The sequence below is a fragment of the Anoxybacillus mongoliensis genome (assembly GCF_014201515.1).
Taxonomy (GTDB): Bacteria; Bacillota; Bacilli; order Bacillales; family Anoxybacillaceae; genus Anoxybacillus; species Anoxybacillus mongoliensis.
Map to the genome: position 1 here is coordinate 1 of NZ_JACHEQ010000004.1, position 57,671 is coordinate 57,671.

Below are 57,671 nucleotides of genomic sequence, written 5' to 3' on the forward strand. Positions count from 1 at the left end.
CCGGCCCTCGGCACTTTATATGCGCCCGTAGCTCAATTGGATAGAGCATCTGACTACGGATCAGAAGGTTAGGGGTTCGAATCCTCTCGGGCGCGTCATGTCTATATCATCATGAAGACGGGAAGTAGCTCAGCTTGGTAGAGCACATGGTTTGGGACCATGGGGTCGCAGGTTCAAATCCTGTCTTCCCGACCATTGTTAAGGGGCCTTAGCTCAGCTGGGAGAGCGCCTGCTTTGCACGCAGGAGGTCATCGGTTCGATCCCGATAGGCTCCACCATATATGTATAATGGCGGCGTAGCTCAGCTGGCTAGAGCGTACGGTTCATACCCGTAAGGTCGGGGGTTCGATTCCCTCCGCCGCTACTAGCTTAGGACCTTTAGCTCAGCTGGTTAGAGCAGACGGCTCATAACCGTCCGGTCGTAGGTTCGAGTCCTACAAGGTCCACCATATTCATATGATACGGAGGAGTACCCAAGTCTGGCTGAAGGGGTCGGTCTTGAAAACCGAGAGGCGTCGAAAGGCGCGCGGGGGTTCGAATCCCTCCTCCTCCGCCATATATAGTCTCATATTGCTTTTTGTTATGCCGGCTTAGCTCAATTGGTAGAGCAACTGACTTGTAATCAGTAGGTTGCGGGTTCAAGTCCTGCAGCCGGCATCATTGTGGCGGCTATGGCGAAGTGGTTAACGCACCAGATTGTGGCTCTGGCATTCGTGGGTTCGATTCCCACTAGTCGCCCCATAACATTAGTTTTTACTGTGCGGGTGTAGTTTAGTGGTAAAACCTCAGCCTTCCAAGCTGATGTCGTGGGTTCGATTCCCATCACCCGCTTACGTGGGCCTATAGCTCAGCTGGTTAGAGCGCACGCCTGATAAGCGTGAGGTCGGTGGTTCAAGTCCACTTAGGCCCATTATAATGTTTATTCCGCAGTAGCTCAGTGGTAGAGCACTCGGCTGTTAACCGAGCGGTCGTAGGTTCGAATCCTACCTGCGGAGCCATTTGGAGAAGTACCCAAGTGGCTGAAGGGGACGGTTTGCTAAACCGTTAGGTCGCGTTTTGCGGCGCGCGGGTTCAAATCCCGCCTTCTCCGCCATTTGCCACATATGGCCCGTTGGTCAAGTGGTTAAGACACCGCCCTTTCACGGCGGTAACACGGGTTCGAATCCCGTACGGGTCACTAATAAAAAGGACATCTCATGATAGGAGATGTCCTTTTTATATTTGTACAAAACCAGGAATTTGTTCTGCTTTGCTTTAAGAACAAATTGTAAAAAAGTATTACCATCCCCACATCATATTGACCCCAATGCTTCACTTTAACATGCTGATACATCGTTTTCATCTATAGAGCATAAAAAAGAAGAAACGCTACTCAATGTGAGTAACGTTTTTATATACTTCTTCTTCACCTATATGCATTTTATTTTTCCGTTCTAAAAATTTCTTTCCATACTCTCCGTGTTGATGAATAGATGGGTGTTCAACTTGAACTGTGACATGAGATAGATTGTATTGTTCTTTTAACATTTCATTAATTGCCAAAATGACACAAAATGGTTGAATGTGCTCATGAATGAGAACGTGTGCAGTTAAAGAATAATGATCTGTTGAAATGGACCATATATGCAATTCATGTACATCCTCAACGCCTTCAATAGATAGAATATCAGTTCGGATGCGTTCGATATCAAATTCGTGCGGAACTGCGTCCATTAAAATAAAATACGATTCTCGAACAATTTTTGCCCCACCTATAAAGATAATGCCCCCGATGACCATACTAATAAGCGGATCAAATATATATATTCCTGTAAAGTAAATTAAAATAGCTGAAATAATAACGCCGATAGAGCTGAGTAAGTCGCCAATAAAGTGCCATAACGCGCTTTTTACATTTAAATTTTCTTCTTCTTTCATACTCCGACTTAAAACGACTGTTAATACAAGATTAACGACAAATCCAATCGTCGCGATGGTTAACATGAAGGAAAATTGAATGGTTTCAGGATGAATGAAACGGCGAATTCCTTCGATGAAAATCCAAATAGCAATAATGACAAGCGCAAGTCCATTTAAAAATGAGGCGATAATTTCAAATCGTAAATAACCAAATGTAAATTTTTTATTCGGTGGACGAGAAGCTAAATAAATAGCCACCATACTTAGTCCTAATGCGACCACATCGGAAGCCATATGTGCTGAGTCTGATAATAAAGCAAGAGAATTAGATAAAATGCCCCCTATCACCTCTACAATTGTGAAAAAAGTTGTTAATAACAATGTCGTCCAAAGTGCTTTTTTTGACGTCGTCTGTACTTTCATATGCGGTAAATGATGAAAATCGTACATATAAACTCCCCTTATTATTTAAAATTAATATAAAAAAATATATATAATAATTACTATAAAATATTCTATATAATTATCAATTGATAATCAAGCGACAATTTTATGGACGTTCGTATTGATTTTCATTTCGTCATATTTATCATGTGAATTGTTGAACATTGTCGAAAAATATCTTAATTTTCTTACAGGAATTTTGTATGATGTAGTGTAATATATTCAGTACGGAATAATTTCTGTACCCTTTTAAGAAAGGAAGGATGAACATTTGCTAACGATGAGTCCAACCGATTTGCAGTTGCATTTATTTCACGAAGGCACGTTTTATAAAAGCTATCAGTTATTTGGGGCACATCTTATGAACCAAGATGAGAGAGTAGAAACCCGTTTTTGTGTATGGGCTCCACATGCCAAAAAAGTTCGGCTTGTTGGGACGTTTAACGATTGGAACGGGGAGGAGCATGAATTAACAAAAATAAACGACCAAGGAGTATGGATGATTGTTATCCCAGAAAATTTAGAAGGGCATTTATATAAATACGAAATTATAACAAAAGACGGACGCACTCTTCTTAAAGCAGATCCATATGCTTTTTATGCTGAAGAACGCCCCCAGACAGCCTCTATTGTATATCAGTTAAATGGATATAAATGGAACGACCAAGCGTGGCAAAGAAAAAAGAAGCGAAAACCTATTTATGAGCAACCGATGTTTATTTATGAAGTTCATCTTGGTACATGGAAAAAGAAAGAAGATGGACAATTTTATACATATGCGGAGATGGCAGATGAGTTAATTCCTTATGTTGTTGAGCATGGATTTACTCACATTGAATTATTACCGCTTATTGAGCACCCGCTCGATCGCTCATGGGGATATCAAGGAACAGGCTACTATGCTGCGACGAGTCGTTACGGAACGCCCCATGATCTGATGTATTTCATTGATCGCTGTCATCAAGAAGGAATTGGTGTCATTTTAGATTGGGTACCTGGACATTTTTGTAAAGACGCACATGGATTATATATGTTTGATGGTCAACCGACATATGAATATATGAATATGCAAGATCGGGAAAATATTGTGTGGGGAACAGCCAACTTTGATTTAGGAAAACCGGAAGTGCATAGCTTTTTAATTTCAAACGCTTTATTTTGGTTAGAGTATTACCATATTGACGGTTTTCGTGTTGATGCGGTTGCAAATATGCTTTATTGGCCAAATAGCGACGTGCTGCATCCAAACCCATATGCGATTTCATTTTTAAAAAAATTAAACGAAGTTGTGTTTGCTTTTGATTCAAACGTGTTAATGATTGCAGAAGATTCAACGGATTGGCCAAAAGTGACTGCACCGACGTACGATGATGGGTTAGGATTTAACTACAAATGGAATATGGGCTGGATGAATGATGTATTGAGTTATATGGAAACAAGCATGGATGAAAGAAAACATATGCATCATAAAATGACGTTTTCATTGTTATATGCTTATACGGAAAACTTTATTTTGCCTTTATCCCATGATGAAGTGGTGCACGGAAAAAAATCATTATTAAATAAAATGCCGGGCGATTATTGGGATAAATTTGCTCAACTTCGTCTACTTTATGGATATTTCATGACACATCCAGGAAAAAAACTATTGTTTATGGGGGGAGAGTTTGGGCAATTTGATGAATGGAAAGATTTAGAACAGCTCGATTGGGTGTTGTTTGATTTTGACATGCATCGCAAAATGGACGATTACGTGAAATCTCTCACGCATTTTTATAAAAAACAAAAAGCATTATATGAATGTGATCACGATCCAAATGGTTTTGAGTGGATTGATGTGAACAACGCTGAACAAAGTATTTTTTCTTTTATTCGGCGAGGTAAAAAAGAAGAAGATATGTTGATTGTTGTTTGTAATTTTACAAATGTCGTGTACGATGATTACAAAATTGGTGTGCCACTTCTTACGTCGTATCGAGAAGTATTCAATAGTGATGATGTCATGTACGGTGGTACCGGTCATATAAACAAAAAGCCGCTTGTCGCATATGAAGAACCATATCACGGAAAGCCACATCATATTCGGATGACGATTCCGCCGTATGCTATAACGATTTTGCGACCAACAAGAAGAAGAGAAGGGAAGGAAAGCCATGGTACGAAAAAAGTGCGTCGCTATGCTACTCGCAGGGGGACAAGGGAGTAGATTAAGTTCATTAACAAAAAATTTAGCTAAACCGGCTGTTCCGTTTGGAGGAAAGTATCGCATTATTGATTTTACATTAAGCAATTGCGCTAATTCCGGCATTGACACCGTTGGGGTGCTCACACAGTATCAGCCGCTAGAGTTAAATACGTATATTGGAATTGGAAGCGCATGGGACTTAGATCGGAAAAATGGAGGGGTAACTGTTCTCCCTCCATATGCCGAGTCGTCAGAAATGCGATGGTATAAAGGAACAGCAAATGCAATTTATCAAAATTTAAACTATTTAAAGCAGTATGATCCAGAGTATGTACTCATTCTTTCTGGCGATCATATTTACAAAATGAACTATGCAGATATGTTGCAATATCATATTGAGAAAAAGGCGGATGTGACGATTTCCGTTATTGAAGTACCATGGGAAGAAGCGAGCCGTTTTGGAATTATGAATACAAATGAAGATATGGAAATTATAGAGTTTGAAGAAAAACCGGCGCATCCGAAAAATAATTTAGCTTCGATGGGCATTTATATTTTTAAATGGTCTGTTTTGAAGGAATATTTGGAGATGGATAACCGAAATGATCGCTCGAGCCATGACTTCGGCAAAGATATTATTCCTTTGCTTATTGATGAAAAAAAGCGACTGATTGCTTATCCATTTAAAGGGTATTGGAAAGATGTTGGAACAGTAAAAAGTCTATGGGAAGCAAATATGGATTTACTCGCAGATACCCCGGCATTAAACTTATTCGATCATACGTGGCGCATTTATTCTGTAAATCCAAATGAGCCGCCGCAATATATTGCCCCATATGCGCAAGTAAAAGAGTCTTTAGTAAATGAAGGATGCATCGTTGAAGGAAATGTAGAACATTCTGTATTGTTCCAAGGAGTATACATTTCACAAGGTGCAACAGTAAAAGATTGCGTTGTTATGCCTAATGCAGTGATTGGGAGAAATGTATACATTGAAAAAGCGATTATCCCACCGAACATGGAAATTCCTGATGGGACGTTCATTTGCGGGAACCAGTCTGACGGAGAAGTCATTCTTGTGACAGAAGAGCTTTTGGGACATTTTTCTGAGAGAGAGGATGAGAAAACGTGGGAAAATTAATGCTTGGGGTCATTGATGCAACGACATATAAGCCAGAAATGAGTGATTTGACGCTTCAACGTTCCATCGCGGCTGTTCCGTTTGCTGGACGTTATCGATTAATTGATTTCGTGCTATCCAATATGGTTAACTCGGGAATTGGAAGTGTTGCTATTTTCCCGAAGTATCAATATCGCTCATTAATGGACCATCTTGGTTCGGGTAAAAACTGGGATTTGAATCGGAAACGTGATGGATTGTTTTTTTTTCCTTCGCCTGATCTCCCGATTTCTCATATTGGATCGTTTCAACATTTTCAACAGCATATTGACTATTTTTTGCGGAGTACACAAAAGTACGCTCTTATTTGTAACAGTTACACAGTGTGCAATATTGACTATGAGGAAGTGTTGCGCCGCCATATTACGAACGAGTGTGATATTACTCGTATATGTCATCGTGGTCAATCGCTTGACATGTTTATTTTAGAAACATCGTTGTTACTCGATTTGATCGCTAACCAACAAAGAAATCACTATCAAAGTATTGTTGATGTTGTTAATGATCAAACGAATGGACTAACAGTATGTGATTATGAATATGATGGATATGTTGCGGTCATTGATAGTATCGAAAGTTATTTTCATCATAGTTTAGAGCTTCTTCAACCAGACGTGTGGAAACAATTGTTCTTAAAAGGGAGACCGATTTATACAAAAGTAAAAGATGAACCACCGACAAAATATACATCGCATGCTTGCGTTCGGAATGCAATGATCGCGAACGGATGCGTCATTGAAGGGGAAATTGAAAATAGCATCATTTCAAGAGCCGTGAAAATCGGAAAAGGAACTGTTGTTCAAAACAGTGTCATTATGCAAAAAAGTCAAATTGGGGAAAATTGTCATCTTTCGTATGTAATCGTTGATAAAGATGCGCGGATTGGTGACGGGGTAAAATTAATTGGAACACCAAAAAAACCGATCGTCATTCGAAAAGGAACAATACAAGGAGCGCTGATGAAATCGTGAAAGTATTATTTGTCGTATCAGAATGTGTACCATTCGTAAAAACAGGCGGTTTAGCTGATGTGGCTGGCGCATTGCCAAAAGAGTTGAAAAAACTTGGGACAGACGTGCGCGTTATGTTACCGAAGTATGGATTGATCCCACAATATATGCGCCAAAAAATGAATAAAATTGCTGAACTTGTTGTTCGCGTTGGTTGGAGAAGACAATATTGTGGAATCGAACAATTAGAATATGAAGGAATTACATATTATTTTGTCGACAACGAGTATTACTTTAAGCGAGATTCATTGTATGGACATTACGATGACGGTGAGCGTTTTTCATATTTTTGTCGCGCTGTACTCGATTCCCTCCCGGTCATTGATTTTCAGCCGAATGTGATTCACTGCCATGATTGGCATACAGGTATGATTCCATTTTTGCTGCGTGAAGAATATATGAACAATTCATTTTACGCACGAATAAAAACCGTATTTACGATCCATAATTTACAATTTCAAGGCATTTTCCCGCGCGAAATTTTAGGCGACTTACTAAGTTTAAGCGACCGCTATTTTTCGATCGAACATTTAGAGTTTTATGGAAATGTCAGCTTTATGAAAGGAGCGCTTGTATCAGCGCATATGATTACAACGGTCAGCCCAACATATAAAGAGGAAATTCAAACGCCATATTATGGAGAGCGGCTTGACGGGTTATTGCGAGCAAGAAGTTCACATTTAGTTGGAATTTTAAATGGAATTGACGATGAAATATACAATCCGAAAAAAGATCCATATATTGCAGTGCCATACGATGTAACGACAATTGCGCGTAAAAGTATTAACAAACGAGCTCTCCAACAACATTTTTCATTGCCATCAGAAGAAGATGTTCCTGTTATTGCTATTGTTTCGCGGTTAACAAAACAAAAAGGATTAGATTTAGTGAAATGTGTATTTCACGAAATGATAGCAGAAAATATGCAAATGATTATCCTTGGAACAGGGGAATGGGAGTTTGAACATTTCTTTCATGAAATGGCGATGACATATCCTAATCGTGTGCGTGTATATATTGGTTTTTCGGAGCAGCTTGCACATCAAATTTATGCGGGGGCGGACATGTTTTTAATGCCATCTAAGTTTGAACCGTGTGGTCTCGGCCAAATGATTGCCATGCGTTATGGGGCTGTGCCAATCGTTCGGGAAACGGGTGGATTAAACGATACAGTGCAGCCGTTTAACGAATTTACGAAAGAAGGAACAGGGTTTACGTTTAAAAACTTTAATGCGCATGATATGTTATATACCATCCAGCGTGCCCGTTCATTTTATGAACAAAAAGAAATATGGGAAGGAATTATGAAACAGGCAATGAGTCGGGATTACAGTTGGGCAAAATCAGCGTTTAAATACAATCAACTATACGACGAACTAATGGCTGGGAGTGGCATCTATGTTCACGAATAAGGAAGAGTTTAAGCAAACGTTTTTGAAGCGGTTAGAAATGATGTATGGGAAGCGGTTTTGGGAATCGACTGTCCTTGATCAATACAATACGCTAGGGAATATGATTCGCGAGTATATTAGTAAGCATTGGATTCAAACGAATGAACGATACCGTGCCGAACATAAAAAGCAAGTATATTATTTGTCAATTGAATTTTTGTTAGGTCGTTTGCTAGGCAGTAATTTAATGAATCTCGGTATACGACAGGTTGTGGAAGAAGGTCTGAAAGAGCTAGGCATTGAGTTAGCTCATATTGAAGAAGTAGAGATAGATGCAGGTCTCGGAAACGGAGGGCTTGGTCGATTGGCTGCTTGTTTTTTAGACTCCCTTGCCTCTCTTGACTTACCTGGACATGGGCAAGGCATTCGATATAAGCACGGTTTATTTGATCAAAAAATAGTAAATGGTTATCAAGTCGAGCTCCCAGAACAATGGTTGCGTCACGGGAACGTCTGGGAAGTAAAAAAAGAAGATTTAGCGGTAGAGGTCAATTTTTGGGGGAAAGTGGAATGTTACGAACAAGATGGGCGTTTAACATTTCGACATTATGATGTCGAAAAAGTGATGGCTGTTCCTTACGATATGCCAGTCATCGGGTACGATACGACAACTGTTAACACGCTACGATTATGGAGTGCTGAACCCGCGAAATTTCCGCTTCATAAACATGTCATGCAGTATAAGCGAGAAACGGAAGCCATTTCTGAATTTTTATATCCGGACGATACGAACGATGAAGGAAAAATTTTAAGGCTAAAACAGCAATATTTTCTCGTTGCAGCCAGCCTTGGAAGTATTGTACGTGATTATAGACAACGATATGGTCATTTACAACATTTTCATCGGCACGTAGCTATTCATGTGAATGACACACATCCTGTGTTAGCCATTCCAGAGCTGATGAGAATTTTGTTAGATGAGGAAGGAATGGGATGGGACGAAGCGTGGCACATTACGACAAATACGATCTCTTATACAAATCATACAACATTGTCTGAAGCGTTGGAAAAATGGCCTATTTACATCTTCCAACCGTTATTGCCGCGAATTTATATGATTGTGGAAGAAATTAATGAACGGTTTTGTCGCGATTTATGGAATCGATATCCTGGTGATTGGAAAAGAATCGAGGAAATGGCCATTATCGCTCATGGGCTTGTCAAAATGGCCCATTTAGCCATTGTAGGAAGCTATAGTGTGAATGGTGTCGCGAAAATACACTCTGAAATTTTAAAGCATCGTGAAATGAAATTATTTTACGAATATTCTCCAGAAAAGTTTAATAATAAAACGAATGGGATTACACATCGCCGTTGGTTGTTGAAAGCAAACCCAGGGCTCACTTCTCTTATTACTGAGGCCATTGGGACAGAATGGATCAAGCAGCCTGAGCAGCTCATTCAACTAAAAAGATATGCAACCGATCATGCATTCCAAGAACAATTAGCAAAAGTGAAACATGACCATAAACAGAAGTTAGCCAAATATATTTACGAAAAAACAGGGGTGACTGTAGACGATTCATCGATTTTTGACGTACAAGTCAAACGCCTGCATGCGTATAAAAGGCAGTTATTAAATGTGTTGCACATTATGCATTTATATAACCGATTAAAAGAAGATGAGCATTTCGATATGCATCCACGAACGTTTATTTTTGGAGCTAAGGCATCTCCAGGATATCATTATGCGAAGCGCATTATTAAGTTAATCAATTCTGTCGCACAAAAAGTAAATAGCGACCAGCAAATTAACGGACGGTTAAAAGTTATTTTCTTAGAAAATTACCGTGTCTCGTTGGCAGAAAAAATTTTCCCTGCTGCTGATGTAAGTGAGCAAATTTCGACGGCTAGTAAAGAAGCATCAGGAACAGGAAACATGAAGTTTATGATGAATGGGGCCGTGACAATTGGGACGCTGGATGGAGCAAATATTGAAATTTTAGAACGTGTCGGTCATGACAATATGTTTATTTTTGGGTTGACGGCAGAAGAAGTGTTGCACTATTATGCAAACGGTGGATATCACTCGTATGAATATTATCATCATGATCAACGGATTCATCAAGTCGTAAATCAGCTCGTCAATGGCTTTTTTCCAGATGCGTACGATCATTTTGAACCGATTTACGATTCATTGCTTGCCCACAACGATCAATATTTTGTTTTACGCGATTTCGCATCGTATGCCGATGCCCAGCAACGGTTGGGAGTGGCGTATGAAAATCGGAGAAAATGGTTAGAAATGAGCGTGACGAATATCGCTTGTTCTGGATATTTCTCAAGCGATCGCACGATTGAAGAATACGCCCACGACATTTGGCATATTCGCTAATAAAAAATCAGTCCTGTAAGCATATGCTCACAGGACTTTCTTATGAAGTATAAGGATCTTTTTCGTAAGCTGGAAGATCACCAAGCGGAGACATTAATTGTTCGTCATCGAGCATTTGTTCATATTGTTCATGAATAATGTTTGGGTAAATTGTAATACCCGTTCCGTAAAGATCTGTTGCTGCAAATGTGTCAAGCGGTTCGACGTAACCGATTTGTTCTCCTGCATCGATATACATTCGATCATAGTGTACGGTATCTTCTTGAACATCTGAAGGTGTTTCTGATGTACCGAAACGAGCTACCTTTTGCCAGCTATCTTCAGCATCAAATGTTTCTATGTCTTCATGGACGACAAATTCGCCAAATGGAGGAGACAAAACGCTCTCTTCGATTGGGCGCTGTTGTGAAACAACTTGATCAGCACTATGCTGTTTACAAAACATCGTCGTTGGAATGGCTTCAAGACGTTCGAGAGGGATGGCTTCTCCACATATTTGGCAAATTCCGTACGTCCCATTTTCCATCGCTTGTAGCGCGCGTTCAATATCACGAAGCTCTCTTTCTGTATGTTCATTTAAAGCAATATCTTTTTCTCGTTCATATAGTTCTGTTCCGCTGTCGGCAGGGTGATTGTCATAATTCGATAATTCTCCAACCGAATCATGAGCAGATGTTCGCGTGAGACCGAAATGGTCATTTTGTCTTAACCGTTGCATGATTTGTCGCTTTTCTTGTAATAGCTGTTCACGCAAATTGGATAAGTGTTGCAATATAACCCCTCCTTTAATTCGACTATGCATAGTATGGACTAAAAAGAAAAAACCATAGCGTCAAGGCTATGGTTTTTCTTAACAATTATTGCATCCAATAATGAATAAATAGACCGACAACGAGTAAAAATCCGAATTGTGTATTCGTTTGAGCTGTTGCTTTCATTGCTGGCATCATGTCAATCGGTTTTGTTTTTCCAATGAATCCTTTTGTTGCTTGCCATGCTTTTGGAACACTTAAAAACACGAGCAATGTCCATGGCGAAATCGTTTTAACGAAAACAAGCAATACAACCCATAAAAACGATGTCACAAACATGCTACCTAATAACGAAATGGCACGTTTTCGACCGAGTAAAATGGCTAATGTTTTTCGACCGCTTTTTTTGTCCCCCTCTAAGTCGCGAATGTTATTGGCTAATAAAATAGCGCCGACTAGAATAGAGATGGGAACAGAAACAAGAATGGGCGTCGATGTAATTGTGCCCGTTTGAATAAAAAATGAAATTAAAATAATGGTAAGTCCCATAAAAAAGCCTGCTGCCAATTCACCAAATGGGGTATATGCGATCGGAACGGGTCCACCTGTGTAAAAATATCCTGCTGCCATGCAAATGGTACCGATCACCGCTAGCCACCAACTGCTATTGACGCAAATATAAACACCAAGTAGCATAGCAATAGCGAAAAAAGACCAAGCAAGTAGTAAAACCGTTTTTGGAGAGATACCATCGCGGACAATCGCTCCACCAATTCCGACGGATTCTGGTGTATCCAACCCACGTTTATAGTCGTAATATTCGTTAAACATATTTGTCGCTGCTTGGATAAATAATGATGCTACGAGCATGGCAAAAAATAAGGGGAAGTGAATCGGCGTTTCATCTACTGCAAGCACAGTACCAATGGACACAGGAACGAACGCTGCAGTAAGCGTATGTGGACGCAATAATCGCCACCAAACACGCCAGTCTCGTTTATAGTGAACCGTTTGAGTATTTGAACGTACTGGTGTTGGCATACTATTCTTCTCCTTTAAGTAAAATGTCGTTCACAATAAGTTTAGGGAAGTGGGGAAAATGTGTCAATGTCTTGACAATATAAATTGTTTCCTATCTCTAAAAAACAATATTATAATGAAAAAGGGACAAAAAGTTTAAGTATAGGCGTGATAAAAGGTGGTTACTTTATATCAAAACAAAGTTATTGACCAATTGCGTGATGTATTGAAGAAGAAACAGCATATGGTTAGTGTCACTATAAAAATGGAACAAATCGATCCGCTTGCTTTTTTTGCCGCGGGTGAAACGTTATTTTATGGACAACGTTTTTATTGGTCAGATTGCTTGTACGAACGAACGTTTGTTGGACTAGGTCATGCGCACGTTATAAAAAGCGAAGAAAAGACGAAAAAGCGGTTTCGTGAAGTTGAACGAGAATGGAAACAAATTGTAGAAGGCGCTTTCATCGAAGGCCAAGGACCACTGATGTTCGGAGGATTTTCCTTTGACCCGCTGAAACAGTCGGATGAACATTGGAGTGAATTTCCTTCTGCCCAATTTGTTGTACCTACATTCTTGTTAACGAAGCAGCGAGATGAAACATGGTTAACAGTTAATGTTGTTCATGAATCGCTCGGTCAGCTCGAAGAAATGATCGATTCCTTATTCCACATACGTGGTGAGAGTGAATGGCATCGTGCTGACGTTGTCGAAAAAGAGGAAGTCGCACGTGACCGATGGATCCGTGCTGTTCATCATGCAACCGATCTCATTCAAAGTGGAATGATTGAGAAAGTCGTTTTAGCACGTGAATTATTTCTTTCTTTTTCTCATCGAATTGATCGTTCTTATGTGTTACGTGCTTTACGAGAGCAACAACCGATGAGCTACATTTTTGCTTTTGAAAATGGCTCTACTTGCTTCATTGGGGCTTCTCCGGAGCAACTTGTAAGAAAGAACGGGCACATGTGTGAAACAGCTTGTTTGGCGGGATCAATTCGCCGTGGGCATACGATCAAAGAAGATGAAGAACTTGGACGTTGGTTGCTTCAAGACGATAAAAATCGCCGTGAACATGCATTTGTTGTCAACATGATTGAACAAGCGATGAATGAAGTATGCATGGAAGTCGTCGTTCCGAGTGAACCGACTCTCTTAAAAATGAGACATATTCAACATTTATATACACCCGTTCAGGCAAAAGCGAAAGAAGGAATCTCGATTTTTTCACTCGTTGAACGGCTTCATCCAACCCCTGCGCTTGGGGGATTTCCGAAGGAGAAGGCGGTACAGACGATTCGGGAGATTGAGCCGCTTGATCGCGGATGGTACGCTGCTCCAATCGGTTGGGTTGATGCGAATGGAAATGGAGAGTTTGCTGTAGCGATCCGATCCGCATTGCTTGGAGATAATGAGGCACACTTGTTTGCTGGGTGTGGCATTGTTGCTCATTCTGATCCACATAGTGAATATGAGGAAACGAATGTAAAGTTCAAGCCGATGTTATTAGCGTTAGAGGGGGGACGAGGGTGAGTGAAATGACGGTATATGTTGCAGCATTTGTTAACCAATTAGCTCATATGGGCGTTCAACAAGTTGTAATTAGTCCAGGATCTCGCTCTACCCCTCTTGCAATGGTCATGGCAGAACATCCGATGCTAAATATTCATGTTCATATTGACGAACGTTCTGCGGCTTTTTTTGCGTTAGGTATGGCGAAAGCTTCTGGAAAGCCTGTTGCTCTTGTTTGTACATCAGGAACAGCAGTAGCAAATTATTATCCAGCAATCGTTGAAGCTTATTATGCACGTGTTCCGCTCGTTGTGATTACAGCCGACCGTCCTCATGAACTACGTGATGTCGGCGCTCCACAAGCAATTGACCAGTTGCATATATACGGTTCGTATGTAAAATGGTTTGTTGATATGGCGCTTCCAGAAGAAAACGAGCGAATGCTTCGTTATGCAGAAATGGTCGCTGCTCGTGCAGTATGTGTTGCATCGTCTGTTCCAAAAGGGCCAGTTCATATTAATGTGCCTTTGCGTGAACCGCTCGTTCCGGAGATCGATAAGCCGTCGCTGTTTTCGCCATCTTCTTCGGCGCGCTCCGTGTACAAAGGAAACAAGCATCTTTGTGAAGAAATGATCGATGAGTTGTATGCGGAGTTGAGTGGTGTCGAAAAAGGGGTCATTATATGTGGAGATTTGCATATCGAAGGGTTTTCTGACGCAGTTGTGAAGTTAGCAGAAGCATTGCAATACCCCATTTTAGCAGACCCTCTTTCTCCGTTGCGAACAGGTACACATGGGAAACAAGTTATTATTGAATCGTATGATGCAATGTTAAAAAATGAAGTGTTTGCGAATCAATTTGTTCCGGATGTTGTTATTCGTTTCGGAGCGATGCCTATATCAAAATCGCTTTATATTTGGTTGCAGGAGCATAAACAAATCAAACAGATGGTTGTCGATGAAGCTGGGCAATGGCGTGATCCAACGTTGTCGCTTCAAGTACTGATAGAAGCGAATGAGGTTCAATTTTGTTATGATTTGGCTCAACGTGCTTCAAACTCCTTTCGTTCGACGCAATGGATAAGACAGTGGCAACACATGAATGAACGTGCAAAACGAATTTTGTTGAAAGCAGAAGAAGAAATGGATATGTTTGAAGGGAAAATATTTATTGAACTTGCTCAGCTACTACCAGATGAAGCAACGCTTTACGTTGGGAATAGCATGCCCATTCGTGATGCAGATACGTTCTTTATGTCATCGCATAAACGAATTCGCTTACTAGCGAACCGCGGGGCAAACGGGATCGATGGGGTTGTATCTAGCGCTCTTGGAGCAAGTTACGTTGCTCAACCACTTGTGCTAGTGATTGGAGACTTGTCATTTTATCACGATTTAAACGGTTTGCTGGCAGCGAAATTACAAAATTTACATGCGACAATCATCGTACTAAACAATAACGGCGGAGGTATTTTTTCCTTCTTGCCACAAGCGAATGAGCCAAAGCATTTTGAGCTGTTATTTGGCACGCCGACACATTTATCATTTCAGCATGTTGTCGACATGTATAATGGGCATTATGAAAAAGTAGAGACGTGGGAACATTTTCGACGGGCAGTGACGCACGCCCTTTCACGGCCGACATTAAATGTCATTGAAGTTCCGACATCACGTGAATATAATGTCAAAATTCACCGGAAATTGTGGAAAGATGTTTCCCAGGAAATGTCCAACTTGTTGAATAAAGGGGAATGGGCATGAAGTTTGTCGTTCAAGGGCAAACGTATTATGTAGAAATGTATGGAAGTGGACAACCGCTGTTGTTACTACACGGATTTACCGGTAGCTGCCAAACGTGGCATCCGTTTATTTCAACTTGGAGCCGACATATGCAATGCGTCGCCATTGACATTCTCGGTCACGGACGAACGGATGCTCCTTCGGCTGTACAGCGATATAACATCGAGATCATCGCAAAAGATATTGCTATGTTATTTGAACAATTAGAAATAAAAAAAGCGCATATATTAGGATATTCCATGGGGGGGCGACTTGCGCTCACATTTGCGATTCGTTATCCACAGTACGTTCGAACACTCATATTGGAAAGTAGTTCTCCCGGTCTAAAAACGGAAAAAGAAAGAATGAAACGTCGCGAAGAAGATGAACGATTAGCACAGTTTATTGAAAAACATGGCGTCGCTTCTTTTGTTGATCACTGGGAGAACATTCCGTTATTTTCTTCTCTTCAACGGTTACCAAAAAATATGCAACAAATGTTGCGAGAAGAACGATTACAACATACAGCGATTGGATTAGCCAACAGTTTACGAGGAATGGGGACAGGCGCACAACCTTCTTGGTGGGAGACGTTGCATCAATTACATATGCCAACATTGTTGATTTGTGGAGAAGACGATGAAAAGTTTTGTCGAATTGCGTCAGAAATGGTACAATTATTACCAAACGGAACGCTCATTACCGTTCCGCATGCCGGGCATGTTGTGCATATGGAGCAGCGTGAGCGTTTTGGTACGCTTGTTCAACAATTTGTGTTAAGAGGAGGTTTATTGCATGGCGATTGAATGGGTAAAAGAGAGGGAATATGAAGATATTTTGTACGAAACGTACAATGGAATCGCAAAAATTACAATTAATCGTCCCGAAGTACATAATGCATTTCGTCCAAAGACGGTCATGGAATTAATTGATGCGTTTGCGTATGCGCGTGACGATGCAAATATCGGTGTCATCATTTTAACAGGAGCAGGCGGCAAAGCGTTTTGCTCGGGTGGCGATCAAAAAGTGCGAGGACATGGTGGATATGTGGGGGACGATCAAATCCCACGCTTAAACGTATTAGACTTGCAACGTTTAATTCGTGTCATTCCGAAGCCTGTCATTGCGATGGTTGCAGGTTATGCGATTGGCGGTGGCCACGTGCTACACGTCGTTTGTGATTTAACGATTGCAGCAGACAATGCGATTTTTGGTCAAACAGGTCCGAAAGTCGGTAGCTTTGATGGAGGATATGGAGCAGGTTATTTAGCACGCATTGTCGGTCATAAAAAAGCGCGTGAAATTTGGTATTTATGTCGTCAATACAATGCCCAAGAGGCCTTAGAAATGGGATTAGTCAATAAAGTTGTTCCGCTTGAACAGTTAGAGGAAGAAACGGTAAAATGGGCGGAAGAAATTTTAGAGAAAAGCCCGACAGCTATTCGTTTCTTAAAAGCCGCGTTCAACGCTGATACTGATGGATTGGCAGGTATTCAACAACTTGCTGGAGATGCGACGCTTCTTTACTATACGACAGATGAAGCAAAAGAAGGGCGCGATGCATTTAAAGAAAAACGGAAACCGGACTTTAAGCAGTTTCCACGTTTTCCGTAAAAATAACAACAGCTTGATGTATGCACATCAAGCTGTTTTTTTGAAGGTGGTGTGAAGATGATCCCAAATTGGTTACGTCAACGTGCATATTTAACTCCGAATCGTGTAGCGCTATATGATGATACGCAAGCGATTTCATTTGCTGAGCTCCATGAGCGGGCGGTAAAGCGGGCAAGGCAATTTGTTTATCTCGGTGTAAAAAAAGGCGATATTGTAGCTATCTTAATGAAAAATAGTATACATATGGTCGAAGCCATTCATGCGCTTCATTATGTTGGAGCGATTGTTTTGTTACAAAACGTACGCTTATCAATAGAAGAAATAAAGTGGCAATTGGATCATAGTGGAGCGCGTTTCGTCATTTGTGATGAGCCATTTCCAGATGAACGAGCAATTGAATGGAACGAATTTATGACATTCGGTGAACGAGATGGAGAATGGCAAACGATGTATAGTTTGGACGATGTAGCGACCATTATGTATACATCAGGGACGACAGGAAAACCAAAAGGTGTTATGCAAACGTATGGAAATCATTGGTGGAGTGCAATTGGTTCGGCTTTAAACCTTGGATTGAATGAAAATGATTGTTGGCTTGCGGCTGTTCCGTTTTTTCATGTTAGTGGTTTGTCGATTTTAATGCGGAGTGTCATTTATGGCATGGGGATTTATATTATGCCATCGTTTGATGCGGAACGCGTCAACGAGCTGATTTACCAAGGGAAAATTACGATGATGTCCGCTGTCAGCACCATGGTGCAACAAATGACTCAACAACTAAATGAGCCGTATCCTTCGTCATTTCGCTGTATGCTCGTGGGAGGAGGACCAGTCTCGCAGCCATTATTGCAATCGTGTGCCGACTGGAATATACCTGTATATCAAACGTATGGTATGACAGAAACCGCTTCCCAAGTGGCTACATTACCTCCAGATGCTCGTCATAAACATGGTTCAGCAGGAAAACCTCTGTTTCATATGAGCATTCGCATCGAAAAAGACGGACGGCAACTGAATGCAAATGAAGTAGGAGAGATTGTTGTAAAAGGTCCGAGTGTCATGAAAGGGTATTGGCAAAATGAAAAGGAAACGAATGCAGTTTTAAAAGATGGTTGGTTATATACAGGAGATATTGGGTATATGGACGAAGAAGGATTTTTATATGTACTTGACCGTCGTTCAGATTTAATTATTTCTGGGGGAGAAAATGTATATCCTGCTGAAATTGAGTCGGTACTTTTGGAACATAAGGCAGTAAAAGAAGCAGGTGTCATTGGAGTTGCCGATGAAACATGGGGACAAGTACCGCATGCCTTTGTTGTATTACATGACCAAACAGCAACGGAAGAACAATTAAAGTTGTTTTGTATGAGTAAATTGGCTAAATATAAAGTTCCAAAGCGAATTTATATCGTTGACCATCTGCCGCGCAATGCTACAAACAAACTGATGCGCCATAAGCTAAAAACATGGGTAGAGGAGGCGTAACAAGCCTCCTCTTTCTACATTTATTGATATCCTTTTGCTGTTTCTTTCGTAATTTTTTCTTTGAACAGTTTATAACTCCAAAGTTGATAGCCCACGACGATCGGTACCATGACAATAGCGACGCCGAGCATAATTTTTAAGTTCAATTCACTTCCTGCTGCTTCAAAAAGCGTCGTGCTATATTCATCGTTGATGCGCGAAGGAAGCATGTTCGGAAACATGCCGATAAAACCGGTGGCCATGAGCGTGAAAATGGTTAAGCAAATGTTTGTGAACGCAAGTCCAATTCGTCTTTGCCAGACGAACAATAGCATGAGCAATGCACATACAAAAGCTAGTGCTGGTACAATCCAAAGAATTGGTGTTTTCGTAAAGTTGTTAAATAGCGGCGTACGATTGCTCGTTGCAACGAAGAAAAGAGATAATACGACCGTTGCAACAACGGAAGCTGGACGGGCCACTTTATAGGCACGTTCCACTACTTCTCCAACCGTTTTTAGCATCACCCAAAGAGCACCAGAGACAACAAATAAGCTAATAAATAATAAGCCACCTAAAAGACCGTACGGATGAAGCAAGCTAAAAAACGTTCCTTCATATCCGGATGGACCAATTTTTAAGCCGTAAAACAAATTCGCAAATGCAACGCCAAATAAAAGTGCTAAAGCAAAACTGCTAATTGTAAATGCCCATTTCCAGCTTTTTTGCCAAAGAGGTGAATCGTCTTTATGCATAAATTCTAATCCAGCTGCACGGAAAAAGAGCGCGAATAAAATGAGCATCATCGGCGTATATAAGAAGCTAAATAAGTCAGCGTAAACAGCTGGAAACGCAGCAAACGTCGCCCCTCCAGCTGTAATTAACCAGACTTCATTTCCGCCCCAAAACGGTCCAACCGCTTCTTGGAGTTGATTTCGCTCTTGACGGTTTCTCGCTAAAAACGGAAACAACATGCCTGTTCCGAGCGTATATCCATCTAACACAAAGTATATCGTCCAAATGAGTCCCCATAGTCCGAACCAAATAATCGCCACTGTTTCATGAGACATGTTGAATTTCCCCACCTTTCGTAGCCGTGGATGTGTACGGTCCTTTTTTCGCATACTTTAACATTAAGTACACGTCTGCAATAAGCAAAATGGTGTAAAACAAAACTAAGCTGACGAGGGAGAAAACAATTTGTGAAAGAGAAATAGGTGATACGGCTTCAGCTGTGCGCATTAATCCATATACCGTCCACGGTTGACGTCCGACTTCCGCAACGACCCAGCCAGCGTTGATAGCGACATACGGCAGTAACACAGAATACATCACAAGTTTTAGGAAACGTCGTGATTCCACTAATTTATTTTTGCGATATAAGTAAAATCCGTACCAAAATAGAGCGACAAAATATAAACCGAGTGCGACCATTAAACGAAATGAATAAAAGACGATGTTAACATTTGGACGTTCATCTTTTGGAATTTGATCAAATCCAACGACTTTTCCATCAAACGAATGTGTGTAAAAATAGCTACCGAGCTTTGGAATTGTTAAAAATTCAACGATATTTCGCTCATTTTCTGGGTCGGGAATTTGAATAATGTGAAATGGTAAACTTTCTTTTGTTTCCCAAACCGCTTCAAGCGCTGCACCTTTAGCTGGTTGCATTTTTGCTGCAAACGATGCTGATTTATGACCAATAAATGGTGTCGCTGTTGCTGCGATTAGTCCTAAAATGAGTCCGTATTTAAACGATTTTTTGAAAAACTCGACATGTTGTTTACGCAATAAATGCCATGCGCTAACCGCCATGACAAAAAATGCCCCAACGATATAACAGCTGACAACAGTGTGTACAAACATATGCCAAGCATATGGGTTTGTTACAACTTCCCAAAAGTTTTGTAGTTCGATACGTCCATTTCTTTCAATATATCCAACCGGATTTTGCATAAAACCGTTTGCTGTAATAATCCAAAGTGCTGAAATGTTTGTACCGATTGCAACCATCCAAATTGAAAAGGCACGAAGTTTCGGTGAAATTTTATCTTTTCCGAACAGCCAAATGCCCATAAATGTTGATTCTAAAAAGAAAGCAACGAGCGCTTCAATGGCGAGAGGAGATCCGAAAATATCCCCCATATATTTCGAATACTCAGACCAGTTTGTTCCGAATTGAAATTCCATCGTGATACCTGTGACTACACCGAGAACGAAGTTAATGGCAAATAGTTTCCCCCAAAAGTCTGCCATTTGTCGATAAAGCGGATTTTTTGTTCGCACATGTTGCGTTTCCATCCACGCAATTAAAACAATAAGCCCAATGGTTAACGGAACGAATAAAAAGTGATAGAAAACTGTAATTGCAAATTGAAAACGGCTTAACAAAAGCACATCGCTCATAAGTCCCCCTCCAACATGTTAAGTATTTTACTATGTATAAGAGTAACCTTAACACGTGAGAAAGAGATGATAGAAATGTTGCAAAACTGTGGCGATAATTTTAAAAAAATGTGTCTATTCATTGTTTTTAACGTCGAAAAATTGGAAAACCCCTTGCGACAGGCAAGGGGTGTGTGGTTATTCGCTCGGTTGAAACGTTTTACAGTCCGTTTCTGTCGAGCTCGTTGCTGTTGCACCTGCATGGCTTACGACGTAAATGGCGTCTGCACTACATCGGTTGCCTTGCGACCAAAACTGGCAGTTTTGCACTTCACAAAGTACATCTTTTGCCATGATTATCTCCTCCTTTCTTTATGCTGATGTTAGTGTAGACAAAACATTGGCAAGACATAACATGAAAAAATGAGCAATATTATTGAGAATTTTTATCAATAAATATTGACATAGATAATCATTCTCAATTAGAATGGAGTTGTGGAATATTGAACAAAAAAGTTGGAGGGAGTTACATGTTATCATTGTTAGTTGTTGGAGCAGATCATTTAGGAAACATTGCTGATAAATTAAAAAACTCAGGATTTAAGGAGATTATTCATTTAGATGGCAGGAAAGTGAATATGGTAAAACGACAAATTCCTGAACACGTTGATATCGTATTTGTTATGACTGATTATATTAACCATAATTTAGCCAAAGTCATTAAACAAAAAGCAAAAGACCAACATAAGCCAATTTATTTTGTGAAACGTTCATGGAGTTCCATTCAATCTGTCATTCAGCAGATGGGGGAAGTGAGATGACATTGTGGCAATTGTTTTTGAATGAAGTATTAACTTACCATTACAGCATATCTCCACCTCATCGTTCATCGCTTACGTTGCTAAAAGGAATTGAACGGGCAACATCATCGTTTTCGATCGCTTCTTGTGATTCTCCCGTTACATATTATAAAACGATTGCACAAATGACGGATTACTTGCTTCGTTTCGTTGCGAACGATCAGACTTTTGTTCACATATTAGGTGCTCGTGATGCCTTTATTACCGCATCATGTACGTCTCACATAGGAGTTGCACCATCATGTATGAATGTTTTTGTTGTTGATCATATTTCTTCATCAGATGCATCTCAACAATTTGAAAATCATTTCGGTCAAAAACCGAAAACAATCCGAATATATGATATAATGAAAAATCATTTATCTTATGTTACGTTTACAAGTGAAACATATTGTAAAAAAACCGGGTAGGTTACCCGGTTTTTTACAATTCGTCAAACCCATTAATATCTGTTGTTTTTGTATATGAACGTGGACGGGCTTCGAAAAAGTCCGTTTTGCCTAAGTTCACATTTTCATCGCTAAAGACGCGAATCCAAGGCATACTATTTTCATCTGCATCGTATCGATCATCTAAGCCGAGCATACGCAATCGTTTATTTCCAAGATATTCAATATATTTCTCCATTTCGATGACATCAATGCCATCTATATCGCGCAACACAAAGCGCGACCATTCTGTTTCGTAACGAATGGCTTCGTCGATATAGTCATATATCCACGCAGAAAACGCTCCATCTTCATCAATATATGGATTTTCCCATAACACAGCGCGTACGAGTTGAGAAATAAAGTAGCTATGGCATAGCTCATCTTTATTAATATAGCTAATCATTGTTGATGTTTTTAACATTTTATGGTTTCTAGCTAAATTGTAAAAAAAGGCGAAACCAGAGTAAAAATTAATTCCTTCTAATACGAGTGAAGCGACAAGGGCTCGGCAAAATGTTTCAACAGTCGGTTGTTCACGAAATGCTTCATATACGCGAATAACGTGCTCATTTCGTTTATAAATGTGCGGATTCGTACGCGCCATTTCAAAGGCGCGATGTTGCTCGGATAATTTTTCGATCGAGGCAAGGACGTATGAGTACGACTGATTATGTACCACTTCTTGCTGTTCGATAATCGAAAAAATCGCTTTGACGCTCGGATCGGTAATATATTCTTTCATTGCTCCAATAAAGTTCGGTTGAACAGAGTCTAAAATCGAAAGTAAGCCGATAATGTGTAAAAACGCATCGCGCTCTCGCTCGCTTAACGTGTGCCATTGTTTAATATCGTCAGACATGTTAATTTCAAATGGCGTCCAAAAGTTGCCGAGCAACATTTTGTATATGTCGTAAAAATGGCTATATTTAATGTCGTTCCAGTTTAAAATGCCGCTTGCTTTTCCGTTGATAATGCTTGTTGCCTTATTTGGATGCGACGGTTCCAACAACTTTACTTTCGTCAATAACAAAACGCTCGACCTCCCCTAGTAGTCGTTGTACGAATAAAGCCGGCAAATGTTGTTGATGTCCGCGTGGCGATTGCTCAATTTTCAGCATGCCAAGTACCGGTGTGACTTTTCGTAGATGGTATGCCATTTCATCAACTGCACGGCAATAATATGGCCACATTTGATCTCCTGTGCCAAACAGAGCAACAGGAGGCAAAGAAAGGTTCCGTTCTTTAATAAGGAAACGAAGTAACTTTCTCATTTCATTCGGAAGTTGTCCATTTCCCCACGTATATGAACCGAATAAAAGAAGGTGCGCGTTAGAAATGAGCGATTCGATCGCAAACATATGTTCAACATTGATCGTTTTCACTGCATGTCCGTATAAGCAAAAAGCTTCTTCTATTAACAGCGCGACTTCTTTTGTGTTTCCTGTTTTCGATGTATAGCAAATAAGAACGTTCATCATTTTTCCTCCTAAGATGAGCAAACATCGCATTCTTCAATTGTTACGGCGGTACTGCGAACGTAATACGTTGATTTTAAACCTTCTTTCCATGCGGTTAGGTGTAAATCAAGCAGATCTTTGGCTTTGATTGTGTTATAGACATAAAGATTAAAGCTTAAAGACTGATCGACATGTTTTTGTCTTGCTGCGTTCTGACGAATGCTCATTTTTTGATCGACTTCATAGGCATTTTCGTAAAACCAAAATGTTTTTGCATTTAAATCTGGTACAGTCACAGGAATCTTGTAATTTTTCTTTTCCTCAAAATATAAACGATTGAATACAGGGTCGCATGACGCTGTTCCATTGGCTAAAACGGAAGTCGAAGCATTTGGTGCAGGAGCCATTAAATAACCGTTACGAATACCATGCTTCATCACTTGTTGTTTTAAACCGTCCCAATCTAAATCATCATGTGAATGATAGTCACGCAACTCAAAATACGCTCCTGTATGCCAATCCGATCCTTTAAACGCTGGATACGCTCCTTTTTCTTTTGCCAATTCCATGCTTGCTTGAATCGTTAAATAAGCGATTTTTTCGAACAATTGATCAGCAAGTCGTACGCTTTCTTCGCTATTCCATTTAATCCCTTTTAACGCTAATAAATGATGCCAAGAAAATGCCCCTAGACCGATGGCACGGTACTTTTTATTTGTCATCACCGCTTGCAACACTTCAATCCGATCTTCGTTTAAGTCAATCACGTTATCTAACATGCGTACTTGAATCGGAATGAGCCGTTCTAATACGTTATCTTGTACGGCACGAGCAAGATGAATGCTAGATAGGTTGCAGACAACAAAATCGCCCGGTTTTTTATGAATAATAATTTCGCCATCTTGTGTATATTCTTTTGTTATAGTTGTTGGGCTCATATTTTGCATAATTTCCGTACATAAATTACTTGAATAAATCATGCCTGCATGTTTGTTTGGGTTCATTCGATTTGCTTCATCGCGGTAAAACATATAAGGTGTTCCTGTTTCTAATTGTGATTTTAAAATGCGCTTCATAATTTCAATGGCAGGCACGCGCTCTTTGCTTAACTGAGGATGATTGACACACTCCTCATATTTTTCACGGAAAGAACCACGACCTCGCTCCTCGTCATAGAAGTCTTCAAGACCAAGCGGATTGCCGTTTTTATCTTTCCAACCCATTACCTTTTTCACTTCGTGTGGATCAAATAAATACCAATCCCCGCGTTTTTCGACTTGTTCCATAAATAAGTCAGGAATGCAGACGCCGTAAAATAAATCATGACATTTCTGACGTTCGTCCCCATTGTTTAATTTGGCATCTAAAAAAGAGAAAATATCTTTATGCCAAACGTCTAAATATACAGCAATAGACCCTTGACGCGTACCAAGTTGATCCACCGACACAGCTGTATTGTTTAATTGACGCATCCATGGAATGACACCAGACGATACACCTTTAAATCCTTTAATATCCGAGTTGCGCGCGCGGATTTTACCTAAATACACACCAATTCCGCCACCACCTTTAGATAAACGTGCGACGTCTGTATTCGATTCATAAATGCCGATTAAACTGTCATCGACTGTATCAATAAAACAACTTGATAATTGCCCGTATGACTTTCCTGCATTGGCGTAAGTTGGTGTAGCCACAGTCATGTATTGATTCGATAGCGCCCAATATGCTTCTTTTACTAAATCCATTCGTTTGGATTTATCTTCATTCACCATGAGCGTTAGGGCTATCGTTAAAAAACGCTCTTGTGGCAATTCATAAATTTCGCCGTTATATCCTTTTGCTAAGTAACGATCGACGAGTGTTTTTAACCCGATGTATGTAAATTGCTCGTCTTTTTTCGGATCGATCCATGTCCCTGCTTCTTGTAGTTCTTCTTTCGTATATCGTTCAAGTACAAAAGGATCGTAAATCCCAAGATCAACGAGCTGTGTTTGCAACTCATAAAAGTAGCAATATGTTTCGGATCGATCATAGCCGCGATTTATAGCAGCCTCATTGTATAATTGTTGTAAATAAAGACGTGCTGCAACAAACGTCCAATCCGGCTGTTCTACCGTGATTTCGTCAAGTGCATTTAAAATAAGTTTGTTCATTATGTCATCGTATGATTTTGTATACGTCAGTGACCGTATCGTACGCTCGATGTATCGCTCACTTGATAAGTGTGGAAAGTCTTTAAAAATATGAAATAACAAAGTTTGAACCGTCTCTTCATTCATTTCCGTTTTTTCTTTTACGTGCATCATGTAACATCCCTTCCCCTAAAAATAAAAATCCGCTCTCATTGAGCGGATGAAACGATGGAAAAAGGCATGCTTTCACCATCGTTTCATCTTCTCAATCCCCGAAGAATATGAAACGATACAAGGAAGGCAGGTCTCCTGACTTGCGCTTCTTCCTACTTTGGATTCCTTCCCATATATGCGCCTGAAAAGCTGACATATACAGTGGTGTTGTTTCCATTTCGTCTGCGCACACAGTTGCGGGGACAGTTCTGGATTCGCACCAGATTCCCTATTAAGTCCGTTTGGACACCTTCACTTGTCGGTTTCAATATATAGTTATTATATTGTTTTATTATCACAATATATTGTGCAAAAAAGGTTTACGTTTAAAACTATAGCGAAAAATTTCAACATTTGCAATCATTATTTTTCATCATTTGCTACATACCGCCGGTCTTTCATAAACAGCCGCCAAAAATAAATGAATCCTGGAAATAAAATTGCAAAGCCGACGATATATGTCACAAAAAGGGCACGAAACGTATTCGGATGTGTAAATCCAGACTCGATTGTTACATCTGGATAAATCATATATGGTAAATGAGCTTTTCCATATGCGTAACTTGCACAAAAATACTGTAATACGATTGCTACAACTGCAAGGCGGGGCATTCCCCGTCCGTTTTTCTTTCTCCATGAAGGAAGAAAAAGAGCTAAACCAGCCACGAGAAATAATGCGACAGAAGCGGCAAGCCATGGCCAATACGCAATCATCCCATCATACAACCAACGCGCTTCGCTTCGCATCGTGATCATAATTAAAATTGAAGAAAGGAGAGCAAATGGCCCGATAATGAGCGCATCGCGACGATAAATCGCATAGGCTTCGGTTTCGTTTGCTTCGTTCGAGTAATCCGCCAATAAAAGTGAAGAAAGAAAAAGTGTGCTTGTTATAGCAAAGGCAATAAATGCATATTCGTGTGGGCTTGTAAATAGGCGGTCTAGACGAAGTTGACTGACGCCATTAACCGTTTCAACGAAAGATCCATGTGTAATGGGTAAGACGCTAATTAAAAAGGCTGGAATAAGTAAACCACTTATACCAGAAATGTAAACGAGCACTTTTTCATACTTAGGGGCAACGTGTGAAAAAACGAGAAACGCACTACGAACAGTGAGCAAAAGTAAAATGATGCTTCCGGGAATGAGTAAAATCGTGCCGAGCATAAACGTTGCTCCTGGAAAGAAACTAACGAGCGCCACGACGATCGCAACGATAAATACGTTCGTCACTTCCCATGTCGGTGACAAATATCGATTGGCAATTTTCGTCGCTTTCGTTTGAGGGCGGTTCATATATACCATCGACCAAAAACCAGCCCCAAAGTCCATTGTCGCCATGACGGCGTAAATAAAAATAAATCCCCATAAAATCGAAATCGCAATTAATTCATCTGTCATCATCTTGCTCCTTTCTACATGTGTGTAGCTAAATGTTGTTCAATCGGATGACGGCGGAAGTACGAACGCAAGACGAGCACGACGGCTACGAGTAAAAATACGTAAATGGACGTAAACAAAAGAAAAAGTGTTCCTAAATTTGTTGATTGTGTCACAGCTTCTGCAGTTGTCATCATGCGATAAATAACCCACGGTTGCCTGCCTGTGCAAGCAAAAACCCATCCAAATTCAATGCCGAGAAGGGCGAGAGGACCAGCGGTAACGATCGTCCACATGAACCAGTTCGGAAATATTTGTTGTGTTTTTACCCGGTGCCAAATGAATCCGACGAGCGAAAGGAGAAGAAGAAACATGCCAATCCCGACCATTGCATTAAAAAGTGTATGAACGAATAACGGAGGCCACCATTCTTCAGGAAAATCATTTAACCCAATAACGACAGTATCGAAGCGATTACCAGCTAAAAAGCTAAGCAGCCACGGAATTTCAATGCCCCATTTTACCGTTTGTGTTTCGCGATCTGTAAAACCACCGATAACGAGTGGGGCGTGTGACTGCGTTTCAAACAACCCTTCGGCAGCGGCTAATTTTTCAGGTTGATACTCATGAAGGAGTTGCGCTGATTCATGCCCGTTGATCGCTGTTAATAGAGAAAACACCCCGCCGACTGTTAACCCAAGCATCAGTGCTTTTTTATGAAAAAGCTGAATGCGTTCGTTATGTTTATTTTTCAACATTTTATAGGCAGCGATCGAAGCGATCGTAAAAGCTCCGGTCATATAAGCTGATAAAACAACGTGTGTAGCTGTGACTGCGAAGCTCGGATTAAAAAATGCCTTCCATGGATCGACGTCGACAATTTGTCCATTTTCGATACGAAAGCCTGTCGGCGTACCTTCAAAGGCATGTACGTTCGTAATTAAAATGGCAGAAGCGGCTGCTCCGATGGCAACAAACGTCAAGCTTACGATGCGCATCGTTGGAGAAATGCGATTAGCGGCATATACGTAAATAGATAAAAACAACGCCTCAACGAAAAACGCATAAATTTCAATTTGAAATGGGAGTGCCATCACTTTGCCGATCACCTCCATAAATCCCGGCCATAAAAGAGAAAGCTGTACGCCTGCAATCGTTCCAGACGGGATTGCTACGCCAAGCAAAATGGCGAGCGCTTTCGTCCAACGATTTGCCATGAGCGCATAGTCATTGTCTTTTGTTTTTTGATATAGCAACTCAGCTAATAAAATCATAAGCGGAATACCAACTCCGAGCGTCGCAAAAATAATGTGAAACGCCATCGTTGTGCCAAAGAGCGTTCTTGCTGTTAATACGTGATCCATACCGAAATGTTCATCCCTTTCCATACATTGTCGTTTCATAGTTTGATGTGAAAAGAGAAAAAATATACAAAAAAATAAGCGACCGTTACGATCGCTTATTGTAGAGCTTTTTTTAATGCTGAGATATTGTCATTCATAATCGCAAAGTAATCTTTGCTATTTGCGATATCATCATTTGTACGAGCTTCTAAATTATGAAGAATGAGCACATCAGCACCAACTTCATTTTTTACAACTTCAGCAATTTTGGATGTCACGTTTTGTTCAAAAAAGATATAGCGTATATTATGTTCTTTTGCCTTCTTGATGATTGAAGCGAGTTGTTTTTGTGACGGTTCGTTTGTCGGTGATAGCCCCGTTACGCTTATTTGTTTTAAGCCGTATCGTTTTTCCCAATAGCCGTATGCGGCATGAGCGACAAGAATTTCTTTTGTTTTTTCGTCTTTTATCAATTGTTGAAACTGCATATCGAGCTGTTCAAGCTGCTGTTTTAACGAAGCAAAGTTTTGTTCAAAATCTTGTTTCGCCTCAGGTTTCAGTTCTATTAGCGTTTGTTTAATTGTTTCAGCCATTTGAATGGAATAAATCGGATCCAGCCAGATGTGAGGATCTACATCTCCGTGATCATGTTCGTCTTCGTGAGCATGCTCATCTTCATGAGTATGATTGGACCGAGGTAAATCCATTCCTGCGGTTGCTTCCACGAACTTGACTCGCTCATTTTCTAGCGTTTTGACGATGCGTTCAACAAATCCTTCCATGCCTTGACCGATGTAAATGAAAGCGTCAGCATCTGCGATTTGTTGCATCGTTTTTGCCGTTGGTTCGTATGTGTGCACATCAACGCCGGGAGGGTATACGCTTTCCACTTGAACGTGCTTGCCGCCGATTTTTTGAGCAAAATCTTGAAGTGGGTATACAGTTGTATAAATGATAAGCTTGTTGTTTGTTTTCTCGGTCGTTGACGGCGCTAGTTGTTCTTGTTTATTACATCCAGATAATGTTAGTGTGATCGTAAGAATGATTGATAAAATGATGTTCAACCTCATTTTTTTCCTCCTTCCAAAAAGAAGGATGTCTCTGAAAAACAGAAAACATCCTTTTCTCTCGCTTTATTATATCGTAATCGTTACGATTTGAAAACTATGAAACAGAAACAAATGGTGGGAGTGGATCGACAAATGTTGACCAATCTTTGCCCATTTCTTCATCCGTTAATAAGCATGTATCGAGTGAAGAAGAAATGGCTTGTTCATCCATATCGATTCCGATAAACACGAGTTCTGTCATGCGATCGCCATACGTATCATTCCATTTTGCACGCAATTCTTGTTCTTCTTGCAAAATACGTTCACGTTCATGTGGAGGATATGTCGCAATCCATTCGCCAGCACCCTGAATCATAATGGACGGTCCAGCTTGCGAAAGAAGTCCACACATATTGTTGCGCGAAGCGAGCCAGAAAAAGCCTTTTGCACGAACGACTTCAACAGGCCAATGTTCAAGCCAATGCATCAAACGCTCAGGGTGAAACGGTCGACGGCGGCGATATACAAAAGAAGAAATACCATATTCCTCTGTCTCTGGTGTATGTTCTTCATTTAGTTCTTTGATCCATCCAGCTGATTGACTTGCTTTTTCAAAGTCAAATAAGCGCGTATTTAAAATGTCGTGTAGCGTTACTTTTCCATATGTCGTCCGAATGATTTTCGCTTCTGGATTTAATTTGCGCAAAAGAGTTTCTAATTCGTCTGCATCTTCTTTTGAAATACAATCGATTTTATTTAAAATAAGCACGTTCGCAAATTCAATTTGATCAATTAATAGATCAACGACTTCGCGTGTATCTGTTTCATCGATCGCTTGTTTACGATCCAATAACGTTTCACCTGAAGCGAAATCATGCCAAAAACGATGAGCATCTACAACTGTAACCATCGTATCTAATCGACAATTTGATGTTAAGTCAATACCAAACTCTTCATCGATATACGTAAACGTTTGTGCAACAGGAATCGGTTCGCTAATGCCGGATGATTCGATAACGATATAATCGATGTTTCCAGCATCAACAAGTTTTTTGACTTCTTTCATTAAATCTTCCCGCAGCGTACAGCAAATACAGCCGTTTTGAATTTGCACAAGTTTTTCTTCGGTGCGTGAAAAGCCACCTTGTTGAATGAGTTCGGCATCAATATTGACTTCGCTCATGTCATTGACGATGACAGCAATTTTTAATCCTTCCCGATTGTTTAAAATATGATTAAGCAACGTTGTTTTCCCAGAGCCTAAATACCCACTTAATACGGTGACAGGAACTTTCATCATATTATTCTCCTTTCTTAAAACGTAATTATTACGATTTACATCGTTTATCATACCGAAAAAAAAGAGAAAGGGCAATTATTTTTCCTCTTTCTCTGGTACAGGATCAAATCCACCGGGATGAAACGGATGGCATTTTAAAATGCGTTTTATTGTTAAATAGCCTCCTTTAAGCGCACCGAAGCGACGAATGGCTTCTAATCCATAATGAGAACAAGTTGGATAAAAGCGGCATGTTGGGGGTTTTAAAGGGGAAATAAATCGTTGATAAAAACGAATGAGTAAAATGAATATATGCTTCATATCATACACCTACCCCTATTTTTTTCTTATTGTAACATAGAGATATAAATCAATTCCAATAAAAAAAGATGAAAAAAGTCGGACTTTTGTGTATGATAAAAACGTAACAATTGAAAAAGAGGTGGGACATATGCCTTCAGTAGAAAGCTTTGAGCTGGATCATTGTGCGGTCAAGGCACCGTACGTTCGCCATTGTGGTGTTCATCAAGTCGGCAGTGACGGTGTTGTGAATAAATTTGATATTCGCTTTTGTCAACCAAATAAAGAAGCAATGCAACCAGCAGCTATTCATACGCTTGAGCATTTGTTAGCAGTGCACATTCGTAAGCATGCCGAAAAATACGATCATTTCGATATTATCGACATTTCTCCGATGGGATGTCAAACAGGTTATTATTTAGTTGTTAGCGGCACACCAACAGTCGAAGAAGTTATTGACTTGCTTGAGGCGACGATGAACGAGGCATTGACGGTTACTGAAGTGCCAGCCGCAACAGAAAAAGAGTGCGGTCAAGCGAAATTGCATGATTTAGAAGGAGCGAAACGGCTCATGCGCTACTGGCTATCGCAGCCAAAAGAAGAATTGAAAAAAGTGTTTGGTTAAAAAGTTCAGGATTTTTTCCTGAGCTTTTTTATAAAATAATACAGTACGTTTCATTTTCCAAAAATTTTTTTGTTTGCTACAATGAAGAAGGGGAAAGTTTATAGTTAAGGAGGGAATAAGCGTGAAAGAGAAATTAATTGACATAGTTAATAAACAAATTGCAAATTGGAACGTGCTTTATGTGAAGCTACACAACTATCACTGGTATGTGAAAGGACCACAGTTTTTTACATTGCACATAAAATTTGAAGAGTTATACAATGAAGCAGCGCTACATATCGACGAGTTGGCTGAGCGTCTGTTGGCGTTAGGCGGAAAACCGTTAGCGACGATGAAAGATTATTTAGCGGCAGCTTCTGTACATGAAGCAAAAGGAAATGAAACAGCAGAAGAAATGGTGGAAGAAATCGTTCGCGATTTTGAAACGATGATTCAAGAGCTAAAAGATGGCATGAACTATGCGGGAGAAATTGATGATGAAACGACAGGTGATATGCTTTTAGGCATTCATCAAAGTTTAGAAAAGCACGTATGGATGTTAAAATCGTTTCTTGGATAAGGTGGGGAATCCCACCTTTTTGTGTTTTGTCGAGCGTTTTATGCTTTCGTTGCATGAAAACAAATGGATCGACTCACACTAATCGTAACAAACGGAAAAGAGGTGGGGCGATGAAAAAAACGTACTATGTTTCAGTGGCTCGTGGCGAAATTTCGCAAGTGAAAACAGCATCACCTTGGGAGTTTCGAATTGAGGCGACGGATGAGGAAATCATTCAATTACGAGAGTATTTTGATGAAATGTATTCATCCGATTGGCAATCGTTTTGGCGCGCACATGTGCCGTATGTGCAATACCATTACGATCGTCCAAATGATGGATATGATCAAGCGATAAAAAAAGTGTACGAACTTATTTATGAGCTTGGAGATGAAGAAGCGAAACAACAAATTGAAACGATGGGTGTCATACAGTTATAAAAGCTGTCGACAATTTCACTGTGTGGTACAATGAAGAAAACATACAGTTGAGGGTAGACGGCGATGATTGTATTTCAAGATTACTACGGATACAACGTTCGACTTTCTTTTTCTGACCATCCTTGTTCGCAACAACCGAAACATGTTCTTGTGATTTGTCGGTACGATGGTCGTTGGTTATTGACAAATCACGCTGTACGTGGCTGGGAGTTTCCTGGTGGAAAAGTGGAAGAAGGAGAGACAGCGGAACAGGCAGCCATTCGCGAAGTGAGAGAAGAAACAGGAGGCATTGTTCAGACGATCACGTATATCGGACAGTATGAAGTGAAACGTCCAAATGAAACGATCATAAAAAATATTTATTTTGCCCACGTAGCTTTTCTTGAACAGAGAGAGTCGTATTTTGAAACAAATGGTCCTGTGCTCATTGAGCATATGCCAGATGACGTAGCGACAGATGGACGATTTAGTTTTATTATGAAAGATGGCGTATGGGCATATACGAAACGAGAGTTACAGCGGCGGGGAATGATTTAAAACCCCACCGCTTTTTCTTTTTGCGTGGGGTTATGCGCGTTTTATTAATTTTTTTTCAAGCCAACCGACAAGCTGGTACATGATGCTAGAGAGTAAAGCGATCATAAGCAAACTTAATAAAACGAGCGTAAAGTTAAACACTTGGAAGCCGTAAATAATCATATAACCGAGCCCTTGTTTAGAGACGAGAAATTCACCGACGATGACACCAACCCAAGATAAACCAACGTTTACTTTTAGCGTTGAAATAATGGTCGGAAAGGAAGCGGGTAAAATGACTTCTGTAAACCATTGTTGCTTCGTGGCACCGAACGTTTGAAGTACTTTGATGTAGTTTGCATCTACTTCTTTAAACGAGGTGTAAACGACAATCGTTGTAATAATGATCGAAATAATCGCTCCCATCGCGACAATCGAAGTCATATTTGGTCCGAGTGCGACAATTAAAATCGGGCCAAGTGCTACTTTTGGCATGGCGTTTAAAATGACTAAATACGGATCAACAATTTTTGAGACGCGAGGAAACCACCAAAGTATTGTAGCAAAACAAACGCCAATCATCGTCCCAACAATAAAACCAAGTATGGTCTCTGTTAATGTGACAGTTGTATGTGAAAGCAATGTGTGATCGCGTATTTTTGTAATAAACAAATGCCAAATCGAAGACGGTGAGCTAAATAAAAGAGGATCGATCCACTGAAAACGGCTTGCGATTTCCCATAAGCTGAAAAATGTAATAACGATGATCGCTTGAAAAAAACGGACAATTCGTTTTTCACGTTTTTCATATGCCATATACTGATCGTATATACGTTGCAACCATTCATGTTTGTTCAATGCTCTCTAACTCCTTCCAAATCATTTGAAAGAGCGGCGAAAAATCTGGATGTTGGCGAGCTTGAAACGGTGTACAAGCTCTTAATGAATCTGGAACGGTAACGATTTTTTGAATTTTTCCTGGTCTAGCGGTAAATAAAACGATCCGATCGCTCATCGCAATAGCTTCACCAATATCGTGCGTGACGAGAAGTGCTGTTTTTCGATATTGTTTTAACGTCTCCCATACGAGATCTTCTAGTTTAAGTTTTGTTTGATAATCAAGCGCAGAAAAAGGTTCATCCAACAACAATATTTTCGGATCGGTTGCAAGTGTACGCACGAGGGCAGCACGCTGACGCATTCCTCCTGACAATTCATTAGGATAGCGGTCATCAACATCGCGCAGACCGATTTGGTGCAATAAGGCGAGCGTTTGTCTCTTCGTTTTCTCGCTATATTTGCCTGTTAGTTTTAATCCGAGTGTGACGTTTTGTTCAATCGTTTTCCACGGGAACAAATAATCATGTTGGAGCATATATCCAATCGTTTGGCGCATTGTGTGTATCTCTTTTCCTTCGATCAACACACGTCCTTTTGTCGGGGTGATCAATCCAGCAACAATGGAAAGGAGCGTCGTTTTTCCACAGCCGCTTGGGCCGAGGAAGGAGAGAAATTCTCCCCTCTCGACATTGAGCGACAAATGATCAAGCGCTAATACAGCAGATTGATTTGTGACGTAGGCGTGCATCACTTGATCAATTGTTAAAATGGGCATGATGTTCACCTACTTTTTCGCTTTTTCAGCGAACGATGTATTCACTAAAATCGAGTGGTCAATGTAAGATGGTAACTCATTTGCTTCTTTCATCACGTTTTGAAGATGATTCCACTCTTCTTCGTCTAAAATTGGATCAGTTGCATATGAGCCTTGATTTTTATAGCGCTCGACGACTTTTTCAATGAGAGTAATATTTGTATTTTCAAAATATGGTTGAATGACTGTTGCAATTTCTTTTGCATCGTGTGTTTGCACCCATTGTTGTGCTTTATAGAGGGCACGTGTAAATTTTTCGATGACATCTTTATTTTCATCAATAAAACTTTGTTTTGCCATAAATGTTGTGTACGGGAGGTGTCCAGATTCTGTTCCGAACGAAGCGACAATATATCCTTTCCCTTCTTGTTCAAAAATGCTAGCCGTCGGTTCGAATAGTTGGACGAAATCACCTGTTCCGCTCGCGAACGCATTGGCAATATTGGCAAATTCAATATTTTGAATGAGATGTAAGTCTTTATGTGGATCGATTCCGTGTTGCTTCAATACGTACTCTCCGACCATTTGCGGCATACCGCCTTTTCGTTGCCCTAAAAATGTACTTCCTTTCAGTTGATCCCAAGTGAAGTTGGCGATTGGTTCGCGGGAAACTAAAAATGTACCATCGGTCTGTGTCAATTGCGCGAAATTGATGACCGGATCAACGGCTCCTTGACTGTATACGTAAATAGATGTTTCGGAACCGACGAGTGCAATATCTGCTCCGTTCGATAAAAGCGTCGTCATTGTTTTATCGCCGCCCCACGTTGTATTTAGCTCAATACGAAGTCCTTCTTCAGCAAAAAAACCTTTCTCAATTGCTACGTATTGTGGAGCGTAAAAAATTGATCGAGTGACTTCGGCAATGCGCAACGTTTTTACATCATTTGATGAGCAAGCCGATAGTAAAAACATAAAAGCGACGAACAAAAACCCCCATTTTCGCATCCTCTTCCCCTCTTTCGTTTCGTTTGCTTTATCGTATGCGCCTAATAAAAATGTGTGAATGCCCGAAAAAGAAAACCGCCGAGCACATCGCTCGACGGTTTAATTAATCGAATGTAAAGCAATTAATTCATATGTAACAATCGTTGTTCCGTTTTCAAGGACGAGTTTTTTGACGACAGCTTGTCCTGTTGCTTCGCCATGTTTTGTTCGCCTTACTTCTAATGGGATATCAAGCGGATATAGACGATAGCCTTCTTTTTGCAAAATAAATAGGTTATGTTCGATTCGTTTTTCTTTTCCGTTCGTGACGATCATCGTTTGAATCTCTAACGGCATACCCATATGGCTCACCCTCCATATTTTTACCTTCATTGAAACACATTTATGACGATTACACAACTACATTTCATGTTTTGTAACCATATCATATAAATAAATCATATAACCTAGTAATAAATTCTATTGACAGGACAAGAATGTAAATGATACGATGACAATAAGCTTTAGAAAGAGATGTTTGAATATTCATTTCTTTTTGAAGTGAAGTGTTTACGTATGAGGGGAGTTTTTTTATTGATGAAACAATTTCATTCATTTGGGTGGTACGCGGCTCGCATTGCTCCGTATTTACCTGAGGAAGCGTTCCGTCCTGTTCCATCTCGTCTGTTCGGTGGTCTTGCTTACATGCTCGTTTTAGTTAGTAGCATTGTCACGATTTCTTTATTTGATCTACATTGGTTATGGAACGGATTGCTTTCGGTTGTTATTGGATTTTGTTTTGCAGGTTTAGGGTTTTTAGGGCATGAAATTTTGCATGGAACGGTCGTAAAGCGAGCTTGGCTTCGTGATTTATTAGGTGGCATCGCGTTTTTGCCTCTATGCACAGGTCCAAAGTTATGGAGAAAGTGGCATAACGCAACGCATCATGTGCATACTCAACATGAGGAGCTTGATCCAGATGCGTGGCCGACGATCAAACGTTTAGCCCAAAGTCGTTTTCTTCGTTGGATTTACCGTATTCCGTTTCCGATTCGTGCGTTTTTCTCATTTTTGTCTTTAGCAGGGATGTTTACAGCTCATTCGCTTCATATGCTTCTTCACTTTTGGAAGGAGTTTGAACGGGGCAGTCGCCGCGCCGTATTTTGGCAGTTTGTCTTACCTTGGTCGATATGGATTGGGCTATTGTTGATAATCGGAGTAGAAAAATGGCTCTTTGCGTTCGTTCTTCCACTGCTTATTGGAAATGCGATCGTTATGGGGTACATTTCAACGAACCATCGCTTAAATCCACTCGTTCCGGTTAACGATCCGCTAGCTAATAGCTTAACAGTTATTGTGCCGAAATGGATCGATGTGTTGCATTTTAACTTTTCACACCATACAGAACATCATTTATTCCCAGCAATGAGTTCAAAATATTACCCGCTAGTTAAACAATATATTAAACAACTATGGCCGGATCGTTATCATGAAATGCCGATGACAAAAGCATTAATTGCGCTATGGAAAACGCCACGCCTTTATCATGAACAAACAGAACTCATCGAACCGCGCGAAGGATACGTGTACGGAACGCTCGGAAATGGATTAAATATAGATGACCTTTCGCATAAAGTGAAAGAAAATGTTTTAGAAAAAATGGTCAAACAAAAATAAGCCAGCTTGTCGACTTTGTCGACAAGCTGAAGCGCCATATACCGGCGCTTTTTTTGTTTGTAGAATAAAGATAAGACGTGGGGCAATGAGCCACGCCTTATTTTCTCCCTTGGAGCATAAGAGGGAGCTCTAAGTGATGTTCGTGTAAAAACGGTTCGTTCGTTAATACGTTTTCTGTCGGTCCGTCGTATACGATCGTTCCGTTTGCGAGTACAATCGTTCGCTCACAACATTCAAGCACAAAGTCGAGGTCATGTGTCGTTACAATTTTTGTGTGTGGCAACGATTGAACGAGATGAATGAGCGTTCGCCGCGCTTTCGGATCAAGAGCCGCTGTTGGTTCATCCATCAGCAAAATTTTCGGTTCTGTTGCGAGCACAGTTGCTATAGTGACGAGCCGTTTTTCCCCTTCAGACAAACGATAGGGTGGGCGGTCTTTTAAATGCATAGCGCCAACGATTGTTAAAGCTTTTGTTACCCGTTGTTTCACCTCATTTTCATTTATGCCGTCATTGCGAAGTGCAAATGCGACATCCTCGTAGACAGTCGGCATAAACAATTGATCGTCTGCTTGTTGAAATGTAAAGCCAACAATCTGACGAATATGTCGTAACGTTTGTTTCGACATGCGCATGTTGTCAATGACAATGCATCCACTTTGGGGCGTATATAATCCGACGAGCAGTTTTAATAACGTCGATTTTCCTGCACCGTTTGCTCCAATGATGCCGATGCATTCTCCTTGTTGAACGGAAAAAGAAACATCACGAATGGCTTCATGACCATCTGGGTATATGTAGAAAACATTTGATACATTTATCATCATATGACCACCAAACGATAAACGATGAACAATGTAATCGTTACATATGTGTATATCATCTCTCTCGTTGTCCATCGTTTTATTTTTATATGCATACGTTGAATAGAAAAGCCTCGCAACGTCATTGCTTCATACACGCGCTCAGCACGATCGAAAGTTCGTAAAAGTAAGTGTCCGACGAGCGATCCCCAAACAGATAATTTGATAGCACGATGGCGTGGAGCCCGCAACATGTACGCCTGACGAAGTCGTTTTGCTTCCTCTAAAAATAAAAAAATGTATCGATATGTCAAAAGTAATTGAATAACGAGAAAGCGTGGGATGCGCAAAGAAAGGAGCGCCCCTGCAAGTTGTTCAATCGGTGTAGTTAAAAATAAAACGGTTGCTGCAAGTATTGCAAGCGTGTTTTTTAAAACAAATGTAGAAAAAGCCAACCATCTTGCTTCGATGTACCAATGAAAAAATAATATATGTTCATCAATAAAAAGCAATTGCGAAACTCCTATGGCTGTAGCAAATGGCAATGAAGCGATGAGTACGTGTTTTATATGACGAATGGGGAGGCGATAAAAAATGATCATAGCGATCGGGTAAAGCGATAACGGCATCAATTCAATAAAAGCATATGAATGAAACGAGGCAACGACGAAGATATATGTAAACGTTATAATTAGTATGCTTAGCGGATGAATATTACGTCGTTGCACAATGTTTAGCATAGGTGGATAGATCACGCTTCTTTTCTCCATTTTTTAATAATAATGTATGGCGCCATGATTGCTACAGCAACAATGAATGTACCGATAATACCAGAAATACTTGTCCCGATATCTAGCCATCCGATCGACGTGCCTCCGCCTTTCAGATTGTAGTCAGGAAGCAAAGCAAGCGATTGTTGGAGACGTTCAAGTGCATGATGAACGGCCGTTGTTGCACGCAGTTCATCCGTACCGATCGCATGAAAAACAGACCATTCCAATCCATCTGGCTTAGAAGAGGCGATGGATGAAAAAATGCCACCAATCATTAGAGCGAGCAAACCGAGCGTCCCGACGAGGCGATTGATCGGCGTCTCTATTGTTGTCGAAAGCTCTGGTTTTGTTTTCATAACAAAGGAGATAATAGCGGCTGTAGCTATCCCTTCTACAATGCCAATCGCTAAATGAATAGGTTGCATAAATAATGTGAAAGTTGTAAATGGAAGCTCGACTTTGCCAGACAATAATGTTTGAACGACGACACTAAATGCACCGAGTTGTAATCCAACGACAGCAGCAATGATGGAGGCCAACCATATGTTCGTTCGACGAATGAGCCGCTTGTATACAGGATAGGCGATAAAACATGTGTAAAAGCCGAGATTAAGCACGTTACATCCGAAAGCTAACAGGCCACCGTCTGCAAAAAAGAGTGCTTGTATAAATAAAACGACGGATAACGTTAAAAATGCTGCATACGGACCGAGCAAAGCGGCGAGCAACAGTCCGCCTCCTAAATGTCCACTGGATCCTGTACCTGGAATAGCAAAGTTAATCATTTGCGCGGCAAATACAAATGCTCCGAGCACTCCCATAAGTGGTAGCTTTTTTTCATCGGCTTCGATGTTCAATTTTTTTAATGAGTAGCTTGCTATACCTGCTGTAGCCCCCCACATCGCCACTCCTACCGTAGGTGAAATGAGCGCATCTGCCATATGCATAGCCAATCCCCCCTCATGCTTTATTATAGGGGAGATGTATGCTTAAAAGCTATTTTATTTTTTCTTTTAGCTTACTTACTATATAATTTTTCGTCTTTTCGTCATAAACGCCATTTTTATTTCCATCAGAAAACATTAGGTTGACCCGTTTCACGGCATCTAACGTTTTTTGACCGAATATCCCGTCTTCTGCTCCGCATTTGAAGTTGATTGCGTTTAGTGCTTGTTGTAAGAAGCGCACGTCTTCACCACGATCACCGTATCGTAATACTTTATTCGGAAGTTTGCTTATCAATTGTTCGATTGGATTTTGTTGTTTTAGTGGTTGATTGGCCGATTGTGATGGAGGCTTGACTTCTGTCTTGTTTACTTGCTTTTCGATAATTATTTGTTGGCCAGGCTGTAATGTTCGTGGATTGATGTGTGGATTTAGACGAAGTAACGTTTTTACACTTACTCCTGTTTTTTGGCTAATTGCCCATAACGTATCTCCTTGTTGAACGGTATATTGTTTTACTTCTTCTTTGATCTGAACAGTGACGTTCTCTTTTTCATTTAGTACTTCTAAGTAGTTAAAGCACGGACATTGTTTCCATTCATATCCTTTCAGCTCGTTATGTCCTTTTACGTCTTTATAGTTCGGCAAGATGCTGACAAGTGTTTTGTATAATGCTTTCAATGATTGTTTTTGTTCATTCGTCGGTTGTTGTGTGCGAAAATCCCCTGTTAAACAAATGCCGATGCAGTATGAGTTATGGTTGCCAACATGGTAACTAATTGTTTCTAAATCGTTGCAAAAATGAATTGTTCCGTCTTGTTCGATAACAAAATGGTATCCAATTCCTGGCCACCCCTTACTAACATGATAATTAGCAAACGCAAATGCCGAGCCTGTTTTTGTTAAACTATGATGAATAATAATATGTGTTTTTTGTTGCAGTGTTGTTTTTTTATACGACTGTCCAGAACGAGTAGGGAGAAGATGACGTATATCTTTTAATTGGGGGAGAGCAAATAGTCCATTCATTTTGTATCCTCCTTTTGTTCACTTCTATACACTACTATATGTTTCATAGTAAAAATGGTTTGTACGAAGTCATTAAAAATAAAAAAAGCTGCCGAATAAGCAGGCAGCTTTTGTCGTTTATCCAATTGGTCCACCGAACTGTTCAATGCGTGGATCAACGTTTTTGAATTTCTTGAAGTTTTCGCGGAACTTCGCTGCAAGTTCCTTTGCTTTTTGTTCGTAAGCTTCTTGATCCGCCCATGTACTTTTTGGTTGTAGCACTTCATCAGGGACACCTGGGACGTGAAGTGGAATGTGTAATCCGAAAATAGGATCTTGAACGGTTTCGACGTTGTTTAATTCTCCTTCTAACGCTGCTTTCACCATCGCGCGCGTATACGACAGTTTCATTCGTTCACCAACGCCGTATCCACCACCAGTCCAACCGGTGTTCACTAAAAAGACTTGAACGTCGTGAGCATCGATTTTTTGTCCGAGCATGTCTGCATACCGTGTTGCTGGAAGTGGTAAAAACGGTGAACCGAAGCATGTAGAGAACGTTGCTTCAGGAGCTGTGACCCCGCGTTCTGTACCTGCTAACTTGCTTGTATACCCGCTTAAGAAATGATACATTGCTTGCTCTTTTGTGAGTTTGCTAATTGGTGGCAATACCCCGAACGCGTCCGCTGTTAAAAAGACGATTGTATGCGGGTGACCAGCAACGCTTGGCTGAACGATGTTATCCATCGCTTCAAGCGGGTATGCTGCACGTGTATTTTCAGTTAACGTCGCATCGTCATAGTTTGGTATGCGCGTATCTGGGTCAATCATGACGTTTTCTAATACCGAGCCGAAGCGAATCGCGTCAAAAATTTGTGGCTCTTTTTCACGTGATAAGTTAATGCACTTGGCATAACATCCGCCTTCAATATTAAAGACACCGTTGTTTGACCAACCGTGCTCGTCATCGCCAATTAAGCGACGGTTTGGATCAGCAGAAAGCGTCGTTTTCCCTGTCCCTGATAAACCAAAAAAGAGCGCGACATCGCCTTCTTGACCTACGTTTGCTGAGCAGTGCATCGGGAAGATTCCTTGCTCTGGCAATAAGAAGTTCATGACGGAGAAAATTGATTTTTTCATTTCACCTGCATATTCTGTTCCACCAATTAGCACAGTGCGACGTTCAAACGAGATGATAATAAACGTTTCTGAACGCGTGCCGTCAACGGCTGGATCGGCTTTAAATGTTGGAGCAGAAATGACTGTAAATTGTGGCTCATGCGCTTGTAATTCTTCCGTTGTTGGACGAATGAACAACTGATGGGCGAATAAGTTATGCCAAGCAAATTCGTTGACAACTTGAATCGGCAAGCGATAAGCTGGATCGGCGCCTGCGAAGCCATTAAATACAAACAATTCTTCTTTTGTCATTAAATAGTCGATTACTTTGTTGTAAAGTTTATCAAATACTTCTTCAGAAATTGGCTGATTGACAGTTCCCCAATCAATTTTATGTTTCACGGATGGCTCTTCGACAATATATTTATCTTTCGGGGAGCGACCTGTATATTTTCCTGTTGTTGCACAAATCGCTCCTGATAAAGTAAGAATGCCTTCTTTCCGAGTTAATACCTTCTCTACTAGTCGTGGTACAGATAAGTTATGAAAAACCCCATCCCTTTGTAAGAGTGTCGATAATTTGTTTGTCAGTTCAATGGAATTCATTGGACAAAACCTACCTTTGTTTGATTTATCTTTATGTAAAAAGTATAACACATTTTAATAAATAGTCCATACTAATTCGTGTATTTTTCTTGAATTTATTTTCAAAATCATTACAGTAGAAAAAACGTTGACTCGCTGATGATATATGTGATATGATGCTGAGATGAACGGATACTCTTATCCCGAGTTGGTGGAGGGAGACAGGCCCGATGAAACCCAGCAACCGTCACGTATGTGAAAAGGTGCTAACCTGTGGCAAGGGAACGCCCTTGAACGATAAGAGTGAAAGGCGCAGACAAATGCAAAAACCTTTCCTCTGAAGGAAAGGTTTTTTTCACGATAGACCATAATAAGAGGGATGAGTACCGTATCATTTGTCATTATTATTGAGGAGGAATGTTTGAATGCCTAAACGTCGTCTGTTTACGTCTGAATCTGTAACGGAAGGGCATCCGGATAAAATTTGTGACCAAATTTCCGATGCGATTTTAGATGCGATTTTAGCGAATGATCCAAATGCGCGTGTTGCGTGTGAAACGAGCGTAACAACAGGGCTTGTTTTAGTGAGCGGGGAAATTACAACATCTACATATGTAGATATTCCGAAAATTGTCCGTGAAACGATTCGTGAAATTGGCTATACGCGCGCAAAATACGGCTTTGATGCAGATACGTGCGCTGTATTAACATCAATTGATGAACAATCTCCAGATATTGCGATGGGTGTTGACAAAGCGTTAGAAGCTCGTGAAGGGCAAATGACAGATGAAGAAATCGAGGCGATCGGTGCAGGTGACCAAGGATTAATGTTTGGCTTCGCGTGCAACGAAACGAAAGAGCTTATGCCGCTTCCAATTTCGCTCGCACATAAACTTGCGCGCCGTTTAGCTGAAGTGCGTAAAGAAGATATCTTACCTTATTTACGTCCAGACGGAAAGACGCAAGTGACAGTTGAGTATGATGAAAACGGCAAACCTGTACGCATTGATACGATCGTTGTTTCAACACAACATCATCCAGAAATTACACAAGATCAAATTGTGCGCAACATTAAAGAGCATGTCATTCAACCTGTTGTTCCAGCGGAGTTGATCGATGAGAACACAAAATATTTCATTAACCCAACAGGTCGTTTCGTCATCGGTGGCCCACAAGGTGACGCAGGGTTAACAGGACGCAAAATTATCGTTGACACGTACGGTGGTTATGCTCGTCACGGTGGTGGAGCGTTCTCAGGAAAAGACCCGACGAAAGTAGACCGTTCGGCAGCATATGCCGCTCGTTACGTAGCGAAAAACATCGTTGCAGCAGGTCTTGCAGATAAATGTGAAGTGCAGTTAGCGTATGCGATCGGTGTGGCGCAACCAGTATCAATTTCCATTGATACGTTCGGCACAGGTAAAGTATCTGAAGATGTATTAATTGAAGTGGTGCGCAACAATTTTGACCTTCGCCCAGCAGGCATCATTAAAATGCTTGATCTTCGCCGTCCAATTTACAAACAAACAGCTGCTTACGGTCACTTTGGTCGCACAGATATTGATCTTCCTTGGGAGCGTACTGATAAAGCGGAAGCGTTAAAACAACAAGCGTTACAGTTAGCGAAGTAAGAAAAAGGGAGAGAGTTACGACAATGTAGCTCTCTCTATTTGTTAGTGAAACGGGGTGAAAACATGTGTGGCTTTGTTGGGGTTATATATGATCAACCAAATCAAATATGCGGTGAATGGAAACAAACGTTTCGTCAGATGAATGATGCGATTGTTCATCGTGGACCAGATGACGAGGGATATTTTTTCGATGAGCATGTGCATTTTGCTTTTCGTCGTCTGAGCATTATTGATTTAGAGGCAGGTCACCAGCCGCTTTCCTATGAAAATGATCGATATTGGATTATTTTTAATGGAGAAATCTACAACTATATTGAATTGCGCGAGCAACTTGAGCAAAAAGGATATAAATTTACGACACATTCAGATACAGAAGTTATTTTAGCTTTATATGCTGAAACAAAAGAGGCTTGTGTTCAACAATTGCGCGGTATGTTTGCTTTCGTCATTTGGGACAAAGAAGAAAAAATAGTATTTGCTGCACGCGATCCGTTTGGTATTAAGCCATTTTTTTATACGATTGAAGATGATCGTCTTCTCGTTGCTTCGGAAAAGAAAAGCCTCTTATTAGCAATTGATGGGGATATCAACAGAGAAGCACTCCATCATTATTTAACGTTTCAATATGTGCCAGAGCCACTTACAATGACAGCAAATATTTTTAGACTGAAGCCTGGGCATTATATCAAGAAAAAAATTGGCGAGCAACCGATGTTTGTTCGTTATTTTACCCCAACATTTACGCCGATCCATCAATCAGAAGAAAAGTGGATTAGTGATATTCGCGATGCACTATTCAAATCGATTGAAGTGCATATGCGTAGCGATGTGCCTGTCGGTTCTTTTTTATCCGGTGGGATTGATTCTTCCCTTGTTGTTGCGATAGCTAAACAATTTCATCCGCAGCTCGAGACATTTTCGGTTGGATTTGCTCGAGAAGGGTTTAGTGAAATAGATGTGGCGAAAGAAACAGCTGATCAGCTACATGTTCGACATTACAGCTATATTATTTCTCCAGAAGAATACGTACAAGCACTTCCACGTATTATGTGGCATATGGATGACCCGCTTGCTGATCCTGCCGCTGTCCCGCTTTATTTTGTCGCTCGTGAAGCGAGAAAGCGTGTGACGGTCGTTTTATCAGGTGAAGGGGCAGATGAATTATTTGGAGGTTACAATATTTACCGTGAACCACATTCTTTACGCCTGTTTAATCATCTCCCTCAGCCGATAAAGCACGTATTACGCATGCTCGCTCGTCTTCTTCCAGAAGGAGTGAAAGGAAAAAGTTTTATCGAACGCGGTACGACACCATTGCGTGATAGATATATTGGCAACGCAAAAATGTTTGAGGAAAAAGAAAAAGCCCTTATATTAAAAGGATACAAGAGCGATTGGAAATATACGAACGTAACGAAACATTTATATGATGAAACAGCGTTATACGATCCCGTCGAACAAATGCAATATGTCGATTTGCATACGTGGTTATGTGGAGATATTTTGTTAAAGGCTGACAAAATGACGATGGCTCATTCGCTTGAGTTGCGTGTCCCGTTTTTAGACAAAGAAGTGTTCGCTGTAGCCAAGCATATCCCTGCCCATTTGAAAACAGCTAACGGTACAACAAAGTATATATTGCGGAAAGTGGCAGAAGGTATTGTTCCAGATCACGTATTGCATCGTAAAAAACTCGGTTTCCCTGTTCCGATTCGTCACTGGTTAAAAGATGAACTGTACGATTGGGCAAAAATGATGATCCAACAAAGTGAAACGAATCATTTATTCCATAAGCATGTGCTTTTGCAGTTGCTTAATGATCATGCGACAGGAAAAGCCGATTATAGTCGAAAATTATGGACGGTACTGATGTTTATCGTTTGGCATGCCGTGTACGTAGAAGAAAAGTACGATTTTGCAAAGCCATCTCCGTTTCTCCGCTCTTATGCGTAATGGGACTGGCGTTTGTGCATCACTTGTTCATAGTGGGAAAGAAGTTCGGTGAATATGCTGTTCCAGTCTTTCGTTTTTGCGTATTCCCGAGCGGCTTTCCCCATTTGTTTTCGTTTTTCTTTATTTTCTAACATATATTCAATTGCTGCTCGCCAAGCGTTTAAATCATGAGGAGGGCACAATAAACCTGTTTGTTGCTCTTTCACAATTGTTGTCACGCCACCTCGATCTGCGCAAACAACCGGAGTGCCTGATGCGAATGATTCTAATACGACATTGCCAAACGTTTCTGTTGGTGATGGAAATGCTAGTACATCTGCGAATGCATATGCTTCAGCGAGTGCCTCTCCGCTTAAAAAACCTGTAAACGTCACATTGCTTGGAGCTACTTGTTGTAATTGCCCTTTTAGCGGTCCGTCTCCAACGATCATCCAACGAATAGAAGATGGCATTTGTTTGGCGAGTTGGATGAGTAAATCGACATTTTTTTCCCGCGCTAACCGTCCGACATATAAAACGATATACGGTTCAGTAATGTCATATGCTTGTCGAAATGGCTGGTTGTCTTTTCTCGGATAAAATGTTGTGCAATCGACGCCGCGCGACCAAATGTGTAAGTTTGTAAAGCCACGCTGTTGCAAGTGATTGAGCGTTTCTTCAGAAGGAACGAAAATTTTTTCGGCAGAACGATGAAACCAATGCATATAACGCCAGAGCCACGGTGATAAAAAATCGAGGTTGTAGTAGTGTAAGTATTGATCAAAATGGGTATGATAAGAAGCGACGAAGGGGATATTCATTTTTTTGGCATAATGCAAACCACACAAACCAATATTAAATGGAGTAGCAATGTGGATGAGCGTTGGTCGAAATTGCTCTAGCTGCTCTCTTATAGTCATCGTGTTTGGGATTGCCAAACGACATTCGGGATAAAGAAAAAAACGAAAGCTTTTGAAGTGATAAATACAATTTGTCGAAACATCTTCTGACCGCGTTTCCGGAGCGAAAACGCGGTATTCAACTTGGTGGTTTTCTAAAAAATCGACCCATCTTTTTAATGTACGGGCTACCCCGTTTACTTCAGGGGCGAATGTGTCAGTGAATAAAGCAATTTTCATGCCCATTCCTCCCTTATAAAATGACAGAAAATGAAGCGACGCCAAACAACGTACCGAGCATACAACCAGCAAGCACATCAGACGGATAATGGAGCCCTAAATAAATGCGCGAAACAGCGACACTACATGCGATCGGCAACAGCCAAATCATTAATGGTGGAGCGTATAATAAAAATGGAATAACGACAGAGAATGTGGCCGTCGTATGTCCTGATGGAAATGAATGGTCAGTTAATGGGTTTTTTGTTACTTTCGTGTTATGCAGTGAAATATACGGTCGTTTGCGAGGATACATTTTTTTCATTATTGCGACAGGAATATGGCTAAGTGCTAAAGCGATCGCACTTGCGATGGCAGTAGCGCGCCATTCATCACGCAATAACCAAATGGCTAGCATAACCGCTGTAATTGAAAATGTTGCGCCTCCGATGTGTGTAATCGAACGAAAATAGGCGTTTAGCCATTTCCGATCAAAATAACGATTAATGCTGTAAAACAACTTGCATTCCCAATCGTACCATTTTCGTAACATAAGCAAATCCCCCTGAATTTATGATAAAATATATATGTTAAGTCAATAATAAAACAATGTAAAAATACCACGCTCTTATTTATTGCGTGGTTTGTTTAATTGAAGCGACTTATAATATTGTCCTTTTTCAACATATTCGCGGCGAATGCGTGCCATTTCACGCTCATCTTCTTCGGTTAATTCTCGAATCACTTTTGCAGGACGTCCGAATGCAAGTGTGCGTGGCGGGATTTTTTTTCCTTGAGGCACGAGGCTGCCAGCACCGATAAACGCACCTTCACCAATTTCAGCACCGTCTAAAACGATCGAACCCATGCCGACGAGAGCGCCTTTTCTAATGATCGCACTATGTAAAATGACTTGATGACCAACGGTGACATCATCTTCAATGATGAGTGGATTGTTTGGACTTTGATGAAGGACAGAGTTGTCTTGAATGTTTACACGGTTACCGATGATTGTCGGCGCGACATCTCCGCGAATGACCGTGTTAAACCAAACGCTCGTTTCCTCTCCAATCGTTACATCACCTGTGATGGTAACGTAATCGGCGATGAACGCAGAAGATGCAATGTTTGGTGTATGTTCTTTATAAGGATAGATCATTTGACTCGTTCCTTTCGTTTCAATTTATTATATTTAGTGTACAAATTTTTCGGCTATTCGTAAATATAAAGGGGGGTAGTATATGTGGAAATGGGAAGGAGAAAACGCTAAAGGAACGATCGTGATCGTTCACGGTGCAGCTGAGCATCACGGTCGTTATAAATGGTTGATTGAAATGTTTCGCATGCACGGTTTTCACGTTGTTGCAGGAGATTTACCGGGGCAAGGAACGACATCACGCAGTCGAAGAGGACATATCGATTCATTTGACGAATATATTGAAGCAGTCGCAAGTTGGGTTCATGAAGCAAGCGTGTATGAACAGCCTATTTTTTTACTCGGTCACAGCATGGGTGGGCTCATTGTTATTCGTACATTGCAAGAAAAGCGTCTTCCTGTGCGCGGTGTCATTTTATCTTCTCCATGTTTAGGGCTCGTTCATTATCCGTCCAAAGCACTTGAAATCGCCTCGCGCATTTTAAATATTATTCATCCGAAAAAGCGTTTTCCATCAGGGTTAACGGTAGAGATGGCTACCCGAAACGAAGAAGTGCGCGAGATGGACAAAAATGATTCATTATATGTGACGAAAGTGTCTGTTCGTTGGTATCGCGAGTTAGTCAAAGCCATTCGTATTGCTCATGAGAAAATTGCAGATTTGCCAGACGTTCCGATGCTTGTCATGCAAGCAGGAGATGATAAAATTGTCGATAAAAGTGCAGTGAAAACATGGTTTGATCAGCTGACGGTAAGCGAAAAAGTGTATAAAGAATGGCCAAAACTATATCACGAGATTTTTAACGAACTTGAACGTGAACAAGTATTTTTATATGCCCATACGTTTTTAACGTTGCAACTGCAAAGAGGTGAGCTTATTGAGCGTTCCAACAAATCCGTTTAGTCTCATGCGAGCTGTGTATCGTCGCGTTTTTCCGCTTGTTCACCGCGAACTAGCTGTTTGGAAAAAAAGAGCAGAAGCTATTCCGGATGAAGAATTGCGCAAACAAGCGTTAGCGAGCATCGCGACAAAAACGTTTCATTGCGAGGGAGGCGCGATTTTATCGTTGCTTGCAGGAAAAGAAATGGAGCGATGCATTCGTTTTATCGTTGCTTATCAAACGATTAGTGATTATCTAGATAATTTATGCGATCGTAGCACGTCGCTTGACCCGACTGACTTTCGTGCGTTGCACGATTCGATGATCCATGCGTTAACTATCGGGGCAAAAAAAGAGGCATATTATCGTTATCGTACCGAACAAGATGACGGTGGCTACTTGCATGCCCTTGTCGATACGTGCCAAGAAATGTTGCAAGGAGTTCAACATTATGAAGTGATCGCTCCATTTTTACATGAACTTGCATCATATTATTGTGACTTACAAGTACATAAACATGTAAAAAAAGAAGAGCGCATTCCGCGCTTGAAGCAATGGTTTGCTAAGCATGAAGCATCGTTGCCGAAAATGGAGTGGTACGAATTTTCCGCTTGCTCTGGTTCGACGCTCGGTATTTTTTGTTTAGTCGCTTACGCTTATAACGACTCGTTTGATATTCGCCTCGCTGAACGGGTACGGAATAGCTATTTTCCATATGTACAAGGGCTGCACATTTTGCTTGATTATTTCATTGATCAAGAAGAAGACCGACAAGGTGGAGATTTAAATTTTTGCTTTTATTATCCGAATGAGGAGACATTATTTGCTCGTTTACGTCATTTCATTGAAGAAGCAGAACGCCATATTGCACAGTTGCCGCATCGTGAATTTCACCGCTTTATTCATCGTGGCTTGCTCGGATTATATTTATCAGATGAAAAAGTGCATGAGCAAGAAACGATTCGTAAGCTAGCGAAACAATTGTTGCGCGCTGGTGGCATGACATCTCACTTCTTTTACTGGAACGGCAGAATGTATCGAAAATGGCAAAGATGGATGTATGTATGAGAAAATCGCTGTATAATGAAAGAAAAGAAAAGAGGGATGATCATGTCGTTGCCTCGCTTTTCGCATGTGACGTATGAACAATATTTAATGATGCGCCAAAATAGTGATGAAAGGTTAGAATACATTAATGGTATTGTTTATATGACTCCTTCGCCTAGCATTCAGCATCAACTTGTATCGAGCAATCTTCATACGATATTTGGGAATTATTTAAAAAGAAAGACATGTAAAGTATTTGCGGCTCCAACAGATATTGAATTAGTGAGTGAGAAATGTTCTGAGCGAAAACTTGTCATTCCTGATTTAAGCATTATTTGTGATCCATCAGGATTTACAGACACAAAATATGTTGGCGTTCCAACGTTAATTGTTGAAATATTGAGCCCTTCCAATCAAGCGCATGATTTAGTAACGAAATTTAATTTATATATGGAATATGGTGTAAAAGAATATTGGATCGTTAATCCGATGAAACAAGCAGTTACCGTTTATGCATTAAATGAAGACGGGTTGTACGAGCAGGCAGATATTAAGGTGAGCATAGGGATTGTTCAATCTGTTTACTTTTCGGATTTGTTTGTTGATTTAGAAGAAATATTTCACTAACTAAACAAAAGTAGCGATAGGGAGAACTGATCGCTACTTTTTTATCTCTTCTCAATCGCGACGATAAACGGTGGATAGTTGACTTGATTCATAAATTCGTATCGAATGACATGCGCGCGTTGTTGATCGATTGTTGAGACGTATTGCAAAAGGGCATCACGTTCGATCGCTCCTTCGGGATGGCCGTGGTAAATGACGAGGACAATCATTCCTTCAGGAGCCATGATTTCAAGCAATTGTTCAATCGCAGCAATTGTTGAGTTTGGCTTTGTGACAATTTGTTTATCTCCCCCGGGCAAATAACCGAGATTAAACATCGCACCGGTTATGCGTCCTTTATATTCGAGAGGGATATGCGCATCAAGTTCTGCGTGGCTTGCTTGCACAAGCGTGACCCGTGCTTCCATATGATGTTCGCGCAATCGTTTTGTCGTATTTTCAATCGCTTGTGCTTGAATGTCGAACCCGAACACATGTCCAGACGATCCGACACGTTCAGCTAAGTAAAGCGTATCATGACCGTTACCAACCGTTGCATCGACGACGATATCCCCTTCTTTGACCGCTAAGTCGATAAGCGAGCGCGCAAACGGTAAAATGCGCATTAGTTTCATTATTTTTCTTCCTTTCGCACATATTTTTTTCCTTGATAGCTATTACGTCGCTCTAGTTCAGCATCGATGGCGTTTAACACTTCCCATTTGTTGACGCTCCACATCGGACCGATCATTAAATCGATTGGGCCGTCACCTGTAATGCGATGAACGATCATTTCTGGCGGCAATACTTCTAACTGATCGCAAACGAGTTGAACATACTCATCGAACGTTAAAAAGCGGAGCATTCCTTTTTCGTATTGCTTCACCATCGGCGTTCCTTTTAACAAATGAAGCAAATGGATTTTAATGCCCTGTACATCTAAATGCGCGACCGTCTTTGCTGTTTCCATCATCATGTCATACGTTTCAAGCGGCAATCCGTTAATAATATGGGCACAAACACGAATACCGTGTTTGCGTAGCTTTTGTACCCCTTCTACATAGCACGAAAAGTCGTGTGCGCGGTTAATTAAAGCAGCCGTTTGTTCATGAACAGTTTGTAAGCCAAGCTCGACCCATAAATACGTTCGTTCATTCAATTCGGCTAAATACTCAACGACATCATCTGGCAAACAGTCAGGTCGTGTAGCGATTGATAAACCGACGACACCGTCTAAATGTAACACCGATTCGAATTTTTCACGCAAGACGTCAACGGGTGCATGCGTATTTGTGAACGCTTGAAAATAGGCGATGTATTTGCCATCTTTCCATTTCGTATGCATTTTTTCTTTAATCGTATGAAATTGTGTCACTAAATCGTCTGTTCGTCTGCCAGCAAAATCACCGGAACCCGCAGCGCTACAAAATGTGCAACCGCCATACGCGACCGTGCCGTCGCGATTTGGACAGTCAAATCCTGCATCAAGCGACACTTTAAACACTTTTTCGCCGAACGTTTGGCGTAAATGATAATTCCATGTATGGTACCGTTTATTGTCGTTTGTATATGGAAAAGGATTCATGTTTATCACCTCGCATCATTTTAGCATTGTAGCACGTTTCAAGCGTGAAACTCAATGGTGCTGTGATAAACGACAAAAAAATGTACAAACTATAAAGCGATAGAGAAGAAAGGAAGGGATGCGTATGGCAACAAGACAGTCGATGGATGAATTTTTGCAGCATTGTGAAGATGTGCTTCGCTATGCAAAAGAGCAATATACAGAAGCAAGCAAGCTTGAACATTATAACGATACAGAATATGTAAAAGCCCAGCAAATGCTCGAACATGCGGTGACCGATTTGGCGCATTTTTCGTTAAGTTGTAACGCCCAGCAGCGCGAACAATTACATCGCATGCGCCTGCAGCTTGAACAATTACAAAACGATATGATTTTACTTCGTCACTAGGAGGAAAACGATGAAAAAACGTTCAAAACAAAACAATCCAGAACAAAAAACGTTGCATGCGAAAGATTTTGGTGATCCGATAAAAGAAGTGAAACAAAGGAATGCGAAAAAAGGGCAAGAAGCAAAGGCAGAATATCATAATGAAACGTAATTTCCCCACTCGGACATGCTCCGGGTGGGGGATAGTTTAGTTTTGCTTCAAAATATCATCTAGTTTTTCTTTGGTAAGGTTTGTCACACCGTAAAAAACGGGATCGATATATGTGCTTGATGTTTTTCCTGCTAATTCATATTCAATTTTTGGTGTAACAATATAAAAGTGAGCGTTTTGTTCTGCCTTTTCAGCAAAAGTAAAATACATATTTATTGTTTCGTTTGGCCTTACACTCTGTTTTTCCGATTTATCGTTTATTTTTACATCTTTTGTCTGTAAATAAGTGTTTTCTACAGTTACATCCTTTATTTGAATCGTATGTTCTGAAATGTTTTTCAGCTTTGCTTGAAAAAATTGCGTATTTGGATAAGCTGTCACATACTCATTTTGTGGAGTAAATATCCCTTTCTCGTCCACAGCTAACTTGATCTGACCGATCGGGAATGTCTCTTTGTATTTTTGATCAAATATGAGAGTTATTTTAGATAGTGTCGCGCTACTTACTTCTTTTAAACGTAAATTTACAGCGACATTAAATAATTGAAAGTCTTTATATTTATCACCTTTGATAAGATCATATTGCATGTCATCGATTGCGTGTGAGATTTCGGGAAAGTCGATAGATGTCACGTTTGTTAGAGGACTGTCACTAAGTAAAATGAAGTTAAGAACGAAAGGATCATCTTTTTTTGCTACATATACACCGTCCCATTTCCCGAAAACAATAAATTTTTTCATTTGTTCCGACTGGCATCCGAGAATAAGAAAACTGACAAGTGTACAGAAAATGAGAAAAGATTTTTTAATCATAAGCACTACTACCCTTTAACTTAGTTTTTGTAAACTACCTTTAAATAATGAGTTGAAGTTGGCTCGTATGCGTCATGGTGGGAGGTTGTTTCTTGACCAAATTTATCTTTTACTACTTTTACATAGTATTTATTAAAATCACCAAATAATCCAAGCTTTGAGTATTTATTTTTATCTGCAGGAATTTGAATAGCTACAGAATAAGATTTGCTTTTCGACCAACTTAAGTTAAGTTGGTTTTTAATAGCTTCAGTGATATCAAAGGTTGCTCCACCTGTAATTTGTAACGTAGTTGTAGTAGTTTCTGACCATACATAGCAGTCAGAATAGGCCTATGCTGAGGTTAAATAAGTTTGAAACTTTTCAGTAACAAGAGAAGGCCCACTAATTTTTGTAACTTTATATGTTGCTTCACCACAAACGATACAATCTGAGTCATCTCCTTGGGGTTTCTGAGCCAATGAAGAGATTGGGGATATAAAAACAAGAATGAAAAATAAAAAGAATAGGTGTAAATTTTTCATTATTTATCCTTCCTTTCTAAAATTTATTATAAAACATCTTAATTATAAAAAAAAGTAATAAAAAGTAAATGAAATTTCGAATTTTTCATTTATATGAAAATTTGTTATATTTTTTAGTTATGAAACAACACTTAAATACACTTGCAACGAGGGTGTAAATTTTTTAAAATAATGTGTATAATGAAATAATGGAAATGACGGTGAAAAGGAGTAGTAGTAAACAAATGGCATGCAGAGAGTTGACGGGTGGTGCGAGTCAACCGAAGTTTGTTTACGAACTCGCCTTGGAGTTGCGTGTGCGAATGAAGTAGCGTGCGCCGTGAATCTGCGTTAATGATGAAAGTGAGTGCACGATTCGTGCGCTAACAAGGGTGGTACCGCGGGAGAATCCTCTCGTCCCTTTTTGGGATGAGAGGTTTTTTGTTTTTCATTTTTGTTAAAAATGGATTAAAAGGAGGTTTGTCACGTGAGTTTTAATCATCGTGAAATTGAGAAAAAATGGCAAAAGTATTGGGAAGAAAATAAAACGTTCAAAACGACGGAAGATGACGGAAAGCGAAAGTTTTATGCGCTTGACATGTTCCCGTATCCATCCGGCGCAGGATTGCATGTCGGTCATCCAGAAGGATATACAGCGACGGACATTTTAGCGCGCATGAAGCGCATGCAAGGGTATAACGTATTGCACCCGATGGGGTGGGATGCGTTCGGATTGCCAGCGGAGCAATACGCACTGGATACAGGAAATGACCCAGCCGAATTTACAGAAAAAAATATTAACAACTTCCGCCGTCAAATTAAATCGCTCGGTTTTTCATATGACTGGGATCGCGAAGTGAATACAACTGATCCAAACTATTACAAATGGACACAATGGATTTTCTTAAAGCTATATGAAAAAGGATTAGCGTACATGGATGAAGTGCCAGTCAACTGGTGCCCAGCGTTAGGAACGGTATTAGCGAATGAAGAAGTGATCGATGGAAAAAGTGAGCGCGGCGGTCACCCAGTCATTCGTAAGCCGATGAAACAATGGATGCTTCGCATTACGGCATATGCGGACCGTTTGCTTGAAGATTTAGAAGAATTAGACTGGCCTGAAAGCATAAAAGAAATGCAACGCAACTGGATCGGTCGTTCAGAAGGAGCAAATATTCATTTTCAAGTTGATGGACATGATGAAACGTTTACGGTGTTTACAACGCGTCCAGATACGTTATTTGGTGCAACTTATGCCGTGCTTGCCCCTGAACATCCGCTCGTTGAAAAAATTACAACACCTGAGCAAAAAGAAGCAGTTGAAGCTTATTTAAAACAAATTCAAAGCAAAAGCGATCTTGAGCGCACCGATTTAGCGAAAGAAAAAACAGGTGTATTTACGGGAGCGTATGCGATCAACCCAGCCAATGGGGAAAAATTGCCGATTTGGATCGCCGATTACGTGCTAATGAGTTACGGTACAGGAGCGATTATGGCAGTGCCGGCGCATGATGAGCGCGATTATGAATTTGCGAAAAAATTCAATTTGCCAATTAAAGAAGTTGTTGCTGGTGGCGACATTTCAAAAGAAGCATACACAGGCGACGGGGAACATGTGAACTCTGATTTCTTAAACGGTTTAAATAAAGAAGAAGCAACGAAAAAAATGATCGAATGGCTAGAGGCCAACGGAAAAGGAGAGAAAAAAGTTTCGTATCGCCTTCGCGATTGGTTATTTAGCCGCCAACGTTATTGGGGTGAACCGATTCCGATTATCCATTGGGAAGACGGAACGATGACACCAGTGCCAGAAGAAGAGTTGCCGCTCGTATTGCCGAAGACAGATGAAATTAAACCGTCAGGCACAGGAGAGTCTCCACTAGCAAACATTGAAGAATGGGTGAACGTTGTTGACCCGAAAACAGGCAAAAAAGGTCGCCGCGAAACGAATACAATGCCACAGTGGGCAGGAAGTTGCTGGTACTACTTACGTTACATCGATCCACATAACGATAAACAACTAGCAGACCCTGAAAAACTAGAAAAATGGCTACCTGTTGACATTTATATTGGTGGGGCAGAACATGCCGTATTACACTTACTATACGCGCGTTTTTGGCATAAGTTTTTATACGATATTGGCGTTGTGCCAACAAAAGAGCCATTCCAAAAGCTATTCAACCAAGGGATGATTCTTGGGGAAAACAATGAAAAAATGAGCAAATCAAAAGGAAATGTCGTCAATCCAGACGATATTGTTGAAAGTCATGGGGCGGACACATTACGTTTATACGAAATGTTTATGGGGCCTTTAGAAGCATCGATTGCATGGTCGACAAAGGGGCTTGACGGTGCACGTCGCTTTTTAGATCGTGTATGGCGCTTATTTGTTGAAGAAAACGGTGAATTAAATCCAAAAATCGTTGATAACCCAGAAACAGATACGCTTGAGCGCGTATATCATCAAACAGTGAAAAAAGTAACAGAAGATTACGAAGCGCTTCGTTTCAATACAGCGATTTCACAGTTAATGGTATTTATTAATGAAGCATATAAAGCGCCTGTATTACCAAAAGTGTATATGGAAGGATTCGTGAAGCTATTGTCTCCAGTTTGTCCTCATATTGCTGAGGAATTATGGGAGAAGCTTGGACATAACAATACGATTGCATATGAAGCTTGGCCAGCATATGATGAAGCGAAATTAGTTGAAGATGAAGTTGAAATCGTCATTCAAGTAAACGGAAAAGTGCGTGCGAAACTACACG

At 40.5% G+C, this 57,671-nt stretch carries 54 protein-coding genes, 13 tRNA genes, 2 riboswitches and 1 other annotated feature (1 of these 70 running past the window's edge); of the genes, 38 read left to right on the forward strand and 29 right to left on the reverse strand.

Annotation, left to right across the window (positions count from 1 at the left end; translation table 11 throughout):
- Window positions 1-21 precede the first annotated feature (21 nt).
- From HNR43_RS04980 to HNR43_RS05040, 13 genes are all read left to right on the forward strand, one after another.
- Window positions 22-95: transfer RNA gene (locus tag HNR43_RS04980), tRNA-Arg, on the forward strand.
- 23 nt (window positions 96-118) lie between these two features.
- A tRNA-Pro gene (locus tag HNR43_RS04985) sits at window positions 119-195 on the forward strand.
- A gap of 7 nt (window positions 196-202) precedes the next feature.
- A tRNA-Ala gene (locus tag HNR43_RS04990) sits at window positions 203-278 on the forward strand.
- A gap of 12 nt (window positions 279-290) precedes the next feature.
- Window positions 291-364: transfer RNA gene (locus HNR43_RS04995), tRNA-Met, on the forward strand.
- An 8-nt stretch (window positions 365-372) separates the two neighbouring features.
- Window positions 373-449 (forward strand) — tRNA-Ile (locus HNR43_RS05000).
- A gap of 14 nt (window positions 450-463) precedes the next feature.
- Window positions 464-556, forward strand: a tRNA-Ser gene (locus HNR43_RS05005).
- Window positions 557-584: 28 nt separating this feature from the next.
- Window positions 585-657, forward strand: a tRNA-Thr gene (locus HNR43_RS05010).
- Window positions 658-665: 8 nt separating this feature from the next.
- Window positions 666-741 (forward strand) — tRNA-His (locus HNR43_RS05015).
- A gap of 19 nt (window positions 742-760) precedes the next feature.
- Window positions 761-831 (forward strand) — tRNA-Gly (locus HNR43_RS05020).
- Between the two features lie 5 nt (window positions 832-836).
- A tRNA-Ile gene (locus HNR43_RS05025) sits at window positions 837-910 on the forward strand.
- Window positions 911-923: 13 nt separating this feature from the next.
- Window positions 924-998 (forward strand) — tRNA-Asn (locus HNR43_RS05030).
- Window positions 999-1,001: 3 nt separating this feature from the next.
- A tRNA-Ser gene (locus HNR43_RS05035) sits at window positions 1,002-1,093 on the forward strand.
- A 12-nt stretch (window positions 1,094-1,105) separates the two neighbouring features.
- Window positions 1,106-1,177 (forward strand) — tRNA-Glu (locus HNR43_RS05040).
- Between the two features lie 191 nt (window positions 1,178-1,368).
- On the opposite strand, the gene HNR43_RS05045 is transcribed toward HNR43_RS05040, so the two are convergent.
- Window positions 1,369-2,349 (reverse strand): cation diffusion facilitator family transporter, encoded by a 981-nt coding sequence (locus tag HNR43_RS05045; RefSeq protein ID WP_183241827.1) that lies wholly within the window; start codon window positions 2,347-2,349, stop codon window positions 1,369-1,371.
- 274 nt (window positions 2,350-2,623) lie between these two features.
- Between HNR43_RS05045 and glgB the strand changes: the two genes are divergently transcribed.
- Genes glgB through HNR43_RS05070 form a run of 5 tightly spaced genes read left to right on the forward strand, consistent with a single transcriptional unit; the run spans window position 2,624 to window position 10,504 of the window.
- Window positions 2,624-4,549: a 1,4-alpha-glucan branching enzyme gene (gene glgB / locus HNR43_RS05050; protein ID WP_183242125.1), complete on the forward strand. Its 1,926-nt coding sequence runs from the start codon at window positions 2,624-2,626 to the stop codon at window positions 4,547-4,549.
- Window positions 4,497-5,669 carry a glucose-1-phosphate adenylyltransferase gene (locus HNR43_RS05055; RefSeq protein WP_183241829.1) on the forward strand — a complete coding sequence of 391 codons (1,173 nt, stop codon included), beginning with the start codon at window positions 4,497-4,499 and terminating at the stop codon, window positions 5,667-5,669. Before glgB ends, HNR43_RS05055 begins: the two co-directional genes overlap by 53 nt.
- Window positions 5,657-6,679, forward strand: coding sequence for a GlgC family sugar phosphate nucleotidyltransferase (locus HNR43_RS05060; RefSeq protein WP_183241831.1), 1,023 nt, complete (start codon window positions 5,657-5,659; stop codon window positions 6,677-6,679). Before HNR43_RS05055 ends, HNR43_RS05060 begins: the two co-directional genes overlap by 13 nt.
- Entirely contained in the window at window positions 6,676-8,130 is a 1,455-nt protein-coding gene (gene glgA, locus HNR43_RS05065; protein WP_183241834.1) for a glycogen synthase GlgA, read from the forward strand. Before HNR43_RS05060 ends, glgA begins: the two co-directional genes overlap by 4 nt.
- Window positions 8,117-10,504 (forward strand): glycogen/starch/alpha-glucan phosphorylase, encoded by a 2,388-nt coding sequence (locus tag HNR43_RS05070; RefSeq protein WP_183241836.1) that lies wholly within the window; start codon window positions 8,117-8,119, stop codon window positions 10,502-10,504. The genes glgA and HNR43_RS05070 overlap by 14 nt, the downstream gene beginning before the upstream one ends.
- Window positions 10,505-10,544: 40 nt before the next feature.
- Here the strand turns inward: HNR43_RS05070 and HNR43_RS05075 are convergent, their stop codons facing one another.
- Together HNR43_RS05075 and HNR43_RS05080 are read right to left on the reverse strand one after the other, a co-directional pair.
- Entirely contained in the window at window positions 10,545-11,276 is a 732-nt protein-coding gene (locus HNR43_RS05075; RefSeq protein WP_183241838.1) for a yteA family sporulation protein, read from the reverse strand.
- Between the two features lie 85 nt (window positions 11,277-11,361).
- Entirely contained in the window at window positions 11,362-12,297 is a 936-nt protein-coding gene (locus tag HNR43_RS05080) for a 1,4-dihydroxy-2-naphthoate polyprenyltransferase (RefSeq protein WP_183241840.1), read from the reverse strand.
- A 157-nt stretch (window positions 12,298-12,454) separates the two neighbouring features.
- Here HNR43_RS05080 and HNR43_RS05085 point away from each other — a divergent pair, with 157 nt between their 5' ends.
- The 5 genes from HNR43_RS05085 to HNR43_RS05105 are packed head-to-tail and all read left to right on the forward strand — an operon-like array spanning window position 12,455 to window position 18,669.
- Window positions 12,455-13,810, forward strand: coding sequence for an isochorismate synthase (locus HNR43_RS05085; protein WP_183241842.1), 1,356 nt, complete (start codon window positions 12,455-12,457; stop codon window positions 13,808-13,810).
- Window positions 13,811-13,815: 5 nt separating this feature from the next.
- A complete protein-coding gene (gene menD, locus HNR43_RS05090) occupies window positions 13,816-15,549 on the forward strand; it encodes a 2-succinyl-5-enolpyruvyl-6-hydroxy-3-cyclohexene-1-carboxylic-acid synthase (RefSeq protein ID WP_183242127.1) in 1,734 nt (577 codons plus the stop codon).
- The gene (gene menH / locus HNR43_RS05095; RefSeq protein WP_183241844.1) at window positions 15,546-16,373 is read left to right on the forward strand and encodes a 2-succinyl-6-hydroxy-2,4-cyclohexadiene-1-carboxylate synthase; all 828 of its coding nucleotides are present in this window, start codon (window positions 15,546-15,548) and stop codon (window positions 16,371-16,373) included. Before menD ends, menH begins: the two co-directional genes overlap by 4 nt.
- Complete coding sequence (menB, locus tag HNR43_RS05100) at window positions 16,363-17,181, forward strand: 1,4-dihydroxy-2-naphthoyl-CoA synthase (RefSeq protein ID WP_035048670.1); 819 nt, start codon at window positions 16,363-16,365, stop codon at window positions 17,179-17,181. The genes menH and menB overlap by 11 nt, the downstream gene beginning before the upstream one ends.
- A gap of 57 nt (window positions 17,182-17,238) precedes the next feature.
- Window positions 17,239-18,669, forward strand: a complete 1,431-nt coding sequence (locus tag HNR43_RS05105) for an o-succinylbenzoate--CoA ligase (RefSeq protein WP_183241846.1) — start codon at window positions 17,239-17,241, stop codon at window positions 18,667-18,669.
- Between the two features lie 20 nt (window positions 18,670-18,689).
- On the opposite strand, the gene cydB is transcribed toward HNR43_RS05105, so the two are convergent.
- From cydB to HNR43_RS05120, 3 genes are all read right to left on the reverse strand, one after another.
- Window positions 18,690-19,718, reverse strand: a complete 1,029-nt coding sequence (gene cydB, locus HNR43_RS05110) for a cytochrome d ubiquinol oxidase subunit II (protein ID WP_183241848.1) — start codon at window positions 19,716-19,718, stop codon at window positions 18,690-18,692.
- A complete protein-coding gene (locus HNR43_RS05115) occupies window positions 19,708-21,057 on the reverse strand; it encodes a cytochrome ubiquinol oxidase subunit I (RefSeq protein WP_183241850.1) in 1,350 nt (449 codons plus the stop codon). Before HNR43_RS05115 ends, cydB begins: the two co-directional genes overlap by 11 nt.
- 177 nt (window positions 21,058-21,234) lie before the next feature.
- Complete coding sequence (locus HNR43_RS05120) at window positions 21,235-21,390, reverse strand: DUF1540 domain-containing protein (protein WP_183241852.1); 156 nt, start codon at window positions 21,388-21,390, stop codon at window positions 21,235-21,237.
- Between the two features lie 176 nt (window positions 21,391-21,566).
- Between HNR43_RS05120 and HNR43_RS05125 the strand changes: the two genes are divergently transcribed.
- Both HNR43_RS05125 and HNR43_RS05130 read left to right on the forward strand, forming a co-directional pair.
- The gene (locus tag HNR43_RS05125) at window positions 21,567-21,857 is read left to right on the forward strand and encodes a DUF2325 domain-containing protein (RefSeq protein WP_183241854.1); all 291 of its coding nucleotides are present in this window, start codon (window positions 21,567-21,569) and stop codon (window positions 21,855-21,857) included.
- The gene (locus tag HNR43_RS05130; protein WP_183241856.1) at window positions 21,854-22,306 is read left to right on the forward strand and encodes a diverged REC-like domain-containing protein; all 453 of its coding nucleotides are present in this window, start codon (window positions 21,854-21,856) and stop codon (window positions 22,304-22,306) included. The genes HNR43_RS05125 and HNR43_RS05130 overlap by 4 nt, the downstream gene beginning before the upstream one ends.
- A 13-nt stretch (window positions 22,307-22,319) precedes the next feature.
- Here the strand turns inward: HNR43_RS05130 and HNR43_RS05135 are convergent, their stop codons facing one another.
- The 8 genes from HNR43_RS05135 to yidD form a co-directional block, all read right to left on the reverse strand.
- Window positions 22,320-23,357, reverse strand: coding sequence for a ribonucleotide-diphosphate reductase subunit beta (locus tag HNR43_RS05135; protein WP_183241858.1), 1,038 nt, complete (start codon window positions 23,355-23,357; stop codon window positions 22,320-22,322).
- Window positions 23,311-23,802 carry a flavodoxin domain-containing protein gene (locus HNR43_RS05140; protein WP_183241860.1) on the reverse strand — a complete coding sequence of 164 codons (492 nt, stop codon included), beginning with the start codon at window positions 23,800-23,802 and terminating at the stop codon, window positions 23,311-23,313. The genes HNR43_RS05135 and HNR43_RS05140 overlap by 47 nt, the downstream gene beginning before the upstream one ends.
- An 11-nt stretch (window positions 23,803-23,813) precedes the next feature.
- The gene (locus tag HNR43_RS05145; protein ID WP_425486523.1) at window positions 23,814-26,090 is read right to left on the reverse strand and encodes a ribonucleoside-diphosphate reductase subunit alpha; all 2,277 of its coding nucleotides are present in this window, start codon (window positions 26,088-26,090) and stop codon (window positions 23,814-23,816) included.
- Between the two features lie 110 nt (window positions 26,091-26,200).
- Window positions 26,201-26,401, reverse strand: a riboswitch (cobalamin riboswitch).
- Between the two features lie 94 nt (window positions 26,402-26,495).
- Window positions 26,496-27,533: a cytochrome d ubiquinol oxidase subunit II gene (locus HNR43_RS05150; RefSeq protein ID WP_183241864.1), complete on the reverse strand. Its 1,038-nt coding sequence runs from the start codon at window positions 27,531-27,533 to the stop codon at window positions 26,496-26,498.
- A gap of 14 nt (window positions 27,534-27,547) precedes the next feature.
- A complete protein-coding gene (locus HNR43_RS05155) occupies window positions 27,548-28,876 on the reverse strand; it encodes a cytochrome ubiquinol oxidase subunit I (protein ID WP_183241866.1) in 1,329 nt (442 codons plus the stop codon).
- A gap of 95 nt (window positions 28,877-28,971) precedes the next feature.
- Window positions 28,972-29,925, reverse strand: a complete 954-nt coding sequence (locus HNR43_RS05160; RefSeq protein WP_183241868.1) for a metal ABC transporter substrate-binding protein — start codon at window positions 29,923-29,925, stop codon at window positions 28,972-28,974.
- A gap of 94 nt (window positions 29,926-30,019) precedes the next feature.
- On the reverse strand, window positions 30,020-31,204 hold the full coding sequence (locus tag HNR43_RS05165; RefSeq protein ID WP_183241870.1) for a GTP-binding protein: 1,185 nt from the start codon (window positions 31,202-31,204) through the stop codon (window positions 30,020-30,022).
- Window positions 31,205-31,279: 75 nt separating this feature from the next.
- Window positions 31,280-31,504, reverse strand: coding sequence for a membrane protein insertion efficiency factor YidD (gene yidD, locus HNR43_RS05170; RefSeq protein WP_032100458.1), 225 nt, complete (start codon window positions 31,502-31,504; stop codon window positions 31,280-31,282).
- Window positions 31,505-31,634: 130 nt separating this feature from the next.
- Between yidD and HNR43_RS05175 the strand changes: the two genes are divergently transcribed.
- From HNR43_RS05175 to ytkD, 4 genes are all read left to right on the forward strand, one after another.
- Window positions 31,635-32,108 carry an S-ribosylhomocysteine lyase gene (locus HNR43_RS05175; protein ID WP_183241872.1) on the forward strand — a complete coding sequence of 158 codons (474 nt, stop codon included), beginning with the start codon at window positions 31,635-31,637 and terminating at the stop codon, window positions 32,106-32,108.
- 121 nt (window positions 32,109-32,229) lie between these two features.
- Window positions 32,230-32,667 (forward strand): ferritin-like domain-containing protein, encoded by a 438-nt coding sequence (locus tag HNR43_RS05180; RefSeq protein ID WP_183241874.1) that lies wholly within the window; start codon window positions 32,230-32,232, stop codon window positions 32,665-32,667.
- Between the two features lie 110 nt (window positions 32,668-32,777).
- The gene (locus tag HNR43_RS05185) at window positions 32,778-33,086 is read left to right on the forward strand and encodes a hypothetical protein (RefSeq protein WP_009361622.1); all 309 of its coding nucleotides are present in this window, start codon (window positions 32,778-32,780) and stop codon (window positions 33,084-33,086) included.
- 63 nt (window positions 33,087-33,149) lie between these two features.
- Complete coding sequence (gene ytkD / locus HNR43_RS05190; RefSeq protein ID WP_183241876.1) at window positions 33,150-33,623, forward strand: RNA deprotection pyrophosphohydrolase; 474 nt, start codon at window positions 33,150-33,152, stop codon at window positions 33,621-33,623.
- Between the two features lie 30 nt (window positions 33,624-33,653).
- Here the strand turns inward: ytkD and HNR43_RS05195 are convergent, their stop codons facing one another.
- The 4 genes from HNR43_RS05195 to HNR43_RS05210 all read right to left on the reverse strand — a co-directional run bounded on the left by HNR43_RS05195 (window position 33,654) and on the right by HNR43_RS05210 (window position 36,546).
- Window positions 33,654-34,460, reverse strand: coding sequence for an ABC transporter permease (locus tag HNR43_RS05195; RefSeq protein ID WP_183241879.1), 807 nt, complete (start codon window positions 34,458-34,460; stop codon window positions 33,654-33,656).
- A complete protein-coding gene (locus HNR43_RS05200) occupies window positions 34,447-35,217 on the reverse strand; it encodes an ABC transporter ATP-binding protein (protein ID WP_183241881.1) in 771 nt (256 codons plus the stop codon). Before HNR43_RS05200 ends, HNR43_RS05195 begins: the two co-directional genes overlap by 14 nt.
- Window positions 35,218-35,226: 9 nt before the next feature.
- Window positions 35,227-36,204, reverse strand: coding sequence for an ABC transporter substrate-binding protein (locus tag HNR43_RS05205; protein ID WP_183241883.1), 978 nt, complete (start codon window positions 36,202-36,204; stop codon window positions 35,227-35,229).
- Window positions 36,205-36,303: 99 nt separating this feature from the next.
- On the reverse strand, window positions 36,304-36,546 hold the full coding sequence (locus HNR43_RS05210; RefSeq protein WP_183241885.1) for a DUF2584 domain-containing protein: 243 nt from the start codon (window positions 36,544-36,546) through the stop codon (window positions 36,304-36,306).
- A gap of 234 nt (window positions 36,547-36,780) precedes the next feature.
- Here HNR43_RS05210 and desB point away from each other — a divergent pair, with 234 nt between their 5' ends.
- The gene (gene desB, locus HNR43_RS05215; RefSeq protein WP_183242129.1) at window positions 36,781-37,860 is read left to right on the forward strand and encodes a Delta(10) desaturase DesB; all 1,080 of its coding nucleotides are present in this window, start codon (window positions 36,781-36,783) and stop codon (window positions 37,858-37,860) included.
- A gap of 97 nt (window positions 37,861-37,957) precedes the next feature.
- On the opposite strand, the gene HNR43_RS05220 is transcribed toward desB, so the two are convergent.
- From HNR43_RS05220 to pckA, 5 genes are all read right to left on the reverse strand, one after another.
- Window positions 37,958-38,683 (reverse strand): energy-coupling factor ABC transporter ATP-binding protein, encoded by a 726-nt coding sequence (locus tag HNR43_RS05220; RefSeq protein ID WP_246346251.1) that lies wholly within the window; start codon window positions 38,681-38,683, stop codon window positions 37,958-37,960.
- Entirely contained in the window at window positions 38,683-39,417 is a 735-nt protein-coding gene (locus HNR43_RS05225; RefSeq protein WP_343055726.1) for an energy-coupling factor transporter transmembrane component T family protein, read from the reverse strand. The genes HNR43_RS05220 and HNR43_RS05225 overlap by 1 nt, the downstream gene beginning before the upstream one ends.
- Window positions 39,414-40,382 carry an energy-coupling factor ABC transporter permease gene (locus HNR43_RS05230; RefSeq protein ID WP_183241889.1) on the reverse strand — a complete coding sequence of 323 codons (969 nt, stop codon included), beginning with the start codon at window positions 40,380-40,382 and terminating at the stop codon, window positions 39,414-39,416. The genes HNR43_RS05225 and HNR43_RS05230 overlap by 4 nt, the downstream gene beginning before the upstream one ends.
- 49 nt (window positions 40,383-40,431) lie before the next feature.
- Window positions 40,432-41,409 carry an N-acetylmuramoyl-L-alanine amidase gene (locus HNR43_RS05235; RefSeq protein WP_183241891.1) on the reverse strand — a complete coding sequence of 326 codons (978 nt, stop codon included), beginning with the start codon at window positions 41,407-41,409 and terminating at the stop codon, window positions 40,432-40,434.
- A gap of 117 nt (window positions 41,410-41,526) precedes the next feature.
- Entirely contained in the window at window positions 41,527-43,113 is a 1,587-nt protein-coding gene (gene pckA, locus HNR43_RS05240; RefSeq protein ID WP_183241894.1) for a phosphoenolpyruvate carboxykinase (ATP), read from the reverse strand.
- Window positions 43,114-43,287: 174 nt separating this feature from the next.
- Window positions 43,288-43,396, forward strand: a riboswitch (SAM riboswitch).
- 121 nt (window positions 43,397-43,517) lie between these two features.
- On the opposite strand from pckA, the gene metK reads away from it, so the two are divergent.
- Together metK and asnB are read left to right on the forward strand one after the other, a co-directional pair.
- Window positions 43,518-44,723 carry a methionine adenosyltransferase gene (gene metK / locus HNR43_RS05245; RefSeq protein WP_004888955.1) on the forward strand — a complete coding sequence of 402 codons (1,206 nt, stop codon included), beginning with the start codon at window positions 43,518-43,520 and terminating at the stop codon, window positions 44,721-44,723.
- 63 nt (window positions 44,724-44,786) lie between these two features.
- A complete protein-coding gene (gene asnB / locus HNR43_RS05250) occupies window positions 44,787-46,676 on the forward strand; it encodes an asparagine synthase (glutamine-hydrolyzing) (RefSeq protein ID WP_183241896.1) in 1,890 nt (629 codons plus the stop codon).
- Here the strand turns inward: asnB and HNR43_RS05255 are convergent.
- The 3 genes from HNR43_RS05255 to HNR43_RS05265 all read right to left on the reverse strand — a co-directional run bounded on the left by HNR43_RS05255 (window position 46,667) and on the right by HNR43_RS05265 (window position 48,932).
- Window positions 46,667-47,794: a glycosyltransferase family 4 protein gene (locus HNR43_RS05255; RefSeq protein WP_183241898.1), complete on the reverse strand. Its 1,128-nt coding sequence runs from the start codon at window positions 47,792-47,794 to the stop codon at window positions 46,667-46,669. The two genes, asnB and HNR43_RS05255, sit on opposite strands and share 10 nt — an antisense overlap.
- A gap of 13 nt (window positions 47,795-47,807) precedes the next feature.
- The gene (locus HNR43_RS05260) at window positions 47,808-48,326 is read right to left on the reverse strand and encodes a phosphatase PAP2 family protein (RefSeq protein WP_183241899.1); all 519 of its coding nucleotides are present in this window, start codon (window positions 48,324-48,326) and stop codon (window positions 47,808-47,810) included.
- 75 nt (window positions 48,327-48,401) lie between these two features.
- Window positions 48,402-48,932: a gamma carbonic anhydrase gene (locus tag HNR43_RS05265; protein WP_183241901.1), complete on the reverse strand. Its 531-nt coding sequence runs from the start codon at window positions 48,930-48,932 to the stop codon at window positions 48,402-48,404.
- 82 nt (window positions 48,933-49,014) lie between these two features.
- Between HNR43_RS05265 and HNR43_RS05270 the strand changes: the two genes are divergently transcribed.
- From HNR43_RS05270 to HNR43_RS05280, 3 genes are read left to right on the forward strand one after another with little or no spacing between them, the layout of a single operon-like run.
- On the forward strand, window positions 49,015-49,833 hold the full coding sequence (locus HNR43_RS05270; protein WP_183241903.1) for an alpha/beta hydrolase: 819 nt from the start codon (window positions 49,015-49,017) through the stop codon (window positions 49,831-49,833).
- Window positions 49,808-50,878 (forward strand): tetraprenyl-beta-curcumene synthase family protein, encoded by a 1,071-nt coding sequence (locus HNR43_RS05275; RefSeq protein ID WP_183241905.1) that lies wholly within the window; start codon window positions 49,808-49,810, stop codon window positions 50,876-50,878. Before HNR43_RS05270 ends, HNR43_RS05275 begins: the two co-directional genes overlap by 26 nt.
- A 42-nt stretch (window positions 50,879-50,920) precedes the next feature.
- Window positions 50,921-51,484 (forward strand): Uma2 family endonuclease, encoded by a 564-nt coding sequence (locus tag HNR43_RS05280; protein ID WP_183241907.1) that lies wholly within the window; start codon window positions 50,921-50,923, stop codon window positions 51,482-51,484.
- A 41-nt stretch (window positions 51,485-51,525) separates the two neighbouring features.
- Here HNR43_RS05280 and mnmM read toward each other — a convergent pair whose 3' ends face one another.
- Window positions 51,526-52,098, reverse strand: a complete 573-nt coding sequence (mnmM, locus tag HNR43_RS05285) for a tRNA 5-(aminomethyl)-2-thiouridylate-methyltransferase MnmM (protein WP_183241909.1) — start codon at window positions 52,096-52,098, stop codon at window positions 51,526-51,528.
- On the reverse strand, window positions 52,098-53,048 hold the full coding sequence (gene mnmL, locus HNR43_RS05290; protein WP_183241911.1) for a tRNA modification radical SAM protein MnmL/YtqA: 951 nt from the start codon (window positions 53,046-53,048) through the stop codon (window positions 52,098-52,100). The genes mnmM and mnmL overlap by 1 nt, the downstream gene beginning before the upstream one ends.
- A gap of 124 nt (window positions 53,049-53,172) precedes the next feature.
- Here mnmL and HNR43_RS05295 point away from each other — a divergent pair, with 124 nt between their 5' ends.
- Both HNR43_RS05295 and HNR43_RS05300 read left to right on the forward strand, forming a co-directional pair.
- Window positions 53,173-53,436 (forward strand): YtzC family protein, encoded by a 264-nt coding sequence (locus HNR43_RS05295; protein WP_003397789.1) that lies wholly within the window; start codon window positions 53,173-53,175, stop codon window positions 53,434-53,436.
- Window positions 53,437-53,446: 10 nt separating this feature from the next.
- On the forward strand, window positions 53,447-53,587 hold the full coding sequence (locus HNR43_RS05300) for a hypothetical protein (RefSeq protein WP_009361597.1): 141 nt from the start codon (window positions 53,447-53,449) through the stop codon (window positions 53,585-53,587).
- Window positions 53,588-53,623: 36 nt separating this feature from the next.
- Here the strand turns inward: HNR43_RS05300 and HNR43_RS05305 are convergent, their stop codons facing one another.
- Window positions 53,624-54,400 (reverse strand): hypothetical protein, encoded by a 777-nt coding sequence (locus HNR43_RS05305; RefSeq protein ID WP_183241913.1) that lies wholly within the window; start codon window positions 54,398-54,400, stop codon window positions 53,624-53,626.
- Between the two features lie 715 nt (window positions 54,401-55,115).
- Window positions 55,116-55,328: a binding site (T-box leader), on the forward strand.
- A gap of 62 nt (window positions 55,329-55,390) precedes the next feature.
- Here HNR43_RS05305 and leuS point away from each other — a divergent pair.
- Window positions 55,391-57,671, forward strand: partial view of a leucine--tRNA ligase gene (gene leuS, locus HNR43_RS05310; protein WP_183241915.1) — the 5' portion only. It continues 137 nt past the right edge of the window; 2,281 of the gene's 2,418 nt are visible here — the first part of the coding sequence; it begins with the start codon at window positions 55,391-55,393; its stop codon lies beyond the right edge, outside the window.

Bases quoted from the DNA above. Each gene is read 5' to 3' on its own strand.
- HNR43_RS05265 (WP_183241901.1), bottom strand. From the start codon at position 48,932: ATGATCTATCCTTATAAAGAACATACACCAAACATTGCATCTTCTGCG.
- menH (WP_183241844.1), top strand. From the start codon at position 15,546: ATGAAGTTTGTCGTTCAAGGGCAAACGTATTATGTAGAAATGTATGGA.
- desB (WP_183242129.1), top strand. From the start codon at position 36,781: ATGAAACAATTTCATTCATTTGGGTGGTACGCGGCTCGCATTGCTCCG.
- HNR43_RS05115 (WP_183241850.1), bottom strand. From the start codon at position 21,057: ATGAGCGATGTGCTTTTGTTAAGCCGTTTTCAATTTGCAATTACAGTT.
- asnB (WP_183241896.1), top strand. From the start codon at position 44,787: ATGTGTGGCTTTGTTGGGGTTATATATGATCAACCAAATCAAATATGC.
- mnmL (WP_183241911.1), bottom strand. From the start codon at position 53,048: ATGAATCCTTTTCCATATACAAACGACAATAAACGGTACCATACATGG.
- HNR43_RS05130 (WP_183241856.1), top strand. From the start codon at position 21,854: ATGACATTGTGGCAATTGTTTTTGAATGAAGTATTAACTTACCATTAC.
- metK (WP_004888955.1), top strand. From the start codon at position 43,518: ATGCCTAAACGTCGTCTGTTTACGTCTGAATCTGTAACGGAAGGGCAT.
- HNR43_RS05070 (WP_183241836.1), top strand. From the start codon at position 8,117: ATGTTCACGAATAAGGAAGAGTTTAAGCAAACGTTTTTGAAGCGGTTA.
- cydB (WP_183241848.1), bottom strand. From the start codon at position 19,718: ATGTCTCATGAAACAGTGGCGATTATTTGGTTCGGACTATGGGGACTC.
- HNR43_RS05175 (WP_183241872.1), top strand. From the start codon at position 31,635: ATGCCTTCAGTAGAAAGCTTTGAGCTGGATCATTGTGCGGTCAAGGCA.
- HNR43_RS05300 (WP_009361597.1), top strand. From the start codon at position 53,447: ATGAAAAAACGTTCAAAACAAAACAATCCAGAACAAAAAACGTTGCAT.
- HNR43_RS05150 (WP_183241864.1), bottom strand. From the start codon at position 27,533: ATGACAGATGAATTAATTGCGATTTCGATTTTATGGGGATTTATTTTT.
- HNR43_RS05255 (WP_183241898.1), bottom strand. From the start codon at position 47,794: ATGAAAATTGCTTTATTCACTGACACATTCGCCCCTGAAGTAAACGGG.
- menD (WP_183242127.1), top strand. From the start codon at position 13,816: ATGACGGTATATGTTGCAGCATTTGTTAACCAATTAGCTCATATGGGC.
- HNR43_RS05155 (WP_183241866.1), bottom strand. From the start codon at position 28,876: ATGGATCACGTATTAACAGCAAGAACGCTCTTTGGCACAACGATGGCG.
- HNR43_RS05260 (WP_183241899.1), bottom strand. From the start codon at position 48,326: ATGTTACGAAAATGGTACGATTGGGAATGCAAGTTGTTTTACAGCATT.
- HNR43_RS05280 (WP_183241907.1), top strand. From the start codon at position 50,921: ATGTCGTTGCCTCGCTTTTCGCATGTGACGTATGAACAATATTTAATG.
- HNR43_RS05220 (WP_246346251.1), bottom strand. From the start codon at position 38,683: ATGATAAATGTATCAAATGTTTTCTACATATACCCAGATGGTCATGAA.
- HNR43_RS05230 (WP_183241889.1), bottom strand. From the start codon at position 40,382: ATGCATATGGCAGATGCGCTCATTTCACCTACGGTAGGAGTGGCGATG.
- HNR43_RS05305 (WP_183241913.1), bottom strand. From the start codon at position 54,400: ATGATTAAAAAATCTTTTCTCATTTTCTGTACACTTGTCAGTTTTCTT.
- HNR43_RS05145 (WP_425486523.1), bottom strand. From the start codon at position 26,090: ATGCACGTAAAAGAAAAAACGGAAATGAATGAAGAGACGGTTCAAACT.
- HNR43_RS05080 (WP_183241840.1), bottom strand. From the start codon at position 12,297: ATGCCAACACCAGTACGTTCAAATACTCAAACGGTTCACTATAAACGA.
- HNR43_RS05125 (WP_183241854.1), top strand. From the start codon at position 21,567: ATGTTATCATTGTTAGTTGTTGGAGCAGATCATTTAGGAAACATTGCT.
- HNR43_RS05120 (WP_183241852.1), bottom strand. From the start codon at position 21,390: ATGGCAAAAGATGTACTTTGTGAAGTGCAAAACTGCCAGTTTTGGTCG.
- HNR43_RS05045 (WP_183241827.1), bottom strand. From the start codon at position 2,349: ATGTACGATTTTCATCATTTACCGCATATGAAAGTACAGACGACGTCA.
- HNR43_RS05205 (WP_183241883.1), bottom strand. From the start codon at position 36,204: ATGCGAAAATGGGGGTTTTTGTTCGTCGCTTTTATGTTTTTACTATCG.
- HNR43_RS05185 (WP_009361622.1), top strand. From the start codon at position 32,778: ATGAAAAAAACGTACTATGTTTCAGTGGCTCGTGGCGAAATTTCGCAA.
- HNR43_RS05055 (WP_183241829.1), top strand. From the start codon at position 4,497: ATGGTACGAAAAAAGTGCGTCGCTATGCTACTCGCAGGGGGACAAGGG.
- HNR43_RS05270 (WP_183241903.1), top strand. From the start codon at position 49,015: ATGTGGAAATGGGAAGGAGAAAACGCTAAAGGAACGATCGTGATCGTT.
- glgB (WP_183242125.1), top strand. From the start codon at position 2,624: ATGAGTCCAACCGATTTGCAGTTGCATTTATTTCACGAAGGCACGTTT.
- HNR43_RS05140 (WP_183241860.1), bottom strand. From the start codon at position 23,802: ATGAACGTTCTTATTTGCTATACATCGAAAACAGGAAACACAAAAGAA.
- mnmM (WP_183241909.1), bottom strand. From the start codon at position 52,098: ATGAAACTAATGCGCATTTTACCGTTTGCGCGCTCGCTTATCGACTTA.
- ytkD (WP_183241876.1), top strand. From the start codon at position 33,150: ATGATTGTATTTCAAGATTACTACGGATACAACGTTCGACTTTCTTTT.
- HNR43_RS05235 (WP_183241891.1), bottom strand. From the start codon at position 41,409: ATGAATGGACTATTTGCTCTCCCCCAATTAAAAGATATACGTCATCTT.
- menB (WP_035048670.1), top strand. From the start codon at position 16,363: ATGGCGATTGAATGGGTAAAAGAGAGGGAATATGAAGATATTTTGTAC.
- yidD (WP_032100458.1), bottom strand. From the start codon at position 31,504: ATGAAGCATATATTCATTTTACTCATTCGTTTTTATCAACGATTTATT.
- HNR43_RS05210 (WP_183241885.1), bottom strand. From the start codon at position 36,546: ATGGGTATGCCGTTAGAGATTCAAACGATGATCGTCACGAACGGAAAA.
- HNR43_RS05295 (WP_003397789.1), top strand. From the start codon at position 53,173: ATGGCAACAAGACAGTCGATGGATGAATTTTTGCAGCATTGTGAAGAT.
- HNR43_RS05165 (WP_183241870.1), bottom strand. From the start codon at position 31,204: ATGATGAAAGTTCCTGTCACCGTATTAAGTGGGTATTTAGGCTCTGGG.
- HNR43_RS05105 (WP_183241846.1), top strand. From the start codon at position 17,239: ATGATCCCAAATTGGTTACGTCAACGTGCATATTTAACTCCGAATCGT.
- pckA (WP_183241894.1), bottom strand. From the start codon at position 43,113: ATGAATTCCATTGAACTGACAAACAAATTATCGACACTCTTACAAAGG.
- HNR43_RS05160 (WP_183241868.1), bottom strand. From the start codon at position 29,925: ATGAGGTTGAACATCATTTTATCAATCATTCTTACGATCACACTAACA.
- HNR43_RS05200 (WP_183241881.1), bottom strand. From the start codon at position 35,217: ATGCCCATTTTAACAATTGATCAAGTGATGCACGCCTACGTCACAAAT.